This is a genomic window from Streptomyces rectiviolaceus (genome assembly GCF_039533825.1).
GTDB lineage: Bacteria > Actinomycetota > Actinomycetes > Streptomycetales > Streptomycetaceae > Streptomyces > Streptomyces rectiviolaceus.
In genome coordinates this window covers 187,113-244,403 of sequence record NZ_BAAAUG010000022.1, presented here as the reverse complement: position 1 = coordinate 244,403, position 57,291 = coordinate 187,113, and the positions used below count along the sequence as shown (strand labels likewise).

48 protein-coding genes and 2 pseudogenes (1 of these 50 cut by a window edge) are annotated in these 57,291 nt (G+C 70.1%); 22 read left to right on the top strand and 28 right to left on the bottom strand.

Annotated features, from left to right (window positions below):
* From ABD378_RS06875 to ABD378_RS06860, 4 genes are all read left to right on the top strand, one after another.
* Positions 1-857, top strand: partial view of an alpha/beta hydrolase gene (locus tag ABD378_RS06875; RefSeq protein ID WP_344519539.1) — the 3' portion only. It extends 694 nt beyond the left edge of the window; the window shows 857 of its 1,551 coding nt (coding positions 695-1,551); its start codon lies beyond the left edge, outside the window; the stop codon is at positions 855-857.
* A gap of 115 nt (positions 858-972) precedes the next feature.
* Positions 973-1,377: a hypothetical protein gene (locus ABD378_RS06870; RefSeq protein WP_344519538.1), complete on the top strand. Its 405-nt coding sequence runs from the start codon at positions 973-975 to the stop codon at positions 1,375-1,377.
* Between the two features lie 82 nt (positions 1,378-1,459).
* Positions 1,460-2,020: a DoxX family protein gene (locus ABD378_RS06865; RefSeq protein ID WP_344519536.1), complete on the top strand. Its 561-nt coding sequence runs from the start codon at positions 1,460-1,462 to the stop codon at positions 2,018-2,020.
* Positions 2,021-2,224: 204 nt separating this feature from the next.
* A complete protein-coding gene (locus ABD378_RS06860; RefSeq protein ID WP_386546549.1) occupies positions 2,225-2,647 on the top strand; it encodes an RDD family protein in 423 nt (140 codons plus the stop codon).
* A 41-nt stretch (positions 2,648-2,688) separates the two neighbouring features.
* Here ABD378_RS06860 and ABD378_RS06855 read toward each other — a convergent pair whose 3' ends face one another.
* Both ABD378_RS06855 and ABD378_RS06850 read right to left on the bottom strand, forming a co-directional pair.
* Complete coding sequence (locus tag ABD378_RS06855; RefSeq protein ID WP_344519532.1) at positions 2,689-3,981, bottom strand: hypothetical protein; 1,293 nt, start codon at positions 3,979-3,981, stop codon at positions 2,689-2,691.
* 152 nt (positions 3,982-4,133) lie between these two features.
* The gene (locus tag ABD378_RS06850; RefSeq protein WP_344519531.1) at positions 4,134-4,865 is read right to left on the bottom strand and encodes a hypothetical protein; all 732 of its coding nucleotides are present in this window, start codon (positions 4,863-4,865) and stop codon (positions 4,134-4,136) included.
* Between the two features lie 204 nt (positions 4,866-5,069).
* On the opposite strand from ABD378_RS06850, the gene ABD378_RS06845 reads away from it, so the two are divergent.
* The 4 genes from ABD378_RS06845 to ABD378_RS06830 all read left to right on the top strand — a co-directional run bounded on the left by ABD378_RS06845 (position 5,070) and on the right by ABD378_RS06830 (position 9,717).
* Entirely contained in the window at positions 5,070-6,383 is a 1,314-nt protein-coding gene (locus ABD378_RS06845; protein WP_344519530.1) for a cytochrome P450 family protein, read from the top strand.
* Positions 6,376-7,593 (top strand): cytochrome P450 family protein, encoded by a 1,218-nt coding sequence (locus ABD378_RS06840; protein ID WP_344519528.1) that lies wholly within the window; start codon positions 6,376-6,378, stop codon positions 7,591-7,593. Before ABD378_RS06845 ends, ABD378_RS06840 begins: the two co-directional genes overlap by 8 nt.
* Before the next feature lie 247 nt (positions 7,594-7,840).
* The gene (locus tag ABD378_RS06835; RefSeq protein WP_344519527.1) at positions 7,841-8,449 is read left to right on the top strand and encodes an ImmA/IrrE family metallo-endopeptidase; all 609 of its coding nucleotides are present in this window, start codon (positions 7,841-7,843) and stop codon (positions 8,447-8,449) included.
* Positions 8,449-9,717 (top strand): DUF6545 domain-containing protein, encoded by a 1,269-nt coding sequence (locus ABD378_RS06830; protein ID WP_344519526.1) that lies wholly within the window; start codon positions 8,449-8,451, stop codon positions 9,715-9,717. The genes ABD378_RS06835 and ABD378_RS06830 overlap by 1 nt, the downstream gene beginning before the upstream one ends.
* Positions 9,718-9,725: 8 nt before the next feature.
* Here ABD378_RS06830 and ABD378_RS06825 read toward each other — a convergent pair whose 3' ends face one another.
* Together ABD378_RS06825 and ABD378_RS06820 are read right to left on the bottom strand one after the other, a co-directional pair.
* Complete coding sequence (locus tag ABD378_RS06825) at positions 9,726-11,396, bottom strand: ABC-F family ATP-binding cassette domain-containing protein (protein ID WP_344519525.1); 1,671 nt, start codon at positions 11,394-11,396, stop codon at positions 9,726-9,728.
* Positions 11,397-11,740: 344 nt separating this feature from the next.
* Complete coding sequence (locus ABD378_RS06820) at positions 11,741-12,910, bottom strand: damage-control phosphatase ARMT1 family protein (protein WP_344519524.1); 1,170 nt, start codon at positions 12,908-12,910, stop codon at positions 11,741-11,743.
* Positions 12,911-13,114: 204 nt separating this feature from the next.
* On the opposite strand from ABD378_RS06820, the gene ABD378_RS06815 reads away from it, so the two are divergent.
* Positions 13,115-15,172, top strand: coding sequence for a phosphocholine-specific phospholipase C (locus ABD378_RS06815; RefSeq protein ID WP_344519522.1), 2,058 nt, complete (start codon positions 13,115-13,117; stop codon positions 15,170-15,172).
* A gap of 3 nt (positions 15,173-15,175) precedes the next feature.
* Here the strand turns inward: ABD378_RS06815 and ABD378_RS06810 are convergent, their stop codons facing one another.
* A complete protein-coding gene (locus ABD378_RS06810) occupies positions 15,176-15,805 on the bottom strand; it encodes a helix-turn-helix domain-containing protein (RefSeq protein ID WP_344519521.1) in 630 nt (209 codons plus the stop codon).
* 83 nt (positions 15,806-15,888) lie between these two features.
* Between ABD378_RS06810 and ABD378_RS06805 the strand changes: the two genes are divergently transcribed.
* Positions 15,889-16,593: a class I SAM-dependent methyltransferase gene (locus ABD378_RS06805; RefSeq protein WP_344519520.1), complete on the top strand. Its 705-nt coding sequence runs from the start codon at positions 15,889-15,891 to the stop codon at positions 16,591-16,593.
* Here the strand turns inward: ABD378_RS06805 and ABD378_RS06800 are convergent.
* From ABD378_RS06800 to ABD378_RS06790, 3 genes are all read right to left on the bottom strand, one after another.
* Entirely contained in the window at positions 16,583-17,155 is a 573-nt protein-coding gene (locus ABD378_RS06800) for a DUF1345 domain-containing protein (protein WP_344519519.1), read from the bottom strand. The genes ABD378_RS06805 and ABD378_RS06800 overlap by 11 nt on opposite strands.
* A 67-nt stretch (positions 17,156-17,222) precedes the next feature.
* A complete protein-coding gene (locus ABD378_RS06795) occupies positions 17,223-18,038 on the bottom strand; it encodes a family 1 encapsulin nanocompartment shell protein (RefSeq protein ID WP_344519518.1) in 816 nt (271 codons plus the stop codon).
* A 5-nt stretch (positions 18,039-18,043) separates the two neighbouring features.
* Positions 18,044-19,057: a Dyp-type peroxidase gene (locus ABD378_RS06790; protein ID WP_344519517.1), complete on the bottom strand. Its 1,014-nt coding sequence runs from the start codon at positions 19,055-19,057 to the stop codon at positions 18,044-18,046.
* 238 nt (positions 19,058-19,295) lie between these two features.
* Between ABD378_RS06790 and ABD378_RS06785 the strand changes: the two genes are divergently transcribed.
* Together ABD378_RS06785 and ABD378_RS06780 are read left to right on the top strand one after the other, a co-directional pair.
* Entirely contained in the window at positions 19,296-21,590 is a 2,295-nt protein-coding gene (locus ABD378_RS06785) for an FdhF/YdeP family oxidoreductase (protein ID WP_344519516.1), read from the top strand.
* Positions 21,591-21,685: 95 nt separating this feature from the next.
* The gene (locus ABD378_RS06780; RefSeq protein WP_344519515.1) at positions 21,686-22,609 is read left to right on the top strand and encodes a LysR family transcriptional regulator; all 924 of its coding nucleotides are present in this window, start codon (positions 21,686-21,688) and stop codon (positions 22,607-22,609) included.
* Here the strand turns inward: ABD378_RS06780 and ABD378_RS06775 are convergent, their stop codons facing one another.
* The 6 genes from ABD378_RS06775 to ABD378_RS06750 form a co-directional block, all read right to left on the bottom strand.
* Positions 22,610-24,919, bottom strand: coding sequence for an FdhF/YdeP family oxidoreductase (locus ABD378_RS06775; protein ID WP_344519514.1), 2,310 nt, complete (start codon positions 24,917-24,919; stop codon positions 22,610-22,612).
* A 208-nt stretch (positions 24,920-25,127) separates the two neighbouring features.
* Entirely contained in the window at positions 25,128-25,550 is a 423-nt protein-coding gene (locus ABD378_RS06770; RefSeq protein ID WP_344519513.1) for an ATP-binding protein, read from the bottom strand.
* Positions 25,550-26,428 carry an MEDS domain-containing protein gene (locus ABD378_RS06765; protein WP_344519512.1) on the bottom strand — a complete coding sequence of 293 codons (879 nt, stop codon included), beginning with the start codon at positions 26,426-26,428 and terminating at the stop codon, positions 25,550-25,552. The genes ABD378_RS06770 and ABD378_RS06765 overlap by 1 nt, the downstream gene beginning before the upstream one ends.
* Before the next feature lie 160 nt (positions 26,429-26,588).
* Complete coding sequence (locus ABD378_RS06760) at positions 26,589-27,173, bottom strand: TetR/AcrR family transcriptional regulator (protein ID WP_344519510.1); 585 nt, start codon at positions 27,171-27,173, stop codon at positions 26,589-26,591.
* A 37-nt stretch (positions 27,174-27,210) separates the two neighbouring features.
* Entirely contained in the window at positions 27,211-28,602 is a 1,392-nt protein-coding gene (locus ABD378_RS06755) for an amidase (protein WP_344519509.1), read from the bottom strand.
* The gene (locus ABD378_RS06750; RefSeq protein WP_344519508.1) at positions 28,589-28,798 is read right to left on the bottom strand and encodes a hypothetical protein; all 210 of its coding nucleotides are present in this window, start codon (positions 28,796-28,798) and stop codon (positions 28,589-28,591) included. The genes ABD378_RS06755 and ABD378_RS06750 overlap by 14 nt, the downstream gene beginning before the upstream one ends.
* 199 nt (positions 28,799-28,997) lie before the next feature.
* On the opposite strand from ABD378_RS06750, the gene ABD378_RS06745 reads away from it, so the two are divergent.
* On the top strand, positions 28,998-29,912 hold the full coding sequence (locus tag ABD378_RS06745) for an MBL fold metallo-hydrolase (RefSeq protein WP_344519506.1): 915 nt from the start codon (positions 28,998-29,000) through the stop codon (positions 29,910-29,912).
* 66 nt (positions 29,913-29,978) lie between these two features.
* Here ABD378_RS06745 and ABD378_RS06740 read toward each other — a convergent pair.
* From ABD378_RS06740 to ABD378_RS06705, 8 genes and pseudogenes are all read right to left on the bottom strand, one after another.
* A pseudogene (locus ABD378_RS06740) lies at positions 29,979-31,910 on the bottom strand (alpha-amylase family glycosyl hydrolase); the annotation flags it as partial.
* A gap of 232 nt (positions 31,911-32,142) precedes the next feature.
* Positions 32,143-34,848 (bottom strand): pullulanase-type alpha-1,6-glucosidase, encoded by a 2,706-nt coding sequence (gene pulA, locus ABD378_RS06735; RefSeq protein ID WP_386542903.1) that lies wholly within the window; start codon positions 34,846-34,848, stop codon positions 32,143-32,145.
* Between the two features lie 133 nt (positions 34,849-34,981).
* Positions 34,982-36,379: pseudogene (locus ABD378_RS06730) on the bottom strand (alpha-amylase); the annotation flags it as partial.
* Positions 36,380-36,771: 392 nt separating this feature from the next.
* Positions 36,772-37,866: a LacI family DNA-binding transcriptional regulator gene (locus tag ABD378_RS06725; RefSeq protein ID WP_386542905.1), complete on the bottom strand. Its 1,095-nt coding sequence runs from the start codon at positions 37,864-37,866 to the stop codon at positions 36,772-36,774.
* Positions 37,854-39,503 (bottom strand): glycoside hydrolase family 13 protein, encoded by a 1,650-nt coding sequence (locus ABD378_RS06720; protein ID WP_344519505.1) that lies wholly within the window; start codon positions 39,501-39,503, stop codon positions 37,854-37,856. The genes ABD378_RS06725 and ABD378_RS06720 overlap by 13 nt, the downstream gene beginning before the upstream one ends.
* A 74-nt stretch (positions 39,504-39,577) precedes the next feature.
* A complete protein-coding gene (locus ABD378_RS06715) occupies positions 39,578-40,474 on the bottom strand; it encodes a sugar ABC transporter permease (protein WP_386542906.1) in 897 nt (298 codons plus the stop codon).
* Positions 40,471-41,481 (bottom strand): carbohydrate ABC transporter permease, encoded by a 1,011-nt coding sequence (locus ABD378_RS06710; RefSeq protein WP_344519504.1) that lies wholly within the window; start codon positions 41,479-41,481, stop codon positions 40,471-40,473. Before ABD378_RS06710 ends, ABD378_RS06715 begins: the two co-directional genes overlap by 4 nt.
* The gene (locus ABD378_RS06705; protein WP_344519503.1) at positions 41,482-42,753 is read right to left on the bottom strand and encodes an extracellular solute-binding protein; all 1,272 of its coding nucleotides are present in this window, start codon (positions 42,751-42,753) and stop codon (positions 41,482-41,484) included.
* Positions 42,754-43,089: 336 nt separating this feature from the next.
* Here ABD378_RS06705 and ABD378_RS06700 point away from each other — a divergent pair, with 336 nt between their 5' ends.
* The 5 genes from ABD378_RS06700 (at position 43,090) to ABD378_RS06680 (ending at position 48,307) form a co-directional block, all read left to right on the top strand.
* Positions 43,090-44,124 carry a LacI family DNA-binding transcriptional regulator gene (locus ABD378_RS06700; protein WP_344519502.1) on the top strand — a complete coding sequence of 345 codons (1,035 nt, stop codon included), beginning with the start codon at positions 43,090-43,092 and terminating at the stop codon, positions 44,122-44,124.
* Between the two features lie 3 nt (positions 44,125-44,127).
* Positions 44,128-45,042: an adenosine kinase gene (locus ABD378_RS06695; RefSeq protein WP_344519501.1), complete on the top strand. Its 915-nt coding sequence runs from the start codon at positions 44,128-44,130 to the stop codon at positions 45,040-45,042.
* A 45-nt stretch (positions 45,043-45,087) separates the two neighbouring features.
* On the top strand, positions 45,088-46,032 hold the full coding sequence (locus ABD378_RS06690) for an aldo/keto reductase (protein WP_344519500.1): 945 nt from the start codon (positions 45,088-45,090) through the stop codon (positions 46,030-46,032).
* A 46-nt stretch (positions 46,033-46,078) separates the two neighbouring features.
* Entirely contained in the window at positions 46,079-47,026 is a 948-nt protein-coding gene (locus ABD378_RS06685) for an aminoglycoside phosphotransferase family protein (protein ID WP_344519499.1), read from the top strand.
* A gap of 213 nt (positions 47,027-47,239) precedes the next feature.
* Positions 47,240-48,307, top strand: a complete 1,068-nt coding sequence (locus tag ABD378_RS06680) for a YncE family protein (RefSeq protein ID WP_344519498.1) — start codon at positions 47,240-47,242, stop codon at positions 48,305-48,307.
* A 77-nt stretch (positions 48,308-48,384) separates the two neighbouring features.
* On the opposite strand, the gene ABD378_RS06675 is transcribed toward ABD378_RS06680, so the two are convergent.
* Entirely contained in the window at positions 48,385-49,701 is a 1,317-nt protein-coding gene (locus ABD378_RS06675) for an MFS transporter (RefSeq protein WP_344519497.1), read from the bottom strand.
* 78 nt (positions 49,702-49,779) lie between these two features.
* Between ABD378_RS06675 and ABD378_RS06670 the strand changes: the two genes are divergently transcribed.
* Together ABD378_RS06670 and ABD378_RS06665 are read left to right on the top strand one after the other, a co-directional pair.
* Positions 49,780-51,102 (top strand): aminotransferase class I/II-fold pyridoxal phosphate-dependent enzyme, encoded by a 1,323-nt coding sequence (locus ABD378_RS06670; protein WP_344519496.1) that lies wholly within the window; start codon positions 49,780-49,782, stop codon positions 51,100-51,102.
* Positions 51,103-51,191: 89 nt separating this feature from the next.
* On the top strand, positions 51,192-51,737 hold the full coding sequence (locus tag ABD378_RS06665) for a GNAT family N-acetyltransferase (protein ID WP_344519495.1): 546 nt from the start codon (positions 51,192-51,194) through the stop codon (positions 51,735-51,737).
* A gap of 7 nt (positions 51,738-51,744) precedes the next feature.
* On the opposite strand, the gene cynS is transcribed toward ABD378_RS06665, so the two are convergent.
* Entirely contained in the window at positions 51,745-52,215 is a 471-nt protein-coding gene (gene cynS / locus ABD378_RS06660; protein ID WP_344519494.1) for a cyanase, read from the bottom strand.
* A 64-nt stretch (positions 52,216-52,279) separates the two neighbouring features.
* On the bottom strand, positions 52,280-52,900 hold the full coding sequence (locus ABD378_RS06655) for a carbonic anhydrase (protein WP_344519493.1): 621 nt from the start codon (positions 52,898-52,900) through the stop codon (positions 52,280-52,282).
* Positions 52,901-53,023: 123 nt separating this feature from the next.
* Here ABD378_RS06655 and cynR point away from each other — a divergent pair, with 123 nt between their 5' ends.
* Positions 53,024-53,911 carry a transcriptional regulator CynR gene (cynR, locus tag ABD378_RS06650; RefSeq protein ID WP_344519491.1) on the top strand — a complete coding sequence of 296 codons (888 nt, stop codon included), beginning with the start codon at positions 53,024-53,026 and terminating at the stop codon, positions 53,909-53,911.
* On the opposite strand, the gene ABD378_RS06645 is transcribed toward cynR, so the two are convergent.
* Positions 53,889-54,734 (bottom strand): aldo/keto reductase, encoded by an 846-nt coding sequence (locus tag ABD378_RS06645; protein WP_344519490.1) that lies wholly within the window; start codon positions 54,732-54,734, stop codon positions 53,889-53,891. The two genes, cynR and ABD378_RS06645, sit on opposite strands and share 23 nt — an antisense overlap.
* Positions 54,735-54,804: 70 nt before the next feature.
* Positions 54,805-55,221 carry a winged helix-turn-helix transcriptional regulator gene (locus ABD378_RS06640; protein WP_344519489.1) on the bottom strand — a complete coding sequence of 139 codons (417 nt, stop codon included), beginning with the start codon at positions 55,219-55,221 and terminating at the stop codon, positions 54,805-54,807.
* A 162-nt stretch (positions 55,222-55,383) separates the two neighbouring features.
* On the opposite strand from ABD378_RS06640, the gene ABD378_RS06635 reads away from it, so the two are divergent.
* Positions 55,384-56,505: a hypothetical protein gene (locus ABD378_RS06635; RefSeq protein ID WP_344519488.1), complete on the top strand. Its 1,122-nt coding sequence runs from the start codon at positions 55,384-55,386 to the stop codon at positions 56,503-56,505.
* Positions 56,506-56,535: 30 nt separating this feature from the next.
* Here ABD378_RS06635 and ABD378_RS06630 read toward each other — a convergent pair whose 3' ends face one another.
* Positions 56,536-57,264, bottom strand: a complete 729-nt coding sequence (locus tag ABD378_RS06630) for an SDR family NAD(P)-dependent oxidoreductase (RefSeq protein WP_425583820.1) — start codon at positions 57,262-57,264, stop codon at positions 56,536-56,538.
* Between the last annotated feature and the right edge of the window lie 27 nt (positions 57,265-57,291).

Sequence of the window (57,291 nt, the reverse complement as noted above, 5' to 3'; positions counted from 1 at the left end):
CCCGGCGCACCGACCGCATGGTCATCGACTCCTCGACGGACCCGGCAGCCACCCAGTACGAACTGTTCCAGAGCTCCGGCGAACCGGCCGAGGAAGCACTGGACGCATGGGCCGCCTGGACCGCCCGCCGCCACGACACCTACGGTCTGGGCCGCACGGCGTCCCAAGTCCGGCTGCGCGTCGAGCGGTTGCTCGCGCAGGCCGAGCGCCGGCCGATCGGCATCGACGGGCAGCGTCTCAACGCCCCCGTTCTGCGGCTGCTGTTGAAGCAGCCCATTCAGCACACGGAGAACGATCCGATGCTGGCCGCGATCGTGCGGGACCTGGTCGACGCCGCGGCAGGGAAGCCGGTGGAGCCGGGTCCCGAACTCGCCGCCATGCTGGAGCTGCTGTCGTCGCCCGACCTGGCGGACAGCATGGTGGGCGGGGCGCTCTTCATGTGCGGCGACGGCGGCTGGCCCGCGGGTGGCTGGCCGAAGGACCCTGAGACGTACTGGAACAACAGCGAGCGCAGCCGTACGACCCAGCCCGTGTTCGGCCCTTACGTCAACGGCATGATCGCCCCTTGTGCGTTCTGGGCCGTCGAGCCCCGCGAACCGGGCACGGCGATCGCCAACGACGTACCCGTGTTGATGCTCCAGGCACGCCGCGACAACAACGTCCCCTACGAGGGCGCCCTGGCCCTGCACCGCAAGCTCACCGGCTCACGCCTGGTCACCGCGGACATCCGCTCCCACGGGGTCTACGGCCGCGACCTCGAGGGCCACCGCCCTGTCTCCTGCGCCGACAGCGCGGTCAACGACTATCTGCGCACCGGCGACCTTCCCGCCCACGACATCACCTGCGCCCATCGTTAGACAACCTCGACCCTCATGAGCCCTGAAGAGCTGGGCCGTTCGCGGCGGGCGTCACGTCACGTGCCTCGCTCTCCTCCTGTGCCCGCCGCCGCCTCTGGCCTACCATCAGTCGGACATGGCCACACGGGAGATACGACCCCAGGGCGGTGCGGTGTGCACGGCCCTGCTCGCCATGGCCTTCCTCCTCCTCGTCCCCTTGCTGGGAGTCGACGGTCCTTCGGGCACCGCTGCCGCGTCGGTCACCGCCGATCGCGGCGCGACCGCCGTCGACTTCGGCCCGCACGCCGACAACCGTGACAGCGCCCGTGACCGGGCCCGCGACGGCGGCCGCGGCTGCCATGAGGGCGAGAACAGGGCCCCGCGCGGGGCGTTGCCGGCTCCCGAGCGGACCAGCTCGCCCACCTTTGACGGCGCAGCCGCGTCGTACGAGCCGCGGGACGACGTCCCCGTGCTGCCCGGAACCTCTCCCCCGGACGCGACGTCCGTCGACCTCTACAGAACCCAGGTCATCAGAACGTAGACGGGATCTCTCCACCCGCACCCCGCCGACAGGGCCGTCGGCAGCACCGCATCACCTTCATCGATCAACAGGAGAGATCCGCATGCCCCTTTCCACTTCCACCCGCACGTACACCGCCGCTCCGGACGGCACCGGCTCATCGCTCGCCTCCTCTCGGTCCGGCACCGACATCGGGCTTCTGCTGCTGCGCTGCGCGGTCGGCCTGACCATGGCCGTGCACGGTGGCCAGAAGCTCTTCGGCTGGTTCAACGGCGCCGGCCTCGACGGCACCGCGGGGTTCTTCGCGAGTGACGGCTACTCCGCCCCGAAGACCATGGCCACGGTCGCCGGTCTGACCGAGACGCTCTGCGGCCTGGGCCTCGCCATCGGCCTGCTCACCCCGCTCGCCGGGGCGGGCATTCTCGGGATCATGCTCAACACCATCGCCATGAAGTGGGGCAACGGCTTCTTCAGCCCCGCCGGCATCGAGTACGACCTGGTCCTGCTCACGGCTGCCGTGAGCCTGGCGCTGGCCGGTCCCGGCAGGTTCGCCGTCGACCACCTCCTGCCCGTCCCGCGCACCCACCGGCTCTCCCACGGCATCGCCGCTCTGGCACTCGGCGCGGTCTCGGCCGCCATCGTCCTGGTGGCCCTGCACGACTGACCACACCGAGCCTCGCGCCTTCCCGCCGGGACGGGTCCGCCCGTCCCGGCGGGGAGGGGGGCACCTGGGGTACCCCCTGGTCAGTTGACCGATCTTGGGCAGTAGCGTGCAGCCATGGGTCAGTAGTCAGCGAAGTCGCCGGGAAGTTCGGAAAGTTCGGGAAGTAGAGCCGTGGTCAACCAGCAGCGCATCCCCACCCGCCATGTGTCGCCCGCTCCGGCGCGCAAGGCCACCGCTGCGGTCGTCGACGCGCTGGTCGCTCTGGCGTGCGGCCTCGCGGCCGGAGCCGTGGCCGGTGTGAAGGTGAGTGACGGAGTGGTCGAACTCCGGCCGCAGTCCCCCGCGGTGTGGGGGCTGGCGCTCGGCGTGGCTGTCGGCGTCTCCTTCGCCAACCATGTCCTGCTCACCCTGGCTGCCAGGGCCAGCCTCGGAAAAGTGATCACCGGGGTGCGCGTGATCCGCGCCTGCGATGGCCGACGCCCCGGCCTCTTCCGGCTCATCGGCCGCTGGCTGTTCGGCTTCTACTGGATGGTCCTCTTTGTTCCTCTCCATCTGGCGACGGACAGCGACGTGGAGCAACAGGACGCGGTGGGGCTGCGGATGGTGCGTCGGACGATCCGTTCCTGATCCATCAGTAGGGGAAACAGACCGAAGCCGCGGGGGCTTCGCTAAGGCCGTGCTCCCCGGTAGAGGCCCCGGCACTCGGCCGTCCTGATGGCCCGGTGGTCCCTGTCCACGTCCTTGCGGCTGTCGGCGGCCAGGACCAGCGCCCCCGGGGAACTTGACCGGTCCGCGGTGCGCCGCACCCGGACGCCGGGGCGCAGGTCACCCACCGCGTGCCGGACGGTGGGCAGCGTGGTGATCGTGCGCAGCAGCTCCTCGTCGAGCGTTCCGTCGTGCGGCGCGATCAGGGAGACGCGTGCGACGTGCGGCCGGGGCACGGAGCCCGTCGGGGCGTGGGGGCACTCGGGGAGCGCGGCCTGTACCGCGTCCTGCACGAGGTTGCTCCCGGTCAGCTCGCGCAGGACGCGGTCGGCGGCGTCCATCGGCGGCCCGGGCTCGGCGCGGACCAGGACCGGGCCCTGCCCGGCGACGACCACGAGTCGGCTGCGGAGTACGCCCGTGGTCACCCCGAGGATGTCAAGGACCCGCAGCATGTAGCGGGTCAGGAGCCGGGGTGCCGGCCCGCGCGGATCGACCAGGTCCGACCGGTCATGCAGTCCGGCAGGGGTGCGGGTCTCGGCCCAGATGCGGGTGACCCGGTGCTCCACCGCGCCCGTCGGACCGCGCCCGGTCACGGTGTCGAGGTGGTAGACGGAGCCGGACAGGTGCTCCTGGAGGACCAAGTGCGGGTCGAGGCCCTGCTCGTGGGTGGTCCGGCGCATCGCGCGCAAGGCCACGGCTAGGTCGTAGCCGGACCGGCACCGCCGGACGGGCGCCTCGAGCGCCGTATCGGCGGCAGCGACGAGGTACTCCGGCAGGTCGTGGAAGGCGGCCCAGTCGAGCGCGGCGGCCAGGCTCGCCGTGCGGATGCCGCGCGGGGCCGCCACACCCGCGGCCTCCAGGGTCTCGGCCTGCAGCCCGATGTCGCGGCGCAGGAGCGAGCTCGACGGGTCGTTGCCCGTGCGCCGCAGCTGCTTGGCCAGCTGGTCGGCGAGATCGACGCCCAGTGAGCTCCCGGCGACCACGGCACCCACCTGGTGAGCCGCCAAGGACCTGACGGTCTCGCGCAGGGAGCCGGTGTGCACGATCCGGTGGCGATACTCCCCGCTGACGGTGGAGCCCGCGAGCTCCGGCGGGAGAGTCTCGGGGGCCAGTTCGATCGCGACGCAGGGCCAGCCGCGCGCCGTGAACTCACCGGCGTACGCGCCGTCATCGCCGTAGGGAGCCACGACCACCGCCACGCGGTCCGGGTGCGAGTCGGTCTCAAGGGCAGCGGGCGCGACCGGCTGGAGGGCCATGACGTATGTGCTCCTCAAGGATTGACGATCGGCACGGAGAGCGGCGCGCACACCACCCCCGGCCCCGCCGAGCACCGCAGAGGTGAGCAGCACGTAGATCTTTGTGTACGCCCGACAGCCTGTCAACAATTGGGGCAATCGATCGAGGGGGCCTACTGGTCGCGTGATTCCGGGCTCGCCCGTCGCGCGCGCTCCTGAAGCGCGAGCGTGTCGAGGGCGGGGAGGATGTCCCGCAGCACGTCGACCTCGCCGGTACTGCGCAGGGCCAGACTGTCGGCCCCAAGTCGCTTGAGTGCCACCTTGGTTGCCAGCTTCGGCAGATCCTCGTTGACCATGCGCCTCAGATGCTCGGCGAGTGCCTCGCCCTCACTGCGGAAGCAGAACCCCAAGGGGGCCCGGAAGAAGGTCTCCAGGGTTCCGACCATGTCATGCCGCGGCTTGCGCTCGCCGTTGAAGATGTTCCAGACGGTCTGTCGGGTGATTCCGGTCCTGGCGGCGATGTCGGCGTCCCTGTACGGCTTCTGCGTCGCCGCGTTGAGGCGTGTGGCCCTGAGGAAGGCCAGCCGCGGCAGGAGCAGGGCCAGCCGGAAGCCTTCCCGCTCCTTGGCCTCCGCCGGCTCTTCCTCGGTGAGGGGCGCCCCGTCGAGCAGTGCCTGTGCGCGCCCGGTCGCGATCCCCGTCATGTAGGAGACGTGCGGGGGAGGCAGCAGGTCCTCCCGGGTCTTCCCCAACCGGCCGGCGTAGGCGTCGACATCGACCAGGAGGCGGTCGATGTCGAATCTCAGGAGGTACTCCCGCGGCGCCTCTTCCCGATGAGCGTCCGGGTGGGTACCGGCCAGCAGGCGGTCGATGTCGCCCCCGCTGGGGTCGGCGTCTGCGTTCACCTGTAGGTCTCCAAGGGCCAGTGCACGGTGGGTGGTTCGAGGATAGCCACCGATGCGCCGCCCCCCACCTGCACGCTTCCTCGATCGTTGACACCCCGTCGCGGGGTGCAGGAAGATCACAGGCCAGATCAGGGACGTATCGGGGCGGTTCGCGCGAGGCGAGCGCTGCGATATTCCCCAATTGTTGACAACGGAATCGGTGTCATGACTTCATATCCTGATTTTCCCGCCGGTGCCAGCGCCCTCTTACCTCCCGCCGGCTGCCCCGCCCACAACGCGGCGCTGCCGCTGGCGGAGATCGACGCCCACCCGGACCCGCGGGAGATGTACCGCAGGATGCGGGCCGAACACGGTCCGGTGGTCCCCGTCACCCTCGACGGCGTATTCGGCTGGCTGGTCATCGGCTTCCAGGAGACGAAGCGGGTGATGCGCGAGGGGGTGCTCTACAGCCGGAGTCCGCGGCACTGGCGACCGCGCGGTCCGATACCCGCCGACTGGTCCCTGGCGCTGCACACGCAGGAGCGCCCCAACGCCCTGTTCGCCACGGGGGAAGAGCACACGCGGCTGCGCGGGGCCCTCACCCGGAGTCTGGGCCGGACCCGGCCGGGAACCGTGCGCCGCTACACCCGCGACCGCGCGAACCGCCTGATCGACGAGTTCTGTGAGACCGGGAGCGCGGACCTCGTCGCCCACTACGCCGCGCAGCTGCCGCTCATGGTCCTGATGCGGATCTTCGGGTTCTCGGAGCAGGCGGCGGTGCGGCTGGTGACGGCCCTGCCCGCGCTGCTCGACGGCGGGGACAAGGCGCAGCAGGCCAACCAGCAGATCATGAACGTCATCGAGGGCCACATCGCCCACCGGCGGCGGGAGCTCGGCGCCGACGCGATGGCCTGGCTCATCGAGGAGAGCGACGCCCGAAGCGCGCAGGAGATCGCCCGCAGCAACGAGGAGATCCGCGAACAGGTGTGGCTCACGCTGGCCTCCGCCATGGGCGCCATGGGCAACTGGATCTCCAACGGGCTCGAACGGCAGGTCAACAGCGCGCAGATGCGCAACGACGTGAACCACGGCCTCGCCGACATCGAAGGGGCCATGCGGGCCACGCTGTGGGAGCAGCCTCCGCTGCAGCGCGTCATCGGCCGCTGGGCCACACGGGACACCCGCCTGGGTGAGCAGGACATCGCGGCCGGCGACATGCTCGTGCTCGACCTGGCCGCCGTCAATCAAGACCCGTGCATGGGATCGGACGCCGAGCGCGCCGCGCTGGCCGCCCACAGCGAGGCCAACCTCCCGTACGGCGCCGGGGAACACGAGTGCCCGTTCCCGGACCTGGCGGAGGCGATCGCGGTGACAGCGGTCGACTGCCTGCTGCAGCGGCTGCCCGATGTCCGCCTTGCCGACGGCGCGTCCCTGACGTGGCGCCCGTCCGTCATCGTGCGCGCCCTGGAGGCCCTGCCCGTCCGATTCGCACCGACCGCCCGCTCGGTCTCAGCCTCGGAGGTCCCCCTTCATGCTTGACCTGACGCCGCCTGAAGTGACCTTGCTCGACCCGCGCGACCTCGTCGTGCCGGAGGGCCGCGGCCTCAGGGACCAGGGCCCGGTGGTGCGGGTCCGGCTCACCGGCGACGTGGAGGTGTGGGCCACCGGGGATTACGCCACCGCACGCGAGGTCCTCACCCACCCCGACTTCCGCAAGAACCCGGCACATTGGCAGGCGTACACCGACGGTGAAGTACCCGACAGCTGGCCCTTGCTGGAGCTGATCACCCTCTCCGGCATGCTGAACGCGGACGGCGCGGACCACACCCGGCTGCGCAAGCTGGTCGGCAAGGCCTTCACGCCCCGCCGGATCGAGGCGCTGCGGCCGCGCGTCGAGGAGATCGCCCAAGGTCTGATCGACGACCTGGCGGCCGAGCCCGGCCAGGTCGACCTGCGGCAGTCCTTCGCCCTCCCCCTGCCCATGGCCATCATCTGCAGCCTGTTCGGGCTCGACCTGGACAAGAGCAAGCAGCTCGCCCACAACTTCGCCGCGCTGCACGACGAGAGCCGCGCCGACGACGCACCGGCCGCCAAGGCCGGTCTCGTGTCCGTGATCAGTGAGCTGATCACGGAGAAGACCGCCGCACCCGGCGACGACCTGACCTCGGCGCTGATCGCCGCCCATGGCGACGGGCAGGGCAGCCTCAGCGACGAGGAGTTGATGGAGACCCTGCTCCTGTTCCTCTTCGCGGGACACGAGACCAGCGCCAACCTCATCGCAAACGCCGTGGTGAATCTGGTCCGCCACCCCGAACAGCTCGCCCTGGCACGCGAGTCGGACGCATGGTCGGCGGTCGTGGACGAGACGCTGCGCCGCGACAGCCCGGTCCGGACGGTGATGTTCTACTACGCCGCGAAGGACGTGACCCTCTCGGGCACGGAGATCAAGGCGGGAGAAGCCGTCGTGATCCATGTCGCGGCCACCGGGCGCGACGCCCGGCAATTCGGCCCGGCAGCCGACGAGTTCGACATCCTGCGCGAGGCCGCCGCCTCCCACCTGGGGTTCTCCCATGGCATCCATTACTGCATCGGTGCCCCGCTGGCGAAGATGATGGGCACGACCGGCCTTCGGGCCCTCCACCGCCGGTTCGATGTCCAACTCGTCGGCGAGCCGGAGCCGGTGGCCTCCTACTCCTCCAACGCCGCCGGGGCTCTCCCGGCCATCCTGAGCAGCCGGACAGCGGACTAGCGGACGCTGCCGGCGGCCCCAACTCCCGTCTATGCACCGGGGGTTGCTATCGGATGCCATGGATTCGATCACATGCGAGACGGGCTGATAGTGTCCCGGCGCAGGCCACTGGACACCGCCTGTCGCGAACGGGGAGCGTGAACGCGGGCGTCGCCCGCATCCTTCAGTGCCCATGCCTCTCCGGATGACCGTCGCACGCCGGGTTGCCGACACCCGGCGCGGGACGCACGTTGGGAGGGCTGACCCCATGCATTCCACCGGCACCCCCGAGCCTGAGGACCGCACCGGCCCCGGCCGCCTGATCCCCGGGCGGGTCTCCACGGCCCTGCGCAAACGCCTCGCCTGGAGCATGGAGGAACGTCGCGCCGCCCGCCTCATCTACAAGGACCTCGCGCTGGCACCCGACGCCGGTCTCATGGATCTGGTCGAGGCCGTCGGGAAGAAGCGGGGCCGCCCCATCGAGATCGTCCAGCGTTCCCTGAGCCCGCAGGCAACAGGCATGTGCCTGCCGGGGAAAGAGGGCGACCGTATCGTCATCACCACCAACACCAGCCCGCACCACCAGCGCTTCATCCTGGGCCACGAGCTCTTCCACCTGCTCGATGGCGAGGACGACGACGACTGCGTCAGCGGGCACCACTTCCAGGGCTCCGACGCCCTGGAGAGTGAACTGTCTTCCCTGCCACCGGGGTTGGTGGACGACGTGCTGAGCGGCCCCGTCTTCTTCCGTACGACTTTCGAGCGCAAGGCGGAGTGGCGCGCGGAGGCCTTCGGTACGGTCGCCGCGCTCCAGCTGACCGGTGAGAAGGGCGCGGGGTCGCTCACTTCCGCCTTCGCCAACCGGCGGTTCCACTGATGTGGCAGCTGATCCTCACCACGGTCAATCTGGCGATAGCCGCGTTCGCCCTGACCCTGGGTCTTGCCAAGGCCCACGCCGCCCGGGGCAATCCGGATCTCACCCTCAAGCTGACGGCATCGGTCCTGATCCACTGCGGCGTGATCTTCCTGCTCTGCACGCCCGCCGTCTACCGGGCCGTGGGCGCGGCCGCGGGCTCCGCCAACCTTCCGGCGCTCATCGTCAACTGCGCCACCCTGCTGTGCATCGGCCACGCCCACCTGATGACCCAGCTGTGGCACCCGGCACGTAAAGAACCGGCCGTCCTGCGCCGCACGATCGCGACCTGGGCACCGGTCTACGGCATCGCTGTCCTCCTGATGATCGTCCTCTACGCCTGGGCCGACGTGCGGGGCCCCGCCCGCCCCCTGCGCTACTCCGCGGCCTACGCCGACATCTGGCAGGTCGTCGCCTTCCAGGTGGTCTACTCCGTCGGCATCGTCGCCACCGCGCTGGTCACCATGCGGCAATGCCGTGGGGTCGTCATGCCGGGGCGCCCCGACCTCGACATGGCCCTTCGGAAGAGCCTCAAGGCGTTCGCGACCGCCGTGGCCCTGGACATCGCCAACATCGCCCTGACCCTCACCGCGGTGATCTCAGTCGTCGGCACGGGCACGCACCGTCTCGACTTCCTTGCCGAGGGAGCCTGGCTTGCCACCATCGCCAGCGGCGTGGCCGCCAGTTTCGCGCTGGCCCGGCTTGTGTTCAGCTCCCGGCGCGAGGAGCGCCGCGACTGCCGGGCGATGGAACAGCTGTGGAAGGTGGCGACACGACTCGGCGAGGACAACGGGCAGCTCGTCCTCGCTCCCCAGCCGCTGTTCTGGTGGCGGAACTGGCGGGTGGAGCTGCTCCGCCGGCTCGCCGAGATCCGCGAGGGCGAGCGGGTCCTGAGCCCGTGGTGGAGCGGGGCGCCGGCTCAGGCGGTGGCCGGTCTGGCCGACCAGGAGACCGATCTGCCCGCCCACTTCGACCTGGTCGCGGCCCAGGTGGCCGCCGTCGTGCTGCTCGCGGCGCATGCGCGCGGCCAGGGCCGGCCGCCGCTGCCGGACCACGTGCGCCTGAAGGCCATGCCCGGCGGCCGGGTCCCCGAGGAACAGGAGCGGGCCCACCTAGTCCTGGTGGCACGGCACCTGAACCTTCCGCTCGTCTTCGAAGCCGTCACCGTCTCCAGCCACTCGGCCGAAGGGGACGGCGCCCCATCAGCGGCAGTGCGGGCCCCTGGTAACTGACCTTGCCGTCAGTCCGGCCGTGGTGCCGCGAGGAGGTCGCGGACCTCTTCCGCCGTGGTCTCCTGAAGCTCCTCGGCGACGAGCACCCAGCGGGTGATGCCGACCGACTCCAGGAAAGTCAGGTCGTGGCTTGCGATCAGGAGCGCGCCCTCGTACGACTCGAGCGCGCCGGTCAGTTGGCGCACGCTGGCCAGGTCGAGGTTGTTGGTCGGCTCGTCCAGCATCAAGAACTGTGGGGCCGGGGCGGCGAGCATCATCGCCGCGAGCGCGGCGCGGAAGCGCTCGCCGCCCGACAGCGTGCCCGCCAGTTGTTCGGCGCGTGCCCCCTTGAACAGGAAGCGCGCCAACTGCGAGCGGATGTGGTTGTCGGTGAGCCCGGGAGCCAGGCGGGAGACGTTCGCCGCGACACTCAGCCCGTCGTCGAGCACGTCCAGGCGCTGCGGCAGGAACCGCAGTGGCACCGACGTCCTGACCTCGCCGGACAGCGGCGCCAACTCCCCGGTGAGGGTGCGCAGCAGCGTCGTCTTGCCCGCGCCGTTGCGCCCGACGAGGGCGATCCGTTCGGGTCCCTGCACGTGCAGGCTGCCTTCCCGCAACGTGCCGAACCGGGGGCGCAGTTCGTGCACGCTGAGCACCGTTCGGCCCGCCGGCACCGCGGTGTGAGGGAGGCTGACGCGGATCTCGGCGTCGTTGCGGATCGCGTCCGCGGCCTCCTCGCGCCGCTCGCGCGCCTCACTGAGCCGCTCCTCGTGCAGGCCACGGAGCTTGTCCCCCGACTCCTGCGCGGAGCGCTTCTTCTCCCCCGCGACGATGCGCGGTGCGCGCCGCTGGGCGTCCATCTTCTTGCTGTGCCGCTGGCGGCGGGCCACCTTGACCTGGGTCTCCTCCAGTTCGCGCTTCTGGCGGCGTACGTCGGCCTCGGCGGCCCGCAGCATCCGCCCGGCCGCTTCCTGCTCGGTGGCCAGCGCTTCCTCGTAGGCGGACCAGCCGCCGCCGTACCAACTCACCGACCCGGAGCGCAGTTCGGCGATGCGGTCCACGCGCTCGAGCAGGTCGAGATCGTGGCTGACCACGACCAGGACACCGGTGCGCCAGGAGTCGACGGCCTCATAGAGCCTGCGGCGCGCGAACAGGTCGAGGTTGTTGGTCGGCTCGTCGAGGAGGAGGACGTCCGGGCGCTCCAGGAGCAGCGCGGCCAGGCGCAGCAGCACGGTCTCCCCACCGGACAGCTGGCCTACTGTGCGGTCGAGTTCGACGGCACCGAGCCCGAGTGAACCCAGCTGGGCCAGGGCCCGCTCCTCGACGTCCCAGTCGTCGCCGATGGTCTCGAAGTGCTCCTCGCGCACGTCTCCGGATTCGATGGCGCGCAGGGCGTCACGCCGCTCGGCGATGCCCAGCGCCTGGTCGACGCGCAGGGTCGTGTCGAGGGTGATGTTCTGCGGCAGATAGGCGAGGCTGCCGCCGACGGTCACCGACCCCTGGGAGGGGCGCAGTTGACCGGCGAGCAGGCGCAACAGGGTTGATTTGCCCGAGCCGTTGGTGCCGACGAGCCCGGTGCGGCCCCGGCCGATGCTGACGGAGAGGCCGTCGAAGACGCTCGTGCCGTCCGGCCACTGGAACGACAGGGCGGAGCAGGTCAGGGAGGCGTTGGGCGTGGCGGGCGTGGTGGGTACAGACATGATGAATCTCGCAGTCGCAGGCGCGGCGGGCAGGGGGCGTCGTATGCGAGCACCACGCGGCGACCGACCGAGAGGGGGGGTGCGGCGGTCCGGGAGATCGAGGGACGGCTCATGCACCGAGGTCGCATCCACGCGGGGTCACGGGCGGCACGGCAAGGCCGGCTGCGGCGTGACGGGCGTACGGCGAAGGCCGTACGGCGCGATGATCGCGAACCTCAGATGCGCAACGTCCACCTCTATCGGAGACAACAGGACCGTTCGAACGATAACGACCATGAGAGGGAAAGGCAAAGCCTTAAGTCACCTCCTGAGGTCATCGGAGCGGCCTTGGTCACCTCCTGATGTCATCGCCGCGCCTGGATCAGTGCGTGGGTGCCACTGGTGCGCCACCCCTGGCCGTGCTCGGCGACGAGCGTCGCCTCGGTCCGCTCGTCGAGTCCGACGATCACGTCGGACTTCAGCGTCCGCAGGGCGGCCACCGGGCCGGGGAAGTACGCGGTGCGCTCCTCGAACGGCGTGGTGGCGGGCCACAGTTGATCGCCGACCAGGCGCCGGTAGTTCAGGTCGCCCTTCATGACGGTCACGTCGGCCTCGGCGAATTCCTCACGCAGGTCGTCGGGCATGTCCGCGTACGGCAGCGGGGCGCAGGAGAAGGTGTGGCTACGGACGGTGAGCAGGCCGGTGCCCATGGCCGACCACAGGCGCTCGCCCACCTCCGCCGCGACGCCCCGCGCGCCGTTCAGGTGGCGCAGGCAGTCGATCACGTCGGCGGTCATGGCGTCCGAGACGTAGTACGGGTAGGGCTTCACGTGCAGCACGACTCGCTCGGCGCGCCGATGCCGCAGGAGGTGGTCGATGAGGATGAGGTCGGGCAGGAGTTCTCGTCCCGCGTTGTCCGCGACCAGGCACAGCGTGCCCGCGCCGCCCTCCGGCAGCAGGGACCACAGCAGCGCGGAGTCGTCGGCGACGAGGCGCGAGTCGGCGGCGCCGGCCGCGCCGCCGCCCACGGCGAAGCCCAGGTCGGCGCGGTTGCCCCACAGTGAGCCCAGGAGCAGCCCCTGACGCTGCTCGTCGAGGGGCCGCAGGGCCAGTGGGTCGAGCGCTGCCAGTTCCTCGTCGGCCTCCCCGGTGTGGAGCTCGGCCTGCTTGAACGGGCGGAACGGATCGATCCCCTGCCAGGGCCCGGCCTCGAAGTACCCCACAGCCGTGAGGAGTTGGCGGTAGAAGTAGCTCTCGGCCCACAGGAAGGGAACGTCGAACCAGGACAGTCCGAAGTACTCGCGCCCCCAGGCCTCCCACAGGTGGCGGTCGTGCGCCTCAGGGCCCAGCGGTTCGATCACGCCCTCCGTGGCCTGTGTCAGCAGGGCGTCGAGGGCGCGATGCGCGCGCGGACCGTAGGGGAAGGCGTCGCGGACCTTCTTGATGAGCGCCGGATGCCGCTCGGCGAGCACGCTCCTGGGGAATGAACCGGGTGCGTTGCTCAGGATGACGGGGGCGTCGGCTGCGTCTGACATGGCTTGCTGATCCTCCGGTTCGGCACTCAACTGCTGTCGCGTGCTGTGCTGTCGCGCGACGATGCCCCGAAGGCCCGCCACGTTGCTTCTGAAGGTGAAATATCCCTGGTCCTTCACCTTTCCTTCTCACTATTTGACGTCTTGAGGGCGGGCCGGTCTACGGTGACCGGCCCTCTATCCCCCACATTTCAGAGGTACAGCTCCATGCCCGCATTCAACCGCCGACGCTTCCTCCAGGCAGCGGGTGGCACCGCCGGCGTCGCGGCTCTGTCCGCCAGCATCATGCGCGCCGTCGACATCCCCGCCTCGGCCCGGTCGGGATCGATCGACGACGTCGAGCACATCGTGGTGCTCATGCAGGAGAACCGCTCCTTCGACCACTACTTCGGCACGTTGGGCGGCGTCCGGGGATTCGGCGACCCCCGCCCGCTGATGCTGGAGAGCGGCAAATCCGTATGGCACCAGTCCGGTGGTGGCGAGGAAGTCCTGCCCTACCACCCGGAGGCCGACGATCTGGGAATGCAGTTCATCGCCGGGCTGAGCCATGACTGGGAAACCGGACATCAGGCATGGAACAAGGGTAAGTACGACGACTGGATCGCGGCCAAGACCTCCGGGACCATGGCCCACCTGACCAGGGAAGACATACCGTTCCACTACGCGCTGGCCGACGCCTTCACGGTCTGCGACTCCTATCACTCGTCCTTCATCGGTGCGACCGACCCCAATCGCTATTACCTCTACTCCGGGCACGCCGGCAATGACGGCAAGGGCGGCGGACCGGTCCTCGGCAACGAAGAACTCGGCTACGACTGGACCACCTATCCCGAGCGGCTGGAGAAGGCCGGGGTGTCGTGGAAGATCTACCAGGACACCGGTGACGGTCTGACCGAGGACGGGCTGTGGGGCGCCCTGGAGGACGCCTACCGCGGAAACTACGCCGACAACTCCCTGATGTTCTTCAACAAGTTCCGCAGCGCCAAGCCCGGAGACCCCCTTTACGAGAAGGCGTGCAAGGGAACGAACGTCAAGGAGAGCGGTCATCTTCTCGACGACCTCCGCGCCGACGTCAAGGCCGGGAAACTCCCGAAGATATCCTGGATCGCCGCTCCGGAAGCGTTCAGCGAGCATCCCAACTGGCCCGCGAATTACGGCGCTTGGTACATCTCACAGGTCCTGGACGCCCTGACGTCCGACCCCGAGGTGTGGAGCAAGACCGCCCTGTTCATCACGTACGACGAGAACGACGGCTACTTCGACCACGTGCCGCCGCCCTACCCTCCGGCCGACTCCTCATGGGGCGCGTCGACCGTCGACACCGAGCTCGACATCTTCCCCGGCGACAGCAGCTACAGCGACGGACCCTACGGTCTGGGCATCCGGGTGCCCACCCTCGTCGTCTCCCCGTGGTCCACCGGCGGCTACGTCTGCTCCGAGGTCTTCGACCACACCTCCGTCATCCAGTTCATGGAGCGCCGCTTCGGCGTCCACGAACCGCACATCTCCCCCTGGCGCCGCGCCATCTGCGGCGACCTCACCTCCGCCTTCGACTTCGGCCTCAAACACACCAAGCCCGCGTCCCTGCCCAGCACCGACGCCTATGAACCGCCGGACAACGAACGGCACGACAGCTACACCCATTCACCGCCGGCCGCCCCGGCGCTGCCCAAGCAGGAGAAGGGCGCAAGGCCTACCCGTCCCCTCCCCTACACGCCCCTCGTCACCGCGGCCGTCAAGCCCTCCAACGGCAACATCAAGCTCACCTTCACCCCGGGTGACGACACCGGCGCCTGCTTCCTGGTCACCTCCGGCAACCGTGACGACGGGCCCTGGACGTACACCGCCGAAGCGGGCAAGAAGATCTCCGACACCTGGAGCACCGGCCCCTCCGACGGGACGTACGAGCTGACCGTGCACGGCCCGGGCGGCTACCTGCGTACCTACGAAGGCACGGCCGCGACCCCCGGCCCGGAAGTCACCGGCCACCACGACGAGCACACCGGGCGCGTCAGGCTCACCTTCACCAACCCCGCCAAGACCGCCTGCCACCTCACCATCACCAACGCCTACGGCGGCAGGAGCAGCAAGATCACGGTCGCGGCGGGCGGCCGGCAGACCCGCTCGGTCGACCTCGGTCACAGCAAGCGCTGGTACGACCTGCGCGTGCGGTCCGACAGCGACAGCGCCTACCTGCGCAGGTTCGCCGGACACGTGGAGACTGGCGAGCCCGGCACCAGCGACCCGGCGCTCCGCACGGCCTGACCCCTACGCCCCTTCGCCCTCGCCTTCGCCTTCACCGCTGCCTGGCCTGACGCGTACGTGCATGCGCTCGCCCTGCGCCCCGTACAGGGCGAGGAATTCGACGGGGATGTCGCCGGCGTTGGCGAAGCCGTGGGGGGTGCGGGTGTCGAACTCGGCGGCCTCACCCGCCGTGAGGACGAGGTCGTGGTCGCCCAGGGCGAGCAGCAGGCGGCCGGAGAGGACGTAGAGCCACTCGTACCCCTCGTGCTTGCCCTGCTCGGGGCGCTTGGCCTGCCGGGTGCCGTTCTTGGCGACCGGCATGACCTGCTTGTAGGCGTGCATCCCGCCGAGGTACCGGGTCAGGGGTACCCACGTGTTGCCGTGGCGCATGAACGGCCGCGGGTGGATGCGCGGGTCGCCGGTCTGGGGTGCGCCGACCAGCTCGTCGAGCGGGACGCCGTACGCCTTGGCCAGCGGCAGCAGGAGCTTCAGGGTCGGCTCGCGCTGTCCGGCCTCAAGGCGCGAGAGCGTGCTCAGGGAGATTCCCGTCTCCTCGCTCAGCCGGGCCAGGGTGGCGCCCCGCGCCTTCCGCAGCGCGCGCAGCCGCGGTCCGACGGCGGTCAGCACATCCGTGAGTTCGGCCTCGTCGCTCATCCCTCCATTTGCCGATGCGGCAAATATCTTTGTCAAGCCGAGACGGCCGCGCGCAGGGTTGCCACAGAGCAGAAGGAGCCCACATGAGCGACCAGCACACCGACACGTCCACCACCTCCGCCGCCTCCAACGCCTCCACCGCCGCGAACGCCTCCACCGCCGAATCGGCCGAAGCGTTCTGGGACGAGCGCTACAACCAGAGCGGCCGTCTGTGGAGCGGCGAACCCAACGCCGCACTCGTACGCGAGACCGAGGGCCTGACGCCGGGCAGCGCCCTGGACCTGGGCTGCGGAGAGGGGGGCGACGCGATCTGGCTCGCGCGGCAGGGCTGGCGCGTCACCGCCACCGACATCTCCCGCGTCGCCCTGAGCCGCGCTGCCGAGCACGCGGCCCAGGCGCAGGTCGCCGACCGCGTCGACTGGCAGCACCACGATCTCGGCACGTCCTTCCCGGCCGGGAGCCACGACCTGGTCTGCGCCCAGTTCCTGCACTCCCTGCACGAGATGCCGCGCGAGCAGATCCTGCGGGGCGCCGCCGCGGCCGTCTCGCCGGGCGGCACCCTCCTGATCGTCGGCCACATGGGCTTTCCCGCCTGGGAGACCGAATCGCACCCCGGCGTGGACTTCCCCACCCCCCAGAAGGTCCTGGCCTCTCTCGACCTGCCGGCCGAGCAGTGGGACGTACTCGTCTGCGACACCCATGAGCACTCCCTGACAACCCCGGACGGAGAGCCCTCCACGCGGACCAACTACACCGTCAAACTGCGGCGCCACGGCCTCAACGGGTGACGATGCCCGCGACGAGGTTGATCGTCGTGGCCAGGATGCTCGCGCCGAAGACGTACGAGAGCAGGCAATGGCGCAGGACCACCGCGCGGATCGTGGAGCTGGAGACGCCCGTGTCGGAGACCTGGTAGGTCATGCCGAGGTTGAAGCTGAAGTAGAGGAAGTCGCTGTACGCGGGCGGGTCGTCGGAGTTGAAGTCGATGCCGCCCGTGGGGGCGAGGTAGTAGAGGTACGCGTAGCGGGTGGCGTACATCAGGTGGAGCGCCGCCCAGGCCATGAACACGCCGCCGAGTGCCGTCGCGGCCGCGGCGTGGCCCATGCCCGAGTCGCCGAGCAGGAGCAGCACCACGATGCCGATCAGGCCGCACAGGGCGGCCCCGACGACGACGAGTTCTTCGGTGACGGGCCGGAACTCCTCGCGGCGGACGTTGCGGTGGGTGGTGGCGGCGTCCATGGGCCACAGCACGATCCAGCCCGCCACGACGAAGAGTGTCTCCGCCGCGGCGATACCGGCGAGGATGCCGAGCGGTGCGTTGGTCAGTGCGCCGACAGCCACGCCGGCCATGGCTCCGCAGGCCGCCGCTCCGGCCAGTCGGGGCACCGCTGAGAGCGGCAGCCGGTGGTGCACGCGCTCAGTGCTTCAGGACGACGACGGCCTCGTCCGTGTACGCCAGGAAGGTGAGCGTCTCCTGGAGGTACAGCTCGACGCCGCCCGCGTCGTGCGCCGTGTAGCCGATCGCCACGTCCTGCCCCAGGAGCAGTTCGAAGTCGCCGCCGCGGGTGGACAGGACGAACGCGCCGCTGAGCGCCGGCGCCCAGATCGGATCGCTGCCCAGGATCCGGCCCATGTGCGCCGCGATCGGGTAGCCGTGGTCGGAGGTCTCGCTGACCTCTCGGTACTCCTCGGCGCCCAGGAGCATCGCGTACGGCCCTTCGACGCCGGCCAGCCGCAGCGCGGTCAGGGCCCGGCTGAGCGCGTCGGGGTAGTCGAGCGGTTCACCGGGCAGGGTGAGCACCGGGTTGGACGTCCGCTCGCGCAAGCCTTCGATGCCCGCCGCCGCGTATCCGTCGAAGATGGTCCGGTCCTCCGCGAACGCGAGGGCACGTGCCGCGTCCTTCACGGGCTGCCAGTCGGAGTCGCTCGAGCCGCGCTCGACGTCGTCCACGGCGTCCCGGCCGACGGTGAACGGCACCCGTAGTTCGACCAGCGGCTTCGCCTCGCGCAGCCGCGCCCGCACGCCCGGATCGGGCGACGTGATGTCGGCGAGGTGTCCCGTGCCGGCGGCGGCGAGCTTCGGCCCTGCCGGGTCGGGGACGTCGACGACCCGGCGGCCCGCGACGAGGCGGCGGAAGGTGCGGCGGGCCTCCTCCTCGATCTCGGCCCAGGCCTCGGGGGTGATCGGGGCGAGCTCGCGGTGCAGATTGTTCGGGACGGCGGGGGTCGTCATGACGCTCAGGCTCCTTTCAGACTGCCGATGCCCAGGGAGACGCCCGTGGCGGCGTCGGGGGCGGCGTCGGCATCGGCTTCCGCGTCGGCGGGCGCGAAGTCGGGGAGGTCGCCGAGGAGGTCGGCGTCGGGCACGAAGAACAGGCCACCGGTCACGGCCGTGGAGAAGTCCAGGATGCGGTCGGTCCGGCCCGGCGGGTCGCCGAGGAACATGTTGCGCAGCATCTGCTCGGTCACCGCGGCCGTGCGCGCGTAGCCGATGAAGTACGTGCCGAACTCGCCGCGGCCGATCTGCCCGAACGGCATGTTCTCGCGCACGATCTTCTGCTCGACACCGTCCTCTTCGACGATCGTGGTGAGCGCGACGTGCGAGTCGGACGGCTTGATGTCGTCCGGCAGTTCGACGTTGGTCTGCTTGGCGCGTCCGATGACGTGCTCCTGCTCCTCGACGGTGAGCGCCTGCCAGGCCGCCATGTCGTGCACGTACTTCTGCACGATCACGTAACTGCCGCCCCGGAACCGTGGATCCTCGTCACCGACGAACACGGCGTCGGCCGCCGCTCCTCCCCCGGGGTTCTCGCTGCCGTCGACGAATCCGAGCAGGTCGCGCTCGTCGAAGTACTTGAAGCCGTGCACCTCGTCGACGACGGTCACCGCGGGGCCCAGCCGCTCCACGATCAGCCGGGCCAGTTCGAAGCAGAGGTCCATGCTTCGGGCGCGCAGGTGGAAGAGGAGGTCACCCGGGGTGGCCGGTGCCTGATGGCGGGGGCCTCGCAGCGGCTCGAAGGGGTGCAGTTCGCGGGGCCGCGGCCCCGCCACGAGCCGGTCCCACCCCCCGGATCCGATGCCCGCGACGCAGGTCAGGTGTTCGTCGGGGGAACGGAACGCCACCGAGCGCGTCAGCCCCGCCAGATCGGCGAGGCCGTCCCGTACGGCGGCCTCCCCACCGGGAGCCACGGTGGCCACCAGGAACACGGCGGCCCTGGCAGGCGGTGTGACCACGGGCTGCGGGGTGACCATGAAACTCCAGACGGACCAAAGGGCCAAAACGGACAGGGTCAGCGTATTACAGGTCATCATCAATGCGCCCACCAAAGGGCGTCGAAGCGGAATTGCCAATCACGTGAAAAGCGTCGCGAGTGATAGGCGGGATTTATCAACTCATCGAAATCACCTCTTTGACTTCCTTCGGCAAACGGGCGGAAACTCGGCCCTGCGGACCAAGAGAAATGACCAGGAACGGGAATTCAGGGAGACGATGAGCAGCAGCATCGAGGACCCCATCGACGACTTGTCGGTCACCGAGCCCAAGACCTGGGCGACCGGCGTGCCCGCGGTCACCCACGCACTCGAGTACTCCCTGGCCCAGACCTCGGTCCGGCGGACCGCGCTCACGCTCCTGAACATCAACCAGACCAAGGGCTTCGACTGCCCCGGCTGCGCCTGGCCGGAGCCCGCACCAGGAAAACGGCACCGCAACGAGTACTGCGAGAACGGCGCCAAGCACATCAACGACGAGGCGACCTCCCGTCGGATCACCGCCGACTTCTTCCGGCAGCACTCCATCGCCGAGCTCGACGGCAAGTCCGACTACTGGCTGAACCAGCAGGGCCGGCTCACGGAACCGATGGTCAAGCGGCCAGGCGCGACGCACTACGAGCCGATCGGCTGGGACGAGGCCCTCGCTCTGGTCGCCGAAGAGCTGCGGGCACTCGACTCCCCCGACGAGGCGCTCTTCTACACCTCCGGCCGGCTCAACAACGAAGCCGCCTTCCTCCTGCAGCTGTTCGTCCGCGCCTTCGGCACCAACAACCTGCCGGACTGCTCCAACATGTGCCACGAGTCCAGCGGCTGCGCGCTCCAGGAGACCCTGGGCACCGGCAAGGGCAGCGTCTCGCTCGACGACATCCACCACGCCGACCTGATCTTCGTGGTGGGCCAGAACCCCGGCACCAACCACCCCCGGATGCTCTCCGCGCTGGACGAGACGAAGCGCAACGGCGGGCAGGTCATCGCGGTCAACACGCTGCCCGAGGCCGGTCTCATGCGCTTCAAGCACCCGCAGAAGGCACGGGGCGTGATCGGCCGGGGCACACCCATCGCCGACCAGTTCCTGCACATCCGCGCCGGCGGCGACCTCGCCCTGTTCCAGGCCCTGAACCAACTGCTGCTCGAGGCCGAGGACGCCGCGCCGGGCACGGTGCTCGACCACGCGTTCATCGCGCGGAACACCACCGGCTTCGACGCCTTCGCCGAGCACACCCGCAAGACGTCCTGGCAGGACGTACTCACCGCGACCGGCCTGACCCGCGAAGAGATCGAGAAGGTGCACCACCGGGTCCTGGCGAGCAAGAAGGTCATCGTGTGCTGGGCGATGGGGCTGACTCAGCACAAGCACGGGGTGCCCACCATCCGCGAGGTCGTCAACTTCCTCCTGCTGCGCGGGAACATCGGCAGGCCGGGCGCGGGGGTGTGCCCGGTGCGCGGCCACAGCAACGTGCAGGGCGACCGCACCATGGGCATCTGGGAGCAGATGCCGCAGAGGTTCCTCGACGCCCTGGAGAGCGAGTTCGGCTTCACCCCTCCCACCCGGCACGGCCTCGACTCCGTGAACGGCATCCGCGCCATGCACGACGGCCGGGCCACGGTCTTCATCGGCGTCGCCGGGAACTTCGTACGCGCCACCCCCGACAGCACGGTCACCGAGCGGGCGATGCGCAAGTGCCGGCTCACCGCGCACATATCCACCAAGCTCAACCGCTCGCACACCGTGTGCGGCGACACCGCCCTGATCCTGCCCACGCTGGGCCGCAGCGACCGGGACGTCCAGGCCACGGGCGAGCAGTTCTTCACCGTCGAGGACTCCATGAGCGAGGTGCATGCCTCCCGGGGGAAGCTGGCGCCCGCCTCCCCTCATCTGCTCAGCGAGGTCGCGATCATCGCCCGGCTCGCCCGCAGGACGCTCGGCGGCCGACCTGCCATCCCCTGGGAGGAGTTCGAGGCGGACTACGGCACCGTCCGGGACCGGATCGCCCGAGTCGTGCCCGGCTTCGAGGACTTCAACGCCCGCGTGGCCGAGCCCGGCGGCTTCCGGCTGCCGAACCCGGTCAACGAAGGGACGTTCCGCACCCCGAGCGGCAAGGCCGTCTTCACGGAGAACGACTTCACGATGCCGCACGTCCCCGAGGGCCACCTGCTGCTGCAGACCCTGCGCTCGCACGATCAGTGGAACACCGTCCCGTACGCGATGAACGACCGCTACCGCGGCATCCACAACGCCCGTCGCGTCGTCCTGGTCAACCCCGACGACCTGGCCGCCCTCGGCCTCGCCGACCGTGACGAGGTGGACCTGGTGAGCGTGTGGCGCGACGGGGTGGAGCGTCGTGCGGAGCGGTTCGTCACGGTCGCCTACCCGACCACGCGCGGCTCGGCCGCCGCCTACTATCCGGAGACCAACGTCCTGGTCCCCCTCGACAGCGTGGCCGACATCAGCAACACCCCCACCTCCAAGGCCGTCGTGGTCCGCCTTGAACCCGCGAGCGCCCCGCACTGAACACCGGTACAAGGAGCGCACCATGGGGCGAGTGACCGTACGGCGCCGGGCGCGCTGCTTTGCGCACCGCCCGCTCGCGACCCCAAGGGACAGAGATGCTCTTCCGCCAACTCGAATACCTGGTGGCTCTCGCCCGCGAGCGCCACTTCGCGCGCGCCGCCCAGGCCTGCCACGTCTCCCAGCCCGCGCTGTCCGAGGCCATCCGCAAGCTGGAGGAGGAGCTGGACGTGCCGCTGGTCAGGCGGGGGCGCGCCTACGAAGGGCTGACGCCCGAGGGCGAGCGCATCATGCTGTGGGCCCAGCGGATCCTGGCCGACCGGGACGCCCTCAAGGACGAGGTCGGGGCGCTCCGCCGGGGGCTGAGCGGACGCATGCGGATCGGCTCGGTCCCCACCGCGTCCGGCGCCGTCTCGCTGTTCACGGGGCCGTTCTGCGCGGCGCACCCGCTGGTCACCGTGGAGCTGATGACGGATCTGCGCTCGGAGGACGTCCTGCGACAGCTGCAGAACTTCGAGCTGGACGCCGGCATCACCTATCTGAACGAGGACCTTTCGGAGAGCTTCCAGGCCTTCCCCCTGTACGAGGAGCGCTATGTGCTCCTGACCGGCATCGCCGACGATCCCGGACGGCGGCCGACCGCCACGTGGGCCGAGGCGTCACGCCTGCCGCTGTGCCTGCTGAATCCCTCCATGCAAGGGCGGCGCGTCCTCGACGAGGTCTTCGCCGCCGCAGGGCTGCGGCCGGTGCCCCGGGTCGAGACCGATTCGGTGGCCTCGCTGTTCGCCCACGTCAGGACGGGCCAGTGGGCCAGCGTCGTGCCGTACGCCTGGCTGCACGTCTTCGGCATCCCGCACGGCATGCAGGCGGTCCCGCTGGTGGAGCCCGCCCACACGGTGCCCATCGGTCTGGTGACCTCCGCCAGGGAGCCGCGCTCGGTCATGGCCAGGGCGCTCCTCGAGACGGTCCGGCGCGCGGACGCCGCGGCGGTCCTTGAGCGCCTCCCTGGCCGCCCCTCGTGATCACCGGGCGGTGATGGTGACCTTGACGTGCTTCATGATCGGCTGGTCGCTCTGGGTGCTGAAGTCGCCGAGCGCGCACAACACGTTCATCTCGGGCATGTAACCGGCCGCGCAGCCCCTGGGGATGTCGTACGGGATGGCGAGGAAGCCGTCGAGGTGGCGCCTGCTGCCGTCCTTGGCGGTGCTTGTGATGTCGACGGGGGCGGATTCGGTGATGCCGCGCTCGCGCATGTCGTCCCGGTTCATGAAGACGAGCGTGCGCAGGTTCTTGATGCCTCGGTAGCGGTCGTTGTCCGAGTAGACGGTGGTGTTCCACTGGTCGTGCGACCGCATGGTGCCCAGGGCCAGCGTGCCGGGCGCGGGGACGACGTCGGGCAGGGCGGCGGCGGAGAACTCGGCGCGCCCCGACGGCGTGCGGAAGACAAGTTCGCGGGCGGGCTGCTTGATGCGGAAGCCGAGGGGCAGCCGCACCCGGCGGTTGAAGTCCTCGAAACCGTCGAGGGCCTGGGCCATGGTGTCGCGGATACGGTCGTAGTCCTCGATGTACCACTCCCAGCGGGTGGCGCTGTCGGGCAGGGCCGCTCGGGCCATGCCGGCGACGATCGCGGGCTCGGACAGCAGGTGCGGTGAGGCGGGCCGCTTCATGCCGACGGACAGGTGCACCATGCTCATCGAGTCCTCGACGGATGTGCTCTGGACGCCCTTGCGCTGATGGTCCTTCTCGGTGCGGCCGAGGCACGGCAGGATCAGGGCCCGGCGGCCGTGCACGAGATGGCTGCGGTTCAGTTTGGTGCTGACCTGGACGGTGAGGTCACAGGTGCGCAGCGCCTCGTAGGTGTACGGGGTGTCCGGCGCCGCCAGGGCGAAGTTGCCGCCCATGCCGACGAACACCTTCACATCGCCCCGGTGCATGGCCTTGATCGTGGCGACGGTGTCCATGCCGTGCTCTCGGGGCGGTGCGATGTCGCAGACCTCGGCCAGACGGCTCAGGAACTCTTCGGTGGGGCGGTGGTCGATGCCGCAGGTGCGGTTGCCCTGGACGTTGCTGTGGCCGCGTACCGGGGACGGGCCTGCCCCTTCCCGCCCCAGGTTTCCGCGCAGGAGCAGCAGGTTGACGATCTCTCGGACCGTGTCGACACCGTGCTCGTGCTGGGTGATGCCAAGGCACCAGGTGACGATCGTGCGGTCGGCGTCGCGGTACACGCGGGCCGCTTCGAGGACGTCGGCGCGGCTGACCCCGGACTGGCTCTCGATCTCCTCCCACGGCGTGCCTTCGCACAGGGCGCGGTACTCGTCGAAACCGGTGGTGTGGCGGTCGATGAACTCCCGGTCCAGCGCTTTCGGGTCGGTCGGGGCCTGTTCCAGGATCGCCTTCGCCATGCCGCGCAGGAGCGCCATGTCGCCGCCGATGCGCGGCTGCAGGTTCAGGGTGCTCGTCCGCGTCGCCTTGTTGAGCGCCATGTCCGTGAAGTCGTGCGGGACGATGGTGCGGGTGGCGGCGGCCTCGACCAGCGGATTGATGTGCACGATCCGGGCGCCGCGGTCGTGGGCCTCGGCGAGGGCCGTGAGCATCCGGGGGGCGTTGGAGGCCGCGTTGACGCCCAGGACGAACAGCGCGTCGGTGGCTTCCCAGTCCTTGAGGTCGACGGTTCCCTTGCCGGTGCCCAGCGACGCCGTGAGCGCTCGGCCGCTGGCCTCGTGGCACATGTTGGAGCAGTCCGGCAGGTTGTTCGTGCCCAGTTCACGGGCCATCAGCTGGTAGAGGAACGTGGCCTCGTTGCCGAGGCGGCCAGAGGTGTAGAACGCGGCCTGATTCGGGTCGTCGAGGCCGCGCAGCGCACGGCCGACCACCTCGAACGCGTCCTTCCAGCTGATCGGTACGTAGTGGTCCGTCTCGGGGTCGTAGACCATCGGTTCCGTCAACCGGCCCTGGTTCTCCAGGTCATGGTCGCTCCAGCCGTACAGCTCGGTGACCGAGTGCGCGGCGAAGAACTCCCTGCCGACCCGCTTACGGGTCATCTCCCAGGTGACGTGCTTGATCCCGTTCTCGCAGATGTCGAGGTGCAGCCCCTTGGTGTCGTCCGGCCAGGCGCATCCCGGGCAGTCGAAGCCCCCGTCCTCGTGGTTCATCCGCTTGATCGCCCGCGGCCCGTCCACCAACGCGCGCTCGCGCACGAGGAATTGAGTCACGCTCTTGGCGGCGCCCCAGCCGGCGGCCGGATGGTGATAGGGGCGGAACTCCGGATCGCCGGTGGGGACGGGTCCCACGCTGGGCTCCAGCCGCTCCTGCTCCTCGTTGGACGCGCTCAAGACTGTCAACCTTCCGGCACGCGGACATGGGCCCAAAAGGGCACTTTCCGCCCAGGCTAGGCCAGCCATGCCGTCCCCGCCACGGCTGGCCCGCCAGGGCCACTCGCCCGCTCGATGATCTGCCGTTGCCCGTACGGGCCCAGTGCGCCGGACGGCGGTCACCGAGGACTGCGGTGATCTCGTCGGCGGGCCACGGCCGCAGCACGAGCTAGCGGGGCAGTCGGACGGCCAGGGTCACCCTGGTCCCGCCGGGGCCCGCGGAGATCGTGAGCTCGTCGGTGAGCAGGCCGGCGAGCCACAGTCCCCGCCCGCCCGCGTGGCCGTCGAGCCCGGGAGCCAGCGCGGGGATGACGTCGGCGCTGAAGCCGGGGCCCAAGTCGTGGATGTGACAGGCCAGATGACCGTTGCCGCGCTGCAGGACCAGCGTGCCGCCACCGCCCGCGTGCTCGACCGCGTTGACCGCCACGGCGTCCACGGCCACGATGAATTCGCCGCGCCGTGGCTCGGTCAGCCCTTGGTGGTCCGCGTACTGTTCGACGAGCATCCGCAGCCTGGGCAGGTCGTCCCGGGTGAAGCGCGATTCCAGCAGCGTGACGGGAGGGACCTCGCGGGGCCCTGGCGTTGCCGACATCAGCGGGCCACCTCACTGATCACAAGGTGGGGCACCTGGTCGGCGCCTGCTCGGCGCAGTATGCGGGCCGGTGTCGGTGGACAGTGGACGTGGACCGGGCCGTGCGGATGTTCCAGAACCAGCCGCAGCAGGTCCACCGCACAGGCGACGCCGAGGAAGACGAGGCCGGACAGGTCCACGGTCAGCGGCCGGGAATGCTCGCGGCGCCTGAGGCCGTCGCGCACGGCGCCGATGAATTGCTCCCGGGTGGCGATGTCCGCCTCACCGGCCAACTGCACCATGCCCTCCGCCTGTTCGACATGCAGGACGCCCAGGCGGGGCAGCAGCCGGCAGGGGTGTGCCTCGTGCATGGCCTCCAGGACACCGGGGTTGAACCAGCGGCTGTCGTAGGCGCAGATCTCTGTGTAGGGGCGGTCGGTGAACAGATGCTGGGCGTGGGACTCGCGGTGCATCATCACCTCGACGTCGGCGTCCAGTTCCCCGACCCAGTGCATGTCGATGTAGGTACGCAGGCCGCTGTAGCCCTCGGCCAAAGCCTTGTCGGTCTCCTCCGTGATGCGCTCCCACTGCCGGTGAGGGGTGAACGCGTCCTGGGGGTGGATGAGGGCGCGCATGCTGCTGAGCACCAGCTGCCCGTGTTCACGAGCGGCTCCCAGCAGGGCTCCCGGCGCGTCGAGCCGGTTCCACACCTGCTCCTCGTCCATCTGCGGGGCGGCGAAGACCATGACCTTCTCGCGCTTCACGAGCCCCGCCCACGCAAAGGCGGACACCACGTCGCGGCCCGCGTCGTCGTCGGCGTAACTGACGAATGCGTGGTCGCCCGCCCGGAGGTGCTGGACCGGGATCGTACCGACCGACGCCGAGCCGGCATCCGCCATCTCTCACCTCCGGGGCCGACAGGGCCCGACGGGGAACAAGTGCAGGTCACACGCTAGCGGTCCGTGCCGCACGGCCACGCACCCCCGCAGAAAGCGACAGTTGGCTGACACTGCCGCACCTCATGGCGATCGAGAATGCGCGAAGACGACCCCTACCGCACTAACTCTGTTCGGCGGGTGGCGGCCGACGGATCGCGAGGGCGTGCTCCACGAGTTCGCGCGCGTAGGCGGCGTCCAGTCGGCCGGGGCGGAAGAGGATGCGGTACATGATCGGCGCCACGACGTGGTCGATGACCTGCTCGGTGCCCGGCACGGCCTCACCCCGCTCCGACGCACGGGCCAGGACGACATCGATCTGTTCCGCGGCGTAGGCGGAGCACAGCCCGGCGTTGCTCCCGTCCGGGTCTCCGAGGAGGGCGTCCCTGATGTACGCGCGACCCGGCGGGGAGGCCATCTCGTCGAGGAACTGCTCCGCCCACACGCCGAGGTCCGCACGCAGGGTGCCGAGGTCGGCCGGCGGCGCTTCGGGGCGCAGATGTTCGACTGCCACGTCGGACATGAGCTCCTGCAGGTCCCCCCACCTGCGGTAGACGGTCGACGGCGTCACCCCGGCGCGCGCCGCGACGAGAGGGACGGTCAGCGCATCGCGTCCCAGCTCGGCCTGGAGCTGACGGACCGCCGCGTGGACCGACTCCTGAACACGGGCGCTGCGCCCTCCGGGCCGAACCATGGGTTTGGGACTCATGACTCCACCTTAAGGCCTTAATGCAAAATCGTTGCTTCTAGCTGGCCACCGCCGCTTCGGCATCGGCGCCTGCCACCTCGTAGGCACGCCCGACCCGCAGCACGGTCGCTTCGTCGTGAGGGCGCCCCATCAGTTGCATGCCGATCGGCATGCCTGCGCGGTCCCGGCCGACGGGCAGGGTCAGGGCCGGCACCCCCGTGATGTTGGCCGGCGCGGAGAGCCGGACGTAGCTGTCGGAGACGGCCTCCACCGTGCCGTCCGCCCACTCCACGCTCTCCTGACCGGACTTGACTGCCGTCATCGGCACCGCCGGGGCGGCGATCACATCGACGTGGCCGAGCATCCGCGCCCAGGACTCGCGCATCAGGGCCCTCGCCCGCTGGGCCCGGAGGTAGTCACCGGCGGACACGAACTCGCCCGCCTCCAGCAGGACACGGACATCGGCCGCATACAGGTCGGGCGTCGAGCGGAGCGTCCGCTCGTGGTACGAGGTCGCCTCGGGGACCATCAGCCCCCACTGGATGGCCTGGATGTAGCGCGCCATCGGGATCTCCACCTCGACGAGTTCGACTCCCAGCGCCTGGAGCTGCCCGATGGCCCGGCGCACGCTCTCCTCGACCTCCGGGCTGATCCGCTCGAAGTAGTAATTGCGCGGCACGCCCACCCGCAGCCCCGACAGGTCACCGGCCTCCGATGAGGCCCGACCGACCGGAGCGGCGGCGTGCCCTGCCGGGTCGCGCCGACCCTGTCCCACCAGTGCGGCGAGGACGAGCTCGGCGTCCCGCACCGTACGGGTGAGGGGGCCGACATGGTCCAGGGACCAGGACAGGGACGTCACGCCGCGGCGGGAGATCAGGCCGTACGTCGGCTTGAGGCCGACCACGCCGTTGAGCGCCGCGGGGACGCGGATCGATCCGCCGGTGTCGGTCCCCAGCGCGAAGGTGGCCTCTCCCGCCGCGACGGCGACGGCCGAGCCTCCGCTCGAACCCCCGGCGATACGGCTGTGATCCCAGGCATTGCGCGTCTGAGGGGTCGTCAAACCGTAGGCGAACTCGTGGGTGTGGGTCTTTCCGAGCAGTACCGCACCGGCCGCGGACAGGCGCGCGGCGACGGCGCTGTCACCTTCCGCGACATGGTCCGCCCTGACGCGGGAGCTCGCCGTGGTGGGCATACCCTTGGCGTCGATCAGGTCCTTCAGACCCATGGGGATTCCGTGCAGCGGGCCGCGCGACCGGCCCTGGGTGATCTCGCGCTCGGCCCGGGCAGCCGATTCACGGGCGGAGTCCGCGGCGACGGTGACGTAGGCCTGAAGCCGCGCTTCCACCGCTCCGATGCGGTCGAGCACCGATTCGGTCAGCTCCACCGGGGACAGCTCCCCCGCGGCCACGAGGTGGGCGGCGTCGGCGAGCGACAGCTCAAAGGGCCGCATCGGCGTCCTCCTGTCCAGCCGTGTAGGACATCGCGGGCGGCGTGTCCCCGAAGTCCAGTTCGCGCAGCGTGGCGATGACCGAGTGGATGTGACCGGCGGTCGATGCCACCGCCTCGTGACGGTCACTGCCCAGCGGCAGGCCCGCGCGGATAGCCCCTCGGGCAGCCTCCTGCGGGGTGAGTCCGACGTTGTCCATGTTATCGATCTTGTCCGTGATATCCGTGTTGTCCACGTGCGCCCTCTCGGCTCGACTCGTCGTGCTGTGCCGGGCGGCGACCACCACGGCAGAGCTCAAACGCTAACGGTTTGCTTTAACGGGACGATAGGTCCTACGTTGACTTAACGCAAACACATTGCTTTTAGCCGCTTGGATGCGTCAACCAAAGGAGCGCCGCATGCCCACCGCCCCGCACCACCCCACCGCCCTTCCCGGCGCCCCGGCCTGGAGCGTGGGAGACCTCACCGTCAGCCGTATCGACGAGGTGCGGCTGCCCCCACAGACAGGCCCCTGGCTGCTGCCCGGAGCCACGCCCGAGATCGTGGCCCAATCCCCTTGGCTGCAGCCGGACTTCGTGGACGAACAGCGCGTCCTGCGGCTGGCGAGCCACAGTTTCGGTATCGACGTCAACGGGCTGCGGGTGCTCGTCGACACCGGCATCGGCAATGGCAAGCAGCGGGCCAACCCGGCATGGGACAACCTGAACACCGACTACCTGGAGCGCCTGACACAGGCGGGCTTCGCGCCCGAGACGGTGGATCTCGTCGTCCTCACCCACCTGCACACCGACCACGTCGGCTGGAACACCCGGACAGAGAACGGCAGTTGGGTGCCCACCTTCCCCAACGCCCGCTACCTCACGTCCCGCACGGAATGGGACTACTGGTCCGGTGTCGACATGGAGGAGGCCCGACTCCAGATGTTCCGGGACTCCGTGCACCCCATCAAGGACGCCGGACTGCTCGACCTCGTCGACGTCCCTGACGCTCCTCTCGGCGGCACCGACATCGCGCCGGGCATCCGCCTGCGCCCCACCCCGGGCCACACACCGGGCCAGGTGGCGGTGGAACTGAGCAGTCACGGCGAGCACGCGCTCATCACCGGCGACTGCGTCCACCACCCCGTCCAGCTGATCCATCCCGACCTGGGCAGCTGCGTGGACATCGACCCCGCAGCCGCGACCAGGACCCGCCGAGAGCTCCTCCACTCGCTCTCCGGCACCCGGACTCTGCTCCTCGGCAGCCACTTCCCGCCACCCACCGCGGGCCACGTGATCCCCGAGGGCGATTCCTACCGGCTCGTCCCCGCGTGAAGGCCGAGATTGAAAACAGAGGTGTTGTGTCCGGGTGAGTGGCGACCAATCAGTTTCTTTTCAGGGCTACTTGAGGTACGGACCGGCCGCGCCGATCTTGCCCGGGGCCGGGTTGCCCGGCAGGTCGAGCACGTAGGCGCGCAGGTTGCCCTTGCCGGGGGCGGCGACGGAGAGCTTGCCGTCGGTCACGGTCTTCGTGTCGCCGGTGACGGCGTCGGTGTAGGTGCCGTTGGGAATGCCGCTGTAACTCGCCCCGTCGGAGACGGTGACGAGGGCGAAGCTGTCGACGGAGCCCGAGGTGTAGCGGCGCTTGTAGGCCATCTGTCCGTCGATGCCCTCGGTCGAGTACTGACCCGACTGGAGCGCCGGCACGGCCCTGCGGATCTGGTTGAGCCGTTGTACGTGCTTGACCAGGGGCTGGTCCAGGGTCTTCGCGACCTCGCCGCTCGCGCTGTCCACCGTGCCGAACTCCGTTGCGGTGACGGTGCCTTGTAGGTGGTCGCCGTAGTAGGCGCGGCCCGTCGTGGCCAGCGGGCACTTGGGGCCGCAGTCGATCTGCCTGCCCTTCTGGAACTCGACCTCCGAGCCGTAGTAGAGGGTCGGGATGCCGCGGAAGGTCCACATCAGGGCCATGTTCTCGGCCCAGGCGTCGGTGCCGCCCGCGTAGCGCGTGGAGGACTTGTTCGGGCCGTAGTCGTGGCTGTCCACGTACACGGCGTTGTACGTCGCGTCGTTGACGGAGTCGTCGGAGTCCTTGCCGTTGTTGTACGCGTTCGGGGCGTCGCCGAAGTTCATGTGCATGCGCATGTCGATGATGTTCATGCCGGAGAACTTGGTGCGGTCGGGGGCGTGGTAGGTGTTGCCATCCAGGAAGGCGTTGGTGCTGGTGGGCTGGTTGGCGGTGCCCTGTGCCTGCTCGTACTCGTACATCTCCAGGGATGCCGCCGCGTCGTCGGCGCTGTACTCCTTGCGCTCCTTCCATGTGTAGAACTGCGCGGAGTGGTTGACCGAACCGCGGTTCCACTTGTCGTTGACGAAGGCCGCGACCTCGCCGAAGACGTAGAAGTCGTCGGCCTTGTCCGCGCCGTACTTGTCCACCAGCTTGTCGTGCAGCGCGGGCAGGAAGCGGCGGTTCCAGGTGGTGCGCGGGATGTGCACGGCGGTGTCGACGCGGAAGCCGTCCACGCCCATGTCGATGTACTTGTTGTAGGCGTCGATCAGGTACTGCTGCACATCGGTGTTCTCGGTGTTGAAGTCCGCCAGGTCGTCGTGGAGCCAGCAGCTGCGCGAGTCCTCGCCCTCCCAGTTGCCGATCCAGCACTGGTGGTATTTGGTTCTGGGGAACATGCCCGATGTGGGGTTCGGCCACTGGCAGTTATAGATCTTCCGGCCGTCGGCGCCGGTGCCCGACTGCTTGCCCCAGTCCTTGCAGGTGTTGCCCGCCGGTTCCGCGGTGGACCAGCGGTCGCCGTTGTAGGGGTTGCCCTGGGCGTCCTCGTCGAGGGGGTCGTACTCCTTGCCCTCGACCTTGTCGTCGTAGTAGTCGCCCCACTCCTCGTCCTGGACGCCGAACGCGGTCGGGGTGAACAGGCCCTTGGCGCCCCAGCGCGAGCTGTGGTTGTAGACGACGTCCTGGTAGATCTTCATGCCCTTGGCGTGCGCCCGGTCGATGAGCTGCTGGTAGGAGACGCCGTCCGACTCCAGGCGCGGGTCGATCTTGTAGAAGTCGTACCCGTGGTAGCCGTGGTAGTCGTAGTCCGACCGGTTCATGACCACCGGGGTGATCCAGATCGCCGAGAAGCCGAGACCCTTGATGTAGTCCAGCTTCTCGGCGAGCCCCTTGAAGTCGCCTCGGGTCATGGGGTCGTCGTTGGCCGCGTTCCCGGACGACGTGTGCTGGTTGCCGCCCCGGTTGTTGGACGCGTCGCCGTCGCTGAAGCGCGCGGTCATCGCGAAGTAGATCGCATCCTTGCGTGGGTCCCCGCCCAGCATGCTCCCGGGCTCCGCATCGGCGGCCGCCTTCTGGGCGCTTTCACCGCCCTGGCCCGCACTTCCGACGCCGGGCAGCAGCGTCAGGAACAGCGCGGCCAGGACGGCGGCGAACAGCGCTCTGGACTTCCTGATTGCACGGGGGTACGGCATAGAGCCTCCTGTACGTAGTGGGGTACGTGGGAGGGCCGACGCGCCATCAGCCCGGACGGGTGTCGCAGGACCACTCGGGGCCCGTCGTTCAGCCCCGCTCGAAGACGGCGACGCTGCGTGCGGGGACGTCGAAGGTTCCAGAACTCCTCTCGTACGAGGAGGACTTGACCACGGGGTCGGCGCCCTGCTCCTGGAAGGGGTGGAGCCTGTACGCAGTGTCCTTGAGAGCCGCGATGCGCTGCTTCTGGGCGTCCGGGGTCGCGTTGAAGACGACCACGAGATTCCCGAGCTCCATGGTGATGACGCCGGGGGTCTCCGCGGCGGTGCCCGAGAGGGGGAAGGAGAGCCGGGACTGGACCTGACCGGCCGTGCCCAGGGAGAACGCGGGCTCGGTCGCGCGCAGCTTCACCAGGTCCTGGTAGGCGGCCGAGGTTCCGTTGATATCGGCGCAGCCCGGGGTCAGGGACGCGGACGTCAACAGCGGCTTTCCGTAGGGCCACTTGTCCTTGTTGTCGGCGGCCGGGGGCAGGCCGCGTCCGAAGCCGTTGCCGTCCCGGCAGTTCCAGTGCAGGGCGTTGAACCAGTCGCCGCTGTCGTAGGAGTTGCGGTCCAGGGACTTCGAGCGCAGCAGGTCGCTGCCGGCCTGGGAGAGGGAAGGGCCCTGGGCCAGGGTCGCGGTCGCCATCGCCAGGACCTGCATGCGGGAGCGTTCGGCGGCCGTGGTGTCCGCGGGCAGCTTGAAGGCGAGGGCGTCGTACAGGGATTCGTTGTCGTGGGCGTCGGCGTAGGAGAGGGCGTCGCCGGGGGCCGCCGCGTATCCGGCCGGGGCGCCGTTGTAGTCGACCTCGGAGCCCTTGACGCGCTTCCCCGCGGAGTCGGTGAACGTGTAGGCGGCGAGGTTGCCGGTCAGCGCCACCTTGAGCAGGTCCTGGTAGCGCAGGAGCCGAGCCTTCTGCTCGGCCGGGGTGCCGTTGGCCTTCGAGGCGTTGGGGTCGGTGAACAGGCCGCTGGCGAAGCCCTGGACGCCGGGGTCCTCGTCGAAGGGGCCGCCGCCGCGCACCGCGTCGCGGCCGCGGTCGGAGAAGGTGGCGATGCCCGTGCCCGCCATGTTCTTCTGCGTGGCCTGGACGAAGCGGGCGTCGTCGGCGATCTCTCCGAAGTTCCAGCCCTCGCCGTAGAGGACGATCTTCTTCCCGTCGACGCCGTCCTTTTCGAGGGTCAGTGCGTCAAGGGCCTTGCGGACGGCCAGGATGTTGGCCTTGGGGTGGTGGCCCATCAGGTCGAAGCGGAAGCCGTCGACCTTGTACTCCTTGGCCCAGGTGACCAGCGAGTCGACCACGAGCTTGCCCATCATGGCGTTCTCGGGGGCGGTGTTGGCGCAGCAGGTGGAGGTGGCCACCGTGCCGTCGGGCAGCAGCCGTTGGTAGTAGCCGGGCACGATCTTGTCCAGGACGGACTTGTCGGCCTGGCCGCTCGCGACGGTGTGGTTGTAGACGACGTCCATCACGGTGCGAAGACCGGAGCCGTTGAGGCCCTGGACCATCTGCCGGAACTCGACGGTGCGACGGGTCCCGGCAGGGTCGCTCGCGTAACTGCCCTCCGGCACGGTGTAGTGCAGGGGGTCGTAACCCCAGTTGTAGGCGTCCTTGGCGGCGGTCTTGGTGACGCAGGCCTGCTGCTCGTCGGAGTCCGGGGCGGGCGCCGTCAGGTCGCAGTCGGGCGTGGACCGGTCGGCGGCGCGCTCGGGGATGGTGCCGATGTCGAAGGCGGGCAGGAGGTGGACGTAGGAGGTGCCCGCGTCGGCGAGCTTCCGCAGGTGCTTCATGCCGTCGGACGCCGTGTCCGTGAAGGCGAGGTACTGGCCGGGGTGCTTCGCCGTGCGGTCCTCGACGGAGAAGTCGCGGATGTGCAGTTCCTGGATCTGCGCGTCGCGCAGGGGCGTGGCCTTCGGCTTCTTCAGCTGCTCCCAGCCCTTGGGGGCGAGCTTCGGGTCGTCGAGGTCGACGGCGATGCTGCGCCGCGAGTCGGCGGTGAGCGCCGTGGAGTAGGGGTCGGTGACCTTGTTGGTGACGACCTTCTGGACGCTGGGCGCCCACACCTTGACGACGTACCGGTACTGCTTGCCCGACCAGCTTCGGGCTCCGGCGACGGACCACACTCCGCTGGCGTCGTCGCGCCGCATCGCCACGCGCTTGCCGTCGAGTTCGAGGCTGACGGACTGGGCGGTGGGAGCCCACAGGGCAAGCGTGGGGCGGCCGTCGCGGAACTGCGGGCCGAGGGCGGCCTTGGTGGCGGCGGCGCTGTAGAGGTCGTCGAGGACGCCCTGTGTCTGGACTCCGGTGGCGGTGAGCAGGGTGCCGTCGGCGCTGCTGCGGGTGGCGACGAGCTGGCCGGTGAGAGCGTGGCGGACCCGGTCGCGGTCGCGCGGGTCGACGGTGAAGGCCGCGTATCCCTTCAGGTGCGGGTACTTCTCGCGCTGGGCGTCGGTGAGCCCGCCCTCGGCCGGGGCGAGACGGATCCGCCGCCCCTCGCCTGCGAGTTCGCCGTCCTTGACGGTCAGCTGCCCGTCGCGGGCGTACACCAACTCCTGGGAGGCGGCGGCACCTTGGACGTCCCAGGCGACGGTGTTCTTGTCGATCCACTGTGCCCGGGACGTGGACAGGTCGAGTGCGGCGGGCGCGTCGGCCGCGGCCGACGCTTGGGGCGCGGCGATGGCCGAGGGCGTCAGGGGCGCGACCGCGGCGAGCAGGGCGAGGGCCGTGGTGACGAGGGCGCGGCGGGGGGAGCCGGTCAAGGGTGGTTCTCCTTGCGGGTGATGGGGCCAGGAGGAAGGAACACGAAGGGGGTACGAGGATGGGGCCGCCCGGCGGCGGGGAAGCGAAGGCCGGGCGGCCAGTGGTGAGGGCCGAGCAGTCAGGCTGCGCTCAGCAGCTCCTGGCCCCGGTGTGCAGGGCAAGCGCGGTGTTCGGCGCCACGGTGGCCGTGAACTGGCCGGAGCTGTTGACGGTGACGCTCCTGCCGCTCTGGACGTCGCAGTAGCTGCCCGCGGCGAGGGAGGTCTGGAAGGTCCGGCTGACCGAGGAGCCCTCGTGGTTGATGGCCACGTACGCCTTGTCGCCGCGGCCGAACGCGATGGCGTTGTTGCCGTTGTCCCACCAGTTGGTCATGCCCGTTCCGCGCGCGGTGTTGCGGAACTTGACCATGCTCTTGATCTCGGGCCAGGCGTGCTGGCACTTCCAGCCGTCGCTGTAACAGGCGTTCACCTGGCCGCCGTTGGGCGATCCGGCGTCGGTGCTGCTGAACTCGTAGCCGGAGTGCACGTCCGGGGCGCCGTAGGGCAGGGCCAGCATGAAGACATGCGCGAGGGTGTAGTTCGCGCCGTCCTTGTAGTTGAGGGTCTGGCCGTGCCGTTCGGTGTCGTGGTTGGCGACGAAGACGGCGGCCGAGCCGCTGGGCATATAGCCCCAGCCCTCGCCGAAGTTCTTCAGGTAGGCGAGCTTCTCGTTGTTGAACACGCGCTTCAGGTCCCAGCCGTAGCGGAACTCCTGGGCGTCGCCGGTGGCGGTGTACTCGCTCGGGGAGACCGCCTCGCCCGAGCCGTAGATCGTCTCCTGCTTCAAGTAGACGCCGGGGTTGCTGAGCCTGGACTTGATGTTCTTCAGGTCGTCCACGGGGATGTGCTTGGCCGCGTCGACCCGGAAGCCGTCGACGCCCAGCGACAGCAGGTCGTTGAGGTAGCCGGCGACCCTCCCCCGCACGTACTCCTCGCCGGTGTCCAGGTCGGCAAGGCCGCCCAGTTCGCAGTTCTGTACGTTCCCGCGGTCCTGGTAATTGCTGATGGACGCCTTGCAGTTGTCCATGTCGAAGACCGAGTACGTGCCCGGGTAGTCGTACTTGGTGAAGGCGGACCCTGCCGAGCCGGTGCCCGAGGCGTTCGTCATGTGGTTGATCACCGCGTCGGCGACGACCTTCACCCCGGCCGAGTGGCAGGTGTCGACCATGTTCTTGAACGCGGTCCGGTCACCGAGCCTGGTGCCGATCTTGTAGCTGACGGGCTGGTAGGCGGCCCACCACGCCTCGCCCTGGATGCGTTCCTGGGGCGGGGAGACCTGCACGTAGCCGTAGCCGTCGGGGCCGAGCTGCTGTGTGCACGCCTTGGCCACCGAGTCGAATTTCCACTCGAAGAGCACGGCGGTGACGTCCTTGCCGCCGGGCGGGGCTGCCTGCGCCTGCGGGGCTCCGGCGACGATGCTGCCTGCCGCGCCCGCCACCAGGGCGATGGCGGCGGCGACGGGTCTGCGGACTCTGGTCTTTCGGCCGGCCATGAGGGCCTCCTGCATGAGTGAGGTGTGACTGCATGAGTGAGGTGTGACCTTGAATGGCAACGCGCCGTGCCCGTCAGGCCGTTGAAGGATGTTGCAGAAACATTTCAACGCCGTTTTCGGTCGAGACCGTACGACCCCCGGGAACCCCGGTCAACCCTCCCCGCACACTCTCGCGTCAGACGCGGAATCCCGGGAGTTCATGCGCCGCAAAACCTTTCGCAAGATGTTGCGACGGTGCTACGTTCAACCACGACTCCGGTCCGGGCGGCCGGGGGACCCGGCAACGGGCCCCACGCGCCCGGCCGTTCGGATCGGGGGCATGAGGCCGGGAGGCCCCGGAGCCACATCACGACCCCGCTGCCCCGACCGGGCCGGCGCCGGGCGCCTCCCTCTCAGCGACGCCGCTGCGCCGTGGAGCCGCGCACCACCAGCTCGGGCTGGAAGACGAACTCCGTGTGCTGCACCGGGTTTCCGTGCAGCTCCTCGATCAGGGCGCCCACCGCCGCGCTCGCCATCGCCTGTACCGGCTGGCGCACCGTGGTCAGCGGCGGGTCCGTGAAGGCGATCAGGGGCGAGTCGTCGAAGCCGACCACGGAGACGTCGCCGGGTACCGAAAGGCCGCGCTCGCGCACCGCCCTGACGGCGCCGAGCGCCATCATGTCGCTGCCGCAGACCATCGCCGTGCACCCCTGGTCGAGCAGGGCGCTGGCCGCCGCGTGCCCGCCCTCCACCGTGAACAGCGTGCGCTGCACGAGCTGTTCGGCCTCCCCCTGTTCCAGGCCGAGCAGCGCGTGCAGCGCCGCCGTGAACCCCTCCGCCTTGCGCAGCGAGGGGACGTAGCGGGTCGGGCCGATGGCCAGACCGATCCGCTCGTGGCCCAGGTCGACGAGGTGGCGCACCGCCATCCGCGCGGCCGCGCGGTCGTCGGGCGAGACGAAGGACACCGGGATGTGCTCGTTGTAGCCGTTGATCAGGACGAACGGCACACCGCGGGCGTGCAGTTCGAGGTACCGGGTGGGGTCGGCCGTGGTGTCGGCGTGCAGTCCGGACAGGAAGACGATGCCGCTGACCCTGCGCTCCTCCAGCTGCTCGACCAGCTCGTCCTCGCTGGCCCCGTCCGGCATCTGGGTGCACAGCATCGGCGTGTAGCCGTGCCCGGACAGGACCTGCTCGACGACCTGCGCGAAGGCGGGGAAGATCGGGTTGCTGAGCTCGGGTATGACAAGCCCGACCAGGCCCGCGCTGTGCCGCTTGAGCCGCATCGGCCGCTCATAGCCAAGGACGTCCAGGGCGGCGAGCACCCGGCGCCGGGTGCCGGCGGCCACCCCCGGCTTGCCGTTGAGCACCCGGCTCGCGGTGGCCTCGCTGACGCCGGACTGGGCCGCGATGTCCGCGAGCCGCGGAACGCTCCGGTCTCCCCGGTCTCCCCGGTCTCCCCGGTCTCCCCGGTCGGCGTCCCGCGGCAGGGAAAGGGTCACACCGCCCACCAGACGGTGGTGTCGGCGGGCAGTTCGACCTTGCCGTCCGCCGTCTCCACCTCGGCGTTGGCCAGCAGCATCCGGCCGGGGGCCGGGATCCGCACCGCCGAGCCGGTGGTGTTCGCCGTGCACACGAAGCCCTCGCGGCGGAAGGCCAGGACCCCCTCGGGGGCCTCGAGCCACTCCAGCGAGTCGCCCGCGCCGAGCCCCGGCTGCTCCCGGCGTACGGCGAGGGCGCGGCGGTACAGCTCCAGGGTCGACGCGGGATCGCCGGTCTGCGCCTGGACGCTGAGCTCGCCCCAGCCGTCGGGCTGCGGCAGCCAGCTGCCGCCCGCGCCGAACCCGTAACTGGATCCTTCGGTGGTCCACGGGATCGGCACCCGGCAGCCGTCACGGAAGCCGTCCTGTCCGCTCGCGCGGACGAACGACGGGTCCTGCCGCACCTCGTCGGGCAGCTCGGTGACGTCCGGCAGGCCAAGCTCCTCGCCCTGGTAGACGTACGCCGAGCCGGGCAGCGCCAGCATCAGGAGCGACGCGGCGCGGGCGCGCCGCAGGCCGAGCGCGCGGTCGCCCGCGGTGCGCAACTGGGTGCCGAGCCCGGGCGGGTTGGCGAACCGCGTGGCGTGGCGGGTGACGTCGTGGTTGGACAGCACCCAGGTGGCCGGGGCGCCGACGGGTCGCATCGCGGCCAGCGACACGTCGATGACCTCGCGCAGCTCTGCCGCGTCCCAATGGGTGCCCAGGTACTGGAAGTTGAAGGCCTGGTGCATCTCGTCCGGACGGACGTAGGCAGCCGCGCGCTCGACGGTCGGGGTCCACGCTTCAGCGACCAGGATGCGCTCGCCCGCGTACTCGGTGAGGACCTTGCGCCAGCTGCGGTAAATCTCGTGCACGCCGTCCTGGTCGAAGAACGGCATGACGTCGTTGCCGAGCAGCTTGAGCTGGTCGCTGCGGCCGATGTCCGGCAGGCCTTCGGCCTTGACGAGGCCGTGGGCCACGTCGACGCGGAAGCCGTCGACGCCCATGTCGAGCCAGAAGCGCAGTATGGAGCGGAACTCGTCGTGAACGGCGGGGTGTTCCCAGTTGAAGTCGGGCTGCTCGGGGGCAAAGAGGTGGAGGTACCACTCGCCGTCCGGCGTCCGCGTCCAGGCAGGGCCGCCGAAGACGGACTCCCAGTCGTTGGGCGGGAGTTCACCGTTCTCGCCCTTGCCGGGACGGAAGTGGTAGCGCTCGCGCAGGGGCGAGCCAGGGCCCTCGCGCAGGGCACGCCGGAACCAGTCATGCCGGTCGGACGAGTGGTTGGGCACCAGGTCGACGATGATGCGCAGGCCCAGGTCGTGGGCGTCCCGCAGCAGGGCGTCGGCGTCGAGCAGACTGCCGAACATCGGGTCGATCGCGCGGTAGTCGGCGACGTCGTACCCGGCGTCGGCCTGCGGTGAAGAGTAGAAGGGGCTGAGCCAGACGGCGTCGACGCCCAGGTCCCTGAGGTAGGGCAGGCGGGCACGGATGCCGTCCAGGTCGCCCATTCCGTCACCGTTGCCGTCGGCGAAGCTGCGCGGATAGACCTGGTAGATCACCGCGCCACGCCACCAGTCCGTGTGGGTGCCGGAGGCGGGGGCTGCAGGGGCAGCGAGATGCTGGGTCATGTCTTCCCTGAGATCGAGAGGTCGAGTGCGAGGGGGGTGCGTGACGTTTCGGCGCTTCGTGTCAGGACTCCGTGTCAGGACTTCGTCGCGCCGGCCGTGAGACCGGAGACGAGGTGGCGCTGGACGAAGCCGAAGATCACCGCCGCGGGCACCGCGACGATCACGGCCGAGGCCGTCAGCGAGCCCCAGTCGCTGGTGTACTGATTGACGAAGGTCTGCAGGCCGCCCGCCAGGGTGAGGTTCTCCTCGCCGGTCATGAAGGCGGAGGCGTACGCGACTTCGGCCCAGCCGGTGATGAAGCTGTAGAAGCCGGTGACGGCGAGACCGGGCTTGGCAAGCGGCACGATGAGCCGCCAGAAGGTGCCGAACGGGTTGAGCCCGTCCACGCGCCCGGCTTCGTCGATCTCCACCGGGATGGTGTCGAAGTACCCCTTCATCATCCAGGCGCAGAACGGCACGGCGATCGTCAGATAGGTGACGACCAGGCCGACGGGCTGGTTGAGCAGGCCCAGGCTGGCGAGGAGGTTGTAGAGCGGCACGATGAGCACCGCGACGGGGAACATCTGGGTGATCAGCAGGAGCCACATCAGCGGCCGCATGCCGGGGAACTTGAAGCGGCTGACCGCATAGCCGGTGGTCGCCGAGATGAAGACGCCGATCACCGTGGTCAGGCCGACGACGAACAGGGAGTTGCCGAGCCAGCTCAGGAACTCGGTGTCGTTGACGACGTGGTCGTAATTGCGGAACGTGAAGTCCTTGACCAGGTCGGTGGAGAACGCCTCGCTCGTCGGCTTGAACGAGGTGATGAGCAGCCACAGGGGCGGAAGGACCGCGGTGGCGGACGCGACGAGCAGGCCCACGTGGAGCGCGACCGAGGCCAGCGGCCCGCGTTCGCCGCGCTCCCTCACCTTCTTGGGCCGGCTCGAGGACGGGGCCTTGGCCTGGGTCTCGGGGTTGGTCACGGTGGTCACCACACTTCTCCCTGCTTGCGGAGCGCGCGGCGGTAGACGACCGCGAAGAGCGAAAGGAGCAGCAGAATGATGACGCCCCAGGCGGCGGATCCCGCGAAGTCGCGCGGGCTCACGACGAACGAGAGCCGGTAGGCGTACGTCACCAGGATCTCCGTGGCGTCTCCCGGACCGCCCCGGGTGAGCAGGAAGATCACCGGGAACATGTTGAAGGTCCAGATGCCGCTGATCAGGATCACGGTGCTGCTGACGGTCCGCAGGCCCGGCAGGGTGATGTGCCGGAAGCGCTGCCAGGCGTTCGCGCCGTCCATCTCCGCGGCTTCGTAGAGCTCGCCGGGGATGGACTGGAGTCCGCCGAGCATGGCGACCAGCATGAACGGGACGCCGAGCCAGACGTTGACCGTGATCACCGAGAGCTTGGCCCAGGTGGGGTCGTTGAGCCACGGGATCGCGTCGATGCCGCCACCGGCGAGGATCTTGTTGAGGATGCCGTTCTTCTCGTTGAAGAGCAGACGCCAGGTGAAGACGGAGACGAAGGCCGGCACCGCCCACGGCAGGATCAGCGCCATCCGGTAGAGGGAGCGCCCCGCCAGCTTGCGGTTGAGCATGTTCGCCAGGACCAGGCCGAGCGTGAAGGAGATCGCGACGCAGGAGACGGTCCAGATGATCGTCCAGGTCAGACGGTCCCAGAAGATGCCGTCGGAGAGAACCGCGGTGTAGTTGTCCAGGCCGACGGACTTGTAGGTCGCCGGGATGTGGTTGACGCCGATGGTGCGCTCGACGTTCGCCTCGTTGGCGTCGGTCGTCGACAGGTAAAGGCCCCGCACCAGCGGGTATCCGATGATCACGCCGATGACGGCCACCACGGGGGCGACCATGGCCCAGGCGTACCAGTGGGTGGACAGCGACCTGCGCAGCCGTCCGGGGGTCTTGCCGGTCCGCGGGCCGCGGCCGCGGGCGCCCTGGGCGCCCGCGGCCTTGGCCAGTGACTGGCTGCTGTCAACAGCCATTTACTTGTAGTCCTTCAGCAGCTTGCGGTAGGCGTCGCCGACACTCTTCGCCCCGTCCTCGGGCGAGGTCTTGCCGCTGAGCACCTTCTCCATCTGCAGCCGGATCGGCTCGAACAGGGCGTTGGCCTGCGGGATCCACGGCCGCTCCACGGACTTGTCCACGGCCGGCTTGAAGAACTGCACCATCTGGTTGTCCTTGACGGACTGCACGTCGTACACCGAGGTGCGGGTGGGCAGCAGGCTCAGCTTCTCGGTGGTCTGCTGCTGCACCTTGGCCGAGCTCATGTACTTGATGAACTCGTAGCTCGCGTCGAGGTTCTTGGATCCGGCGTAGGCCGCGAGGTTCCAGCCGCCCTGCGGTGAGGCCTGCCGGTCGCTGCCGCCGGGGACCGGGGCGATGCCGAGGTTGTCCTTGTCGCCCTTGAACTCCTTGCCCTGCAGGGCTCCTTCGATGGACCAGGGGCCGTCGAGCGCCATCGCGACGTCGCCGTCCTTGAAGGCGTTGAGCTGGTTGTTGTAGCCGTCGCTCGCGTCGGTGGTGGCCGCCTTGGAGTCGACCAGGTCCTTCATGACCTTGAAGGCCGCGGCGCCCTGGGGGTCGTCGACGGTGACCTTCTTGTTCTTGGTGTCGAGGAGGTCGCCGCCCTCGCCGTAGAGGTAGGGGAGGTAGTAGTACGGGTCGTCGCCGCGGAGGTAGAGACCGGTCTTGCCGGACTTCGACTTGATCTTCTTCGCGGCGCTCTTCACCTCGTCGATGGTCTTGGGCGCCTCGACACCGGCGTCCTTGAGCATCTTCTTGTTGTAGAAGAGAGCCAGGGTGTCGATGGTCTGCGGGGCGGCGTAGGTCTTGCCCTTGAACTTGGTGCTGGCGGCGGCCTGCGGGAGGTAGTCGTCCGCCTTGTCGAGGGCGGGAGTGCCCTCGAGCGGGGCCAGGTAGCCCAGGTTGGCGAAGTCCGCGACCCAGGCGACCTCGGTGCGCATCACGTCGGGGGCGCCGGAGTTGCCGCCCGCGGCGTTCTTGAACTTGGCGTTGGCCTCGCCGAACGCGACGCTCACGTAGTTGACCTTGACGTCGGGGTGGAGGTCCTCGAAGCCCTTGGCGAGCTTCTCGTAGGTCCCCTTCTCCGCATCGTTCGAGGTGTCCCAGAAAGTGACGGTTCCGGACAACTTGCCCGAACTCTTCTTACCGCTGTCACTGTCATCGCCACCGCACGCTGCCGCTGTCAAAGCCAGGGCCGCGACCAGTGCGGTGGCCGCTATGCCACGCCGCATGTGAACTCCTTCAACTGATCCCGGAACAAGGGGAGGCGAAACCCCCAACAGAGCTGCCTCCTACGAGCCGCACTCGACGCGGCGCCGGGTTGCCAGGGAACGTAACAGGATTGAAAAGCGCCCGAAAGACCTTGCGAGAAATTTCTGCAAGCTCTGCTGATCGTTACCCCTGTGTGTCCTTACGGTTGCTCTTGCTGCGCTTGACAGGCCTGTGAAGTGGCAGTTGGGCTCCCTCACCGCGTCCGGGATGTCCCGCAAGCTCCTTGCAGAACCGGCACTTTCTGCAAGCTTCCACAACCGGTGGGCAATCCGGCCGATCACCGGTACAGTCCCCGCATGACCGCACGGCTCGTCGACATCGCAGCGCAGGCGGGGGTGAGCGAAGCCACCGTGAGCCGGGTCCTCAACGGCAAGCCCGGAGTGGCGGCGGCCACCCGCGAATCCGTCCTCGCCGCCCTGGACATGCTCGGCTTCGAACGTCCCACGCGGCTGCGACAGCGCAGCAGCGCCGGACTGATCGGCCTGATCACGCCCGAGCTCGACAACCCGATCTTCCCCGCGCTCGCCCAGGTCATCGCCCAGGCCCTGACCCGCCAGGGCTACACGCCGGTCCTCGCCACCCAGACACCCGGCGGCTCCACCGAGGACGAGCTCACCGAGATGCTGGTGGACCGCGGCGTCTCCGGCATCATCTTCGTCTCCGGTCTGCACGCCGACACCACCGCCGACATGGAGCGCTACGAAGTGCTGCGGGGCAAGGGCGTCCCCTTCGTCCTCGTCAACGGCTTCTCCCCCAAGGTGCAGGCCCCCTTCGTGTCCACGGACGACCGGGCGGCGGCCCGCCTCGCCGTCACGCACCTCGCCTCACTGGGCCACACCCGCATCGGGCTCGCGGTGGGACCCAAGCGCTTCGTGCCCGTGCTGCGCAAGATCGAGGGCTTCCAGCTCGGCATGCGCGAACGCCTCGGGATGTCGCCCAAGGACTCCGAGCAGCTCATCGAGCACTCCCTCTACACCCTGGAGGGCGGCCAGGCCGCGGCGGGCACGCTGATCGGCCGGGGCTGCACCGCGATCGTGTGTGCCAGCGACATGATGGCGCTCGGCGCCGTCCGGGCCGCCCGGGAGCGGGACTTGGAGGTGCCGCGGGACATCTCGGTGGTCGGCTACGACGACTCCCCGCTCATCGCGTTCACCGATCCCCCGCTGACCACCATCCGCCAGCCGGTCCAGGCGATGGGGCAGGCCGCGGTCCGCACTCTCCTGGAGGAGATCGGCGGGACCCCCGCCCCGCACAGCGAGTTCGTCTTCATGCCGGAGCTGGTGGTCCGCGACTCGACCGCCTCCGGCCGCCCCGAACGCCGCGACGCCTAGGCCGTGCCCACTGAGACGGAGATCGACGTCCTGGTGCTCGGCGGCGCCGGGGTGGACTCGATCGTGTACGTCCCCGAGCTGCCGCTCCCCTACGCCGACAGCTACATGGTGCCCGCGATCGACATGCGGGCCGGGCAGACGGGCGACTTCGTCGCGATGGGGGTGCAGGCCCTGGGTCTGCGTACGCATCACATCGACGTGATCGGGGACGACCACGAGGGCGATCTGGTGCGCGCCCTGCACCGCGAGCGGGGCATCCCCTTCACCGAGGTGCTCCAGCGCGGCGGCACCAAGCGCGCGGTGAACCTCGTCGGCCCCGATGGGCGGCGCCTCTCCCTGTACGACAACAGCCGCTCGCAGGACGCGGACCGGCTGCCCCCGGCGACGGTCGGGGCCCTCGCCTCGGTGAGCCGGCACGCCCATGTCTCCCTCACCCACCCCTGTGCCTTCGCCCTGCCCACGCTGCGCGCGGCGGGGGTCAGCGTCTCGACCGACCTGCACAACTGGGACGGATCCGAGCCGTACCACGAGGCCTTCGCCTACGAGGCCGACCTCGTCTTCCTGTCGGCCACCGCCCTGACCGACCCGGAGAAGACCATGCGGCAGATCGCCGCGCGAGGCCGGGCCCAGGCGGTCGTCGCGACGGCGGGAGCCGAGGGCGCCCACCTCCTCGTCGGCGGCGAACTCTTCCACGTGCCCGCCGTCACGCCCCCCGCACCGGTGGTGGACTCCAACGGCGCCGGTGACGCCTTCGCCTCGGGCTATCTCTTCGGCCGGCTGGCCGGAGAGTCCCCCCTGCGGTGCGCCCGCTACGGCGCGATCGCCGGCGCCTACGCCTGCACCGTCCCGGCCACGGGCACCGATGTCATCACCAGGGACCAACTCCTCGCCCTGTCCGCCGAGTCACAGCGGACCTGAGCGACGATGGCCGGGTTCATCACGGAGCGACACGGAGGAAGAGGCATGGAATCGCAGACCGACGGGCGCACCAACCGGGTGCTGTACGGGTGCATGGGGCTCGGCGGCACCTGGGACACCGCGCCGTACACCGCCGAGGACATCGCCGGGGCCGAGGCCGCCGTGGACGCCGCGTCGCAGGCCGGCATCACGGTGTTCGACCTGGCCGACATCTACCGGCACGGCAAGTCGGAGGCGGTCTTCGGCGAGGTGCTCGCCAGGGCGCGCGGACTGCGCGAGCGCATCGTCCTGCAGACCAAGTGCGGCATCCGCCTCGCCGACGGCGAACGGCCCGGTCTGTACGACCTGCGGGGGCCGAGCATCGTCCAGCGCGTCGAGGAGAGCCTCACCCGGCTGCGTACCGACGTGATCGACGTACTGCTCCTGCACCGGCCCGACCCGCTGACCGGCCCGGAGGAAATCGCGAAGGCCCTCACCACTCTGCACGAGCAGGGCCTGGTGCGCCGGTTCGGCGTGTCGAACATGAGCGCCGCGCAGATCGCGCACCTGCGGGCGCATCTCGACATACCGCTGGTCGCCAACCAGTTGGAGATGAGCCTGGAGAGCCGTGACTGGGTCGAGTCGGGCGTGCTCGTGAACACACCGGCCGCGGCCGACAGCGGCTTCCCGCACGGGACGCTCGAGTACTGCACCGCCAACGGGATCCAGCTGCAGGCCTGGGGAGCCCTCGCCCGGGGCCGCTTCACCGGAGGCGGCGAGACCCCGACCGCACGGCTCGTCGCCGACCTCGCCGCCCGCAAGCACACGACCCCGGAGACGATCCTCCTGTGGTGGCTCCAGCGGCATCCGGCACGGATCGCCCCCGTCATCGGCACAAGCCGCCCGGATCGCATCCTCGCCTGCCGGGACGCGGTGCGGCGCGAACCCGAACTCACCCACGAGGAGTGGTACGCCCTTTGGACCACCGCCCGCGGCGGCCCACTGCCGTAGGCGCTCCTACAGCCGCCGAACGATCACCAGGGCGATAATCGACGCCGTGACCGAGCCCGCCGTCGAAGTCCAGCCCCTCGTACGCCAGAAGGCCCACAGCCTCGGTGCCCTCGGGGAGCGGTGGCTTGCCGAACTGCCCGGCCTCGTCGGCGAGCTGGAGCGGTACTGGTCCATCGAGGTCGGGCAGCCGTTGTCCGGGGGAACCACTTCCTACGTGGCTCGGGCCCGGACCGGCGACGGCCGGGACGCGGTGCTCAAAGTCTCGCTTCCCGCACCGGACTTCGCGAGCCAGGTGCGGACCCTGCGCCTCGCGGAGGGCCGGGGGTATGCCCAGCTCCTTGCCCACGACCTCGAACGCCACGCGATGCTCCAGGAAGCGCTCGGGCCGTCGATGGACCGGCTCGGCCTCGCCCCGCGGCAGCAGATCGAGACGCTGTGCGCCATGCTCCGGAGGGCCTGGCGGGTGCCTCGCAGCGCGGAACTGACCGTCGATCCGGCAGCGGAGAAGGCCCGTTGCCTGGGCGAGATGGTCGGGCGGCTCTGGGAGAGCCTCGGCAGGCCCTGCTCGGAGCGGGTCGTGACCCAGGCGCTGACGTTCGCCGGACGTCGCGCCGCCGCCTTCGATCCCGGGCGCTGCGTCGTCGTGCACGGCGACCCCCATCCCGGCAACGCGCTGCGGGTCGTCACACCGCGGGCCGGGGCCGACGCGGGCTTCGTCTTCGTGGATCCCGACGGGTTCCTCGCCGATCCCGCGTACGACCTGGGGGTCGTACTCCGCGACTGGTGCGCGGAGTTGAGGGGCGGGGACAGGGCCGCGGCCGGCGGTCTGATCCGCTCGTACTGTGCGCTGCTCGCGGACCGGACCGGGGTGGATCAGCGGGCGATCTGGGAGTGGGGCTTCCTCGAGCGGGTGTCGACCGGGCTCTACGCGCTCGACTTCGGCGCGGAGGAGCTCGGCCGCCCGTTCCTGGACACCGCGGAGTTGCTGGCCTGAAGGGGAGGTCGGTGCGCGAGGGCTCTCCGGACGCGGCATCCTCCCAACTAGCCCACGGGAAGGGGCGTTTGACTTTGCCTTGCCCTTAGGGAGCGCAGGGGCGGATGTGGCGGGCGCCACACAGTTCCAGGTGTGTTACTTAGGTTAGCCTAAGCTAAGTTATTGACTGCTCGCCTCTTCCGGAGGCGCCTCTGCCAAGGAGACTGACGCAGCATGACCTCACTCACCTGCCGTATCCGCCGTACCGCCGCAGTCGCCGTGGCCCTGGCCGCGGGCAGTGCGCTGGCCCTGACCGGTAACGCGTCCGCGCAGCCCGGCAAGGCCAACGGCAAAGCGTCCGGCTCGACCGTCGAGTCCGCGCCGCTCGTGAAGGGGCTCTACCAGTCCGCGTACTCCGAGCGGAACAACGTGCTGTGGGCCACCTCCGCGGTGGGCCGCCCGCCCGTCACCACCTCCAGCCTGCTGAAGGTCGACCCGAGCACGCTGAAAGTGAAGGCCAGCTACACACCCCCGGTCACCAACGCGGAGACGGGCGCCGTCGAGGCCGTCTACGGGATCGCCGTCGACGACGAGCACAACACCGTCTGGACGACGAACACCCGCGACAACTCCGTCGCCGTCTACGACCAGCGCACCGGCAAGCACCTCGCCTCGCTGCCCGGCGTGAACCACGCCCGTGAGGTCGTCGTGGACGCCAAGCACAACACGGCGTGGGCGAGCAGCTTCGGCGACGGCACCGTCGTCGCCTTCGACACCCGCACCTTCAAGGAGAAGAAGCGCGTCACGGTCGAGGGGTCGAGCCCGACCGGCCTCGCCGTGAACGCGCGGACCGGCGCCGCCTACGCCGCCGACCTCAACGGCGACCGGATCATCGAGATCACCCGGAAAAGCGAAAGTCCCCGCCTCATCCCCACCGGTGACGGCCCGATCTCCGTCGCGCTCTCCCAGGACGGCCGCACCGCCTACACCGCCGACCAGGCCGCCGGCGGCCTCTCGGTCGTCGACCTCAAAAAGGGCACCGTCACCAAGTCCGTGCCGACCGGCGCGGGCGCACTGTCCGTAGCCACCGACCGGCGCTCGGGCAGCGTCCTGGTCGCCAACCGGACCCCCGGCAACATCACGGTCGTCGACCCCGTCAAGGGCACCGTCGTCGAGACCCTGGCCACCGGCGCCAACCCCAACCACGTGCAGGTGACGGGCGGTACGGCGTTCGTGGTGGACAAGTCCGGCAGCGGCCCCGAGGGCCAGGACCAGGCGCACAGGATCCGTATCGGCCGCTGAGGCCCGGACGCCTGACGACCTCCCCAAGTCCGGCCCGCCACCCGACCGTGGCGGGCCGGACGCCGTCGCAGGCGGGGTCACGCCCGCTGACCGCGCTTGCTCAGCGCACCGCGCGCCTGCGCGGGCCCGCCCGGCCGGAGCAGCCTCTTGCGTACGAGACGACTCTGCGCCGCGACCGTCGCGATCACCCCCGCGCCGAGCAGCGGCCAGGCGAAGGGGCCCGCGGCGATCACGGCGGTGACCAGGAGCGGCCCCCCGCTGCGCTGGGCGGACGAGGACAGGCCGTGCACCCCGAGGTAGGCGCCCTGGGCGTCATCGGGGGCCAGCGCGATGGAGAGTTCCCAGGACGCGATGGCGTGCAGTATCTCCGCGAAGGTGAACGCGATCGCGGCGACGGCGAGAGCGGTGACGGCGAGCCAGGTGCCGCCCGCCACCGAGGCCGTCATGGCGGCGCAGCCGACGACGAAGCAGGCGGCGAGGGGCACGAGGAGCGCGCGAGCCTTGTCCGGCGTGCTCCCGAAGCGGGACAGCGGGATCTGACAGCAGACGACGAGCACACAGTTGAGGACCATGAGCAGCGGCGCCAGGCCGTGCGGAGCGTCGGTGGCGTGGACGATCCACAGGGGCATGCCGACCTGGAGCACCGCGTCGTCGAGGAAGAGCGCCGCCTCGGTGGCGGTGAACAGAAGGTAGGGACGGTCTCGCCACGGGCTGGAGGCAACTGCGGGGCGCACGGGCGCCGTTGAACCGGCGGAGGCGGGGCAGTCGGCGGAGTCGGCGACCACCCGGGACGGGGAAGGCGGTTCGGCGCAGCGCACGGTGAGGACCGCGGCGATCAGGAAGCTGACCACGTTGCCGACGAGCAGGGCCTGGTAGGCGTGCGTGGTGCCGACGGCGAGGGCGAGCGCACCGGCCAGACCGCCGATGGCCCATCCCGCGTTGGAGACGGAGCGCTGCACGGCTTGGTACTTGGTCCGCTCCGGGCCCGCGACGCGGGCGGCGTACAGCTTGGTGAGGACGTTGGCGCCGCGGTCGGCGAGGCTGCTGACGGCCGAGTACAGCAGGAGCAGGGAGAAGCTGTCCGTCGTCAGGAGCGCCAACAGGGCGATGGCCTGCTGGAGTTGGGCGCCGATGATGACGCGGGTGACGGGAAAGCGGTCGGCGAGGTGGCCCGCTAGCGGCGCGCCCGCGATGCCGACGGCCCCCGAGACGCCCATGAGCACGCCGACCTCGGCGACGGAGAGCCCGGTGACCAGCGTGAAGTAGAGGGCGGCCGCCCCCATCCACAGGCCGGTGCCCGCCTTGTTGATCAGTGCGATCCAGAGCATCCGACGGCCGTCGATGCCCCCTGGTATGCGTGCGTACAGCGCGGCCCGCCTACGACTGAGGCTCACCACTCCCCCTTGGCTTGCGATGTGACTTCGCGGCTTACGGCTTGACTCTCACATTTGTATTGATACATACTTGTTTACGTGGCAGCACAATATGCGATCAGTGGCGCGACCGCCAAGGGAATCACCTCGTCGGTCGAACAGGCCGTGGCCGACGGCGGTTTGGCGCCGGGCGACGCGCTGCCTCCGGTGCGAAGGCTCGCCGATGAGCTCGGGGTCAGCGCGGGGACGGTGGCGACGGCCTACAAGGAGCTCCGGCAGCGCGGGATCGTGGTGACGCGCGGACGCGGCGGAACGGTGGTGGCGCAGGCACCGGCGGTCGGTGCGCGCCGGCCGCCCAAGGTGCCCGCGGGGGTGCGCGATCTGGCGGGCGGGCATCCGGATCCGGCCTTCCTTCCGGCGCTGCTGCCGCCCGAGCGGGTGGACCCCGTCAGCGGTTCGCACCGCGGTTCACCGCGCCGGGCCGGACTCGAGGAGCTGGCCCGGGAGTGGTTCGCGCGGGACGGGGTGCCGGACGCCCGGGTGACGTTCGCGCACGGGGCACTCGACTGCATGGCGCGGCTGCTGTCCGTGGAGCTGAGGCCGGGCGACGCGGTGGCCGTGGAGGACCCGGGGTTCCACCATCTCCTCGACCTCGTACCGGCGTTGGGCCTTCGCATGGTGCCGGTGGCGGTGGACGACGAGGGCATCAGGCCGGAGGCGCTGCGCGGTGCGCTGCGGGCGGGGGTCAGGGCCGTGGTGTGCAGCCCGCGGGGACAGAATCCGATGGGCGGCTGCTTCTCGGAGGCGCGGCGCGACGCCCTGCTGGAAGTCCTCGGCGGCTTCCCGGAGGTGCTGGTCGTCGAGGACGATCACAATGCGGAGGTCGCTGGGGCACCCTCGTACTCGCTGGCCGCCGGCGGGCTGCTTGAGCGCTGGGCGCAGGTACGGACCGTGTCCAAGCATCTGAGCGTCGACCTGCGGTGGGCCGCGCTCGCGTGCGACACCACCACGCTGGCCCGGCACGAGGGGCGCATGCTGCTCACTTCGGGGTGGGTCAGTCACGTACTGCAGGAGGCGGTCGAGCGTACGATGGCCGACCCCTCGGCGCGGGCACTGGTGGGGCGGGCCGAGCACGCCTACACCGAGCGGCGCGAGGCGCTGATCGGAGAGCTCGCGCGACGCGGGATCGCGGCGCGCGGGGCGAGCGGGATGAATGTGTGGGTGCCGGTGCGGGACGAGTCCGCGGTGGTCAACGGGCTGCGCTCGCGGGGGTGGTGGGTGGCCGCGGGATCGCGCTTCCGTATCGCCACGCCCACCGCCGTACGGATCACCACGGCCATGTTGGAGGTGACGGACACAGCGCCGCTCGCCACGGACTTCGCCGCGGTGCTCGGCGAGTCCGAGGCCACGTACGGGGGTTGAGTCGGAGGCGAGCGGGACAATGTACGCGGCTTCGCCCGTTCCGCTCCCCCACATTCGCTCCCCCGTGTTCCGCCTCCCGGAGGTGCCCGATGATCAGCTGGCGTCGACTCGACGAACCGGACTTCCCCCTGCTGCGGCGCTGGCTGGAGCAGCCGCACGTCGCGCGCTGGTGGAACCACGAGACCTCACCCGAGGCGGTGGCGCGCGACTTCGGCCCGGCGGCCCGCGGCGAGGAGGCATCGGAGGACCTGCTCGTGCTGCTCGACGACGAACCGTTCGGCCTGGTCCAGCGCTACCGCTTCGCCGACTATCCCGAGTACGTCGCCGAGTTGGCAGGCCAGGTGGAGGTCCCCCAGGGCGCCATGTCCATCGACTACCTCATCGGGGATCCCCTGCGGGTCGGCCGGGGACTCGGCACTCTCATGATCCAGGCGATCGTCCGGGCCACCTGGACCGACCACCCCGATGCCACCACGGTGCTCGTCCCCGTACACACGGGCAATCACGCGTCCTGGCGCATCCTGGAGAAGGCGGGCCTGCGGCGCGTCGCCGATGTGTCGCTCGAACCCGACAACCCCATCGACGACCGCGCCCACTACCTCTACCGGATCGACCGCCCGACAGACGGCAGTTGATACTGGGTCAGAAAGGCTTGGTCGGCAGGTACTTGCCGTCGAGCGTGATGACGGCGCGCTCACCGCCCTCGGGGTCCGCGATCTTCTTCACGTCCAGCTTGAAGTTGATCGCGCTGATGATGCCGTCGCCGAACTCCTCGTGGACCAGGGCCTTGAGCGTGGTGCCGTAGACCTGGAGCATCTCGTAGAAGCGGTAGATGGTCGGGTCGGTGGGGATCCCGCCGGGGATGGAGCCGCGCGTCGGGACGGTCTGCAGCAGCGTCGCCGCGTCGGCGTCCAGGCCCAGGAGCTCCGCGACGGCCTGCGCGGCCGGCTCCGGCAGGGCGTGCTGGCCGAGGACCGCGGCGGTGACGAAGGCGACCGAGTACCCGGTCACGTCGGCTATCTGCTGCCAGGACAGGTCCGCCTGCACCTTCGCATCGACGGCGGTGACGGCCAGGGCCTGGCGTGCGGCGGGGTCGAACTGGGCGTGCGGCATGAGAAGACTTCCTTACGTGGTTTCGTGCTGGGTGCGGGGTGGTTGCGTGGTGGTTGCGTAGTGGTCAGGCAGCGCGGGCGGCCTGGTCGAGTTCCTCGACCGTGCCGGTGGGAATGTCGTAGACCCAGCCGTGCAGCGTGAGCGCGCCCCTGAGCAGGGCGCGGGCCACCGAGGGGTGGGTGGCGAGGTTCGCAAGCTGGGCGCGCACGTTCTCTCGTACGAGGGCGTCCAGCTGTTGCGTACCCGCATCACCGGAGGCGGAGGCGGCGGTGGAGACGGCGGCGGAGACACGGGCACGGGACGCGTCCGCGTGGCGCAGCCAGTCGGCGACGGCCGGCAGGCCGCCCAGGTCGTGCTGTTCGGCGAGGGCGGTCATCGCTCCGCAGGCGGAGTGCCCGCAGACGACGACGTCCGACACTCCCAGGACAGCGACGGCGTACTCGACGCCGGCCGCGACCCCCTCCGCACCGGGCGAGTACGCGGGCACGAGATTGCCGGCGGTCCGGATGACGAACAGCTCACCCGGCTCGCTCTGCGTGAGCAGCTCCGGCACCACGCGGGCGTCGGAGCAGCCGATGAAGAGCGCCGTCGGCTTGTGGCTGCCCGCGAGACGGGTGAAGAGGTCCGCCTTCGCCGGAAAGACATCGTGCCGGAAACGCGCGACGCCCTCGGTGAGGTCCTGCATGGTCACTCCCTTCGGTGGCGTCGGCCCTGTGGGGCTGACGAGATCCACCATGCATGACCTGGACCTATAGCGTCCAAGTTCTATTGGCCATGCCTGCCATCGATGGCATCTATAGTTGGGGTCATGGCCCTGGAACTGCGCCACCTGCGCTATCTGCTCGCCGTCTCCGAACACGGCAACTTCACGCGCGCGGCCGAAGACCTGCGCATCTCCCAGCCGACCCTCTCCCAGCAGATCAAACAGCTGGAGAAGTCACTGGGCGTCCAGCTCCTGGACCGCACCGGCCGCAGCGTGCGTCTGACCGACGCCGGCGAGGCCTACGTCCCCTACGCGCGCCGCGCCCTGCGCGACCTCGCCGCCGCCGAACGCGCCGTCCTCGACGTCCAGGACCTGACCCGCGGCCACCTGCGCCTGGCGATGACCCCGACGTTCACCGCCTACCTCATCGGCCCGCTCATCGCCCGGTTCCACGCCGCCCATCCCGCGATCAGCCTCGACGTCCGCGAGATGAACCAGGACGGCATCGAGGCCGCGCTGCTCGCCGACGAACTCGACCTGGGCATCGCCTTCAGCGCGGACCACCTGCCGGGCATCGCCGGCACGGCGCTGTTCACCGAGACCCTCGGCCTCGTCGTCGGCCCCCGCCACCCGCACACCGGACGCGACCGGGCGCTACCCGTACGAGAGGTGGCGGACGGACTCGAACTGGCCCTGCTGAGCGGCGACTTCGCCACCCGCGGCCACATCGACGCCTACCTCACCGCACACCGCGTCCAGCCGCGCATCACGGTCGAGGCCAACTCGATCAACGCCCTGACCGAGATCGTCCGGCGCACCGACCTGGCCACGGTCCTGCCCGACGCCCTCACCCGCGACCACCCCCACCTGCACCCCGTCCCGCTCGCCCCGGCTCTGCCCGCCCGCACGGTGGCGCTCCTGCGCCGCGACAGCGCCTACGCCAGTGCCGCGGCGCAGGCGCTGACCCGGCTCATCCAGCAGTGGGAGCCGTGATCCCGTCGAGCCGCTCGCGCTGCTCCGCACTGAGCCGCAGGCCGCCCGCGGCGACGTTCTCCGCCAGGTGGTCGAGCGAGGCGGTGCCCGGGATCGGCAGCACGACCGGCGAACGGTCGAGCAGCCAGGCAAGCGCGATCTGCGCCGCGGTGGCGTCGAGTTCGGCCGCGACGGCCGCGATCTCGGCGGTCGCGGTCGAGGCCGCCGGGTGGACCGGCCGCCAGGGCAGGAAGGCGATCCCTGCCGCGTCACAGGCGTCGAGGACGGCCTCGTGCTCGCGGTCGAGCAGGCTGTAGCGGTTCTGCACGCTCGCCACGTCGACGATCTGCCGCGCCTCGTCGAGTTCGTCGACCGTGACCTCGGACAGGCCGATGTGGCCGATCTTGCCCGCGAGTTGGAACTCCCGGAGCGTGCCGAGCTGGTCGGCGAGCGGCACCTTCGGGTCGAGTCGGTGCATCTGGAGCAGCCCGATCCGCTCGACGCGTAGCCGGCGGAGGGCCTGCTCGACCTGCTCGCGCAGGAACTCCGGGCGCCCGTTGACCGGGGCCTCTTCGCCCGGCCCCGGCCGCTCGATCGCGACCTTGGTCGCGACGAGCAGGTCGTCCGGGTAGGGGTACAGCGCTTCGACCAGGAGTTCCTCGTTGGCGCCCCAGCCGTACATGTACGCCGTGTCGATCAGCGTGACGCCCAGCTCGACGGCCCTTTGGGCCACCGCGATGGAGGCCTCCCTGGCCGCCCCGGCCTCGGTCGCCAGGCGCATCGCCCCGAATCCGATCCGGCGCACGCCGATCTCACCGCCGATGCGGAAGGTGCTCGATGTCATGTGTCGTGTCCACCCCTCAGTTGACGCGCCACGCTACCCGTGAAGTCGACCTACGACGTGTTCGCCGGTGTCAACGCCCGTCGTCACCGTCGAAATCCGCCCGGGCACGCTCCACCCTGACGAGGTTGTCCGTGGACCATTCCGCGAGCGTGGCGAACAACGGCCCCAGGCTGCGCCCGAGTTCGCTGATCTCGTACTCCACACGCGGCGGCACCTCGGAGTAGTACGTGCGCACCACGAGGCCGTCACGTTCCAGTTGCCGCAGCCGCTGGGTCAGGACCTTGGGCGTGATGCCTGCGATGGCGCGCTGCAGTTCCACGAAGCGCCTGCGGCCGTGCTCATGAAGCGTCCAGAGGATCGGCGTGGTCCAGCGGCTGAACACGATGTCGACAACAGGACCGACCGGGCAGACCTGCGGGCCGACCTGTGGGCCGACCTGCGCCCTGACCGGCGTGGCGAGCCTCGTCGGCGCTGAGTCCGCGCTCATGCGTCCCCCTTCAGGGAAGTGTGATCGGTTCCGCGGTCGCGCCGCGGACCTCTGGAGAGCTTCGCAGAGCCCGGCGCGTATTGCGCATCCCCGTGCATTGACGGCGCACCGCGCCCGGTTCAGGGTGTTGCCCCCGAACAGACCTCAAGAAGGGCTCCTTTCATGCGAAGACGCCTCTTTGTCCGTGGACTGGCCGTCACCGGCGCGGGGTTGACCCTGCCCGTGCCCTTAGCCGGCGCCGCCACTGCCACTGCCACCGCCCGGCCAACCTCCGCCGCCGAGGCCTGGCAGCAGGTCGCGGCTCCGGCCGGGCGTGAGGCCGCCCACCTGCTCGCGGTCGCCGCCGCGGGCCCCGAACGCGCCTGGGCCGTGGGCGAGCAGGGGCGCAACGGAAGCACCATCGGCACTCCGCTCGCCCTCAGCTGGAACGGCTCCGCCTGGTCACTGACCGACCTCTCCCACCTGGCCCATCGCGGTGGCCTGCGTGCGGTCGCCGCTGCTCCGGAGGGCCCGGCCTGGGCCATCGGCACGAACACCGCGGGGCACGACCAGCTCCTGTCGTGGGACGGCACGACCTGGCGGGAGGCGGACTTCCCGGGCCGTGGCGAGCCGGGCACACGGCTGACCGATGTCGCGTCCGCTCCCGGCGGCCGGTTCTGGGTGTCGGGGCGGCACGGTGACCGCGCCGGTCTCATGCGCGGCGACGGCACGGCGTGGCGCTGGTGCAGGCCGCTGCCGGACGAGGCCGCGCCCACGCCGACCGGTGTCCATGTGACATCCGGCAGCGAGGTGTGGGTGCACGGCGACATCATCGCCCGCTGGGACGGGGCCTGGACCGTGGTGCCCCGCACGCTCGGCATCCGCGCATCGGTGACCGGTCTGCTTCCGGTCGCGCACGACGACATCTGGCTCACCGGATTCGCGTACGGAGTGGGCGGACCGCCCGGCAAACCGCCCGGTGTCACGCTGGAGCACTGGGACGGCACCCGGTGGAGCAGCGTCACGTCCCCTTTCACCGTCGGCCTGTTGAGCGGCATCACGGCGGACGCCACAGGGCGGCCCGACCGGATCGCCGGCTGGGACTTCTGGGACCAGAAGCGCGCCCACTATCTGCGCTGGGACGGCACTGCCTGGATCAGTGAACGCGGACCGGAGACACCGTCCACCTATCTGCCCCAGGGCATCGCCCCGATCCCCGGCACGGACGGCGGCTACTGGTCGGTGGGCACGACGTCCTTCTCGCCGTTCCCACCCGCCCAGCTCCGCGTGGAACGCTTCGGCTGACCCTGAGGGGGTCGGGCCAAGGCCCGGTTCCTAGGCGCGCGGTGCGATGCTGAAGTCGAACGCGGAGGTACCGGGGTCCACCGCCGTCACGCCGCCGTCGACGGTCAGCGTCGCACCGTTGACGAACGACGCGGCGGGCGAGAGCAGCCAGGTGATCGCCTCGGCGACCTCCTCCGGCTCTCCCGGCCGGCCCGCCGGGACGAGCCGCGTCGCTTCCTCGTACGCCGCGTCGGCGCCGCCGTCCCCCAGCCGGGCCTCCTCGGCGAACCGGGTCATCCGCCGGTCGGCCATCTCGGTCCGCACCCAACTGGGGCACACGGTGTTGGCGCGCAGCCCGGCCTTGCCGTAGTCCACGGCGAGTGAGCGGCACAGCTGGAGGAGCGCCGCCTTGGACGTGGCGTACGCCGCGTTGGCCACGCCGTTGCGCAGTGCGGCGACCGAGGCGACCGCGACGACCGAGCCGCGCGACTCGAGGAGGTGGGGAAGCGCGGCACGCAGGAGGAGGAAGGGACCGGTGAGGTTGGTGCGCATCACGGCCTCCCAGTCCTCGTCGGAGATGTCGCCGACCGCTCCACTGCGCCCGACCCCGGCGTTGAGCACGAGCCCGTCGAGACGGCCGTAGGTCTCCGTGGCGGCCTGGACGAGGCCCTCGACCTCCGCGGGGTCGCCCGCGTCGGCGGGGTGGGCAAGCGCGCCGGTCTCATCGGCGACTGCGAACTCGCCGAGCTGGAGAACGGGTTGGCCCGCTCCCCCGGCCACTGCATGACCATGGGCACCGCCTCCACG

Bases quoted from the DNA above. Each gene is read 5' to 3' on its own strand.
- ABD378_RS06795 (WP_344519518.1), bottom strand. From the start codon at position 18,038: ATGACGACCCCCGCCGTCCCGAACAATCTGCACCGCGAGCTCGCCCCG.
- ABD378_RS06835 (WP_344519527.1), top strand. From the start codon at position 7,841: ATGCATTCCACCGGCACCCCCGAGCCTGAGGACCGCACCGGCCCCGGC.
- ABD378_RS06640 (WP_344519489.1), bottom strand. From the start codon at position 55,221: ATGAGCGCGGACTCAGCGCCGACGAGGCTCGCCACGCCGGTCAGGGCG.
- ABD378_RS06745 (WP_344519506.1), top strand. From the start codon at position 28,998: ATGCCCACCGCCCCGCACCACCCCACCGCCCTTCCCGGCGCCCCGGCC.
- ABD378_RS06825 (WP_344519525.1), bottom strand. From the start codon at position 11,396: ATGTCTGTACCCACCACGCCCGCCACGCCCAACGCCTCCCTGACCTGC.
- ABD378_RS06780 (WP_344519515.1), top strand. From the start codon at position 21,686: ATGCTCTTCCGCCAACTCGAATACCTGGTGGCTCTCGCCCGCGAGCGC.
- ABD378_RS06770 (WP_344519513.1), bottom strand. From the start codon at position 25,550: ATGTCGGCAACGCCAGGGCCCCGCGAGGTCCCTCCCGTCACGCTGCTG.
- ABD378_RS06840 (WP_344519528.1), top strand. From the start codon at position 6,376: ATGCTTGACCTGACGCCGCCTGAAGTGACCTTGCTCGACCCGCGCGAC.
- ABD378_RS06845 (WP_344519530.1), top strand. From the start codon at position 5,070: ATGACTTCATATCCTGATTTTCCCGCCGGTGCCAGCGCCCTCTTACCT.
- ABD378_RS06700 (WP_344519502.1), top strand. From the start codon at position 43,090: ATGACCGCACGGCTCGTCGACATCGCAGCGCAGGCGGGGGTGAGCGAA.
- ABD378_RS06665 (WP_344519495.1), top strand. From the start codon at position 51,192: ATGATCAGCTGGCGTCGACTCGACGAACCGGACTTCCCCCTGCTGCGG.
- ABD378_RS06855 (WP_344519532.1), bottom strand. From the start codon at position 3,981: ATGGCCCTCCAGCCGGTCGCGCCCGCTGCCCTTGAGACCGACTCGCAC.
- ABD378_RS06805 (WP_344519520.1), top strand. From the start codon at position 15,889: ATGAGCGACCAGCACACCGACACGTCCACCACCTCCGCCGCCTCCAAC.
- ABD378_RS06830 (WP_344519526.1), top strand. From the start codon at position 8,449: ATGTGGCAGCTGATCCTCACCACGGTCAATCTGGCGATAGCCGCGTTC.
- ABD378_RS06865 (WP_344519536.1), top strand. From the start codon at position 1,460: ATGCCCCTTTCCACTTCCACCCGCACGTACACCGCCGCTCCGGACGGC.
- ABD378_RS06765 (WP_344519512.1), bottom strand. From the start codon at position 26,428: ATGGCGGATGCCGGCTCGGCGTCGGTCGGTACGATCCCGGTCCAGCAC.
- ABD378_RS06870 (WP_344519538.1), top strand. From the start codon at position 973: ATGGCCACACGGGAGATACGACCCCAGGGCGGTGCGGTGTGCACGGCC.
- ABD378_RS06645 (WP_344519490.1), bottom strand. From the start codon at position 54,734: ATGACATCGAGCACCTTCCGCATCGGCGGTGAGATCGGCGTGCGCCGG.
- ABD378_RS06710 (WP_344519504.1), bottom strand. From the start codon at position 41,481: ATGGCTGTTGACAGCAGCCAGTCACTGGCCAAGGCCGCGGGCGCCCAG.
- ABD378_RS06820 (WP_344519524.1), bottom strand. From the start codon at position 12,910: ATGTCAGACGCAGCCGACGCCCCCGTCATCCTGAGCAACGCACCCGGT.
- ABD378_RS06760 (WP_344519510.1), bottom strand. From the start codon at position 27,173: ATGAGTCCCAAACCCATGGTTCGGCCCGGAGGGCGCAGCGCCCGTGTT.
- ABD378_RS06815 (WP_344519522.1), top strand. From the start codon at position 13,115: ATGCCCGCATTCAACCGCCGACGCTTCCTCCAGGCAGCGGGTGGCACC.
- cynS (WP_344519494.1), bottom strand. From the start codon at position 52,215: ATGCCGCACGCCCAGTTCGACCCCGCCGCACGCCAGGCCCTGGCCGTC.
- ABD378_RS06720 (WP_344519505.1), bottom strand. From the start codon at position 39,503: ATGACCCAGCATCTCGCTGCCCCTGCAGCCCCCGCCTCCGGCACCCAC.
- ABD378_RS06750 (WP_344519508.1), bottom strand. From the start codon at position 28,798: ATGGACAACGTCGGACTCACCCCGCAGGAGGCTGCCCGAGGGGCTATC.
- ABD378_RS06810 (WP_344519521.1), bottom strand. From the start codon at position 15,805: ATGAGCGACGAGGCCGAACTCACGGATGTGCTGACCGCCGTCGGACCG.
- ABD378_RS06755 (WP_344519509.1), bottom strand. From the start codon at position 28,602: ATGCGGCCCTTTGAGCTGTCGCTCGCCGACGCCGCCCACCTCGTGGCC.
- ABD378_RS06705 (WP_344519503.1), bottom strand. From the start codon at position 42,753: ATGCGGCGTGGCATAGCGGCCACCGCACTGGTCGCGGCCCTGGCTTTG.
- ABD378_RS06790 (WP_344519517.1), bottom strand. From the start codon at position 19,057: ATGGTCACCCCGCAGCCCGTGGTCACACCGCCTGCCAGGGCCGCCGTG.
- ABD378_RS06800 (WP_344519519.1), bottom strand. From the start codon at position 17,155: ATGGCCGGCGTGGCTGTCGGCGCACTGACCAACGCACCGCTCGGCATC.
- ABD378_RS06635 (WP_344519488.1), top strand. From the start codon at position 55,384: ATGCGAAGACGCCTCTTTGTCCGTGGACTGGCCGTCACCGGCGCGGGG.
- ABD378_RS06655 (WP_344519493.1), bottom strand. From the start codon at position 52,900: ATGCAGGACCTCACCGAGGGCGTCGCGCGTTTCCGGCACGATGTCTTT.
- ABD378_RS06690 (WP_344519500.1), top strand. From the start codon at position 45,088: ATGGAATCGCAGACCGACGGGCGCACCAACCGGGTGCTGTACGGGTGC.
- ABD378_RS06680 (WP_344519498.1), top strand. From the start codon at position 47,240: ATGACCTCACTCACCTGCCGTATCCGCCGTACCGCCGCAGTCGCCGTG.
- ABD378_RS06785 (WP_344519516.1), top strand. From the start codon at position 19,296: ATGAGCAGCAGCATCGAGGACCCCATCGACGACTTGTCGGTCACCGAG.
- cynR (WP_344519491.1), top strand. From the start codon at position 53,024: ATGGCCCTGGAACTGCGCCACCTGCGCTATCTGCTCGCCGTCTCCGAA.